43 protein-coding genes and 2 pseudogenes are annotated in these 54,255 nt (G+C 71.9%); 19 read left to right on the plus strand and 26 right to left on the minus strand.

All coding sequences use genetic code 11. From position 1 onward, the window contains the following. A pseudogene (locus tag ABGB17_RS33930) lies at positions 1 to 315 on the minus strand (hypothetical protein); the annotation flags it as partial. Positions 316 to 526: 211 nt separating this feature from the next. Between ABGB17_RS33930 and ABGB17_RS33935 the strand changes: the two are divergent. Together ABGB17_RS33935 and ABGB17_RS33940 are read left to right on the plus strand one after the other, a co-directional pair. Then, positions 527 to 1,228, plus strand: coding sequence for a hypothetical protein (locus tag ABGB17_RS33935; RefSeq protein ID WP_347637514.1), 702 nt, complete (start codon positions 527 to 529; stop codon positions 1,226 to 1,228). A gap of 45 nt (positions 1,229 to 1,273) precedes the next feature. Next, positions 1,274 to 2,677 carry a class II fumarate hydratase gene (locus ABGB17_RS33940; RefSeq protein ID WP_347637516.1) on the plus strand — a complete coding sequence of 468 codons (1,404 nt, stop codon included), beginning with the start codon at positions 1,274 to 1,276 and terminating at the stop codon, positions 2,675 to 2,677. 406 nt (positions 2,678 to 3,083) lie between these two features. Here ABGB17_RS33940 and ABGB17_RS33945 read toward each other — a convergent pair whose 3' ends face one another. The 6 genes from ABGB17_RS33945 to ABGB17_RS33970 all read right to left on the minus strand — a co-directional run bounded on the left by ABGB17_RS33945 (position 3,084) and on the right by ABGB17_RS33970 (position 9,456). Beyond that, entirely contained in the window at positions 3,084 to 3,971 is an 888-nt protein-coding gene (locus ABGB17_RS33945; RefSeq protein ID WP_347637518.1) for an ImmA/IrrE family metallo-endopeptidase, read from the minus strand. A 62-nt stretch (positions 3,972 to 4,033) separates the two neighbouring features. Beyond that, positions 4,034 to 4,357, minus strand: coding sequence for a hypothetical protein (locus ABGB17_RS33950; RefSeq protein ID WP_347637520.1), 324 nt, complete (start codon positions 4,355 to 4,357; stop codon positions 4,034 to 4,036). 332 nt (positions 4,358 to 4,689) lie between these two features. Beyond that, entirely contained in the window at positions 4,690 to 6,684 is a 1,995-nt protein-coding gene (locus ABGB17_RS33955; protein WP_347637522.1) for a glycosyltransferase family 2 protein, read from the minus strand. A 98-nt stretch (positions 6,685 to 6,782) separates the two neighbouring features. Continuing rightward, positions 6,783 to 7,352: a hypothetical protein gene (locus tag ABGB17_RS33960; protein ID WP_347637524.1), complete on the minus strand. Its 570-nt coding sequence runs from the start codon at positions 7,350 to 7,352 to the stop codon at positions 6,783 to 6,785. Then, a complete protein-coding gene (locus ABGB17_RS33965; protein ID WP_347637526.1) occupies positions 7,349 to 8,785 on the minus strand; it encodes an ATP-binding protein in 1,437 nt (478 codons plus the stop codon). The genes ABGB17_RS33960 and ABGB17_RS33965 overlap by 4 nt, the downstream gene beginning before the upstream one ends. Continuing rightward, on the minus strand, positions 8,782 to 9,456 hold the full coding sequence (locus ABGB17_RS33970; protein WP_347637528.1) for a response regulator transcription factor: 675 nt from the start codon (positions 9,454 to 9,456) through the stop codon (positions 8,782 to 8,784). Before ABGB17_RS33970 ends, ABGB17_RS33965 begins: the two co-directional genes overlap by 4 nt. A 439-nt stretch (positions 9,457 to 9,895) precedes the next feature. Here ABGB17_RS33970 and ABGB17_RS33975 point away from each other — a divergent pair, with 439 nt between their 5' ends. Then, on the plus strand, positions 9,896 to 10,531 hold the full coding sequence (locus tag ABGB17_RS33975; RefSeq protein WP_347637530.1) for a transglycosylase SLT domain-containing protein: 636 nt from the start codon (positions 9,896 to 9,898) through the stop codon (positions 10,529 to 10,531). Between the two features lie 354 nt (positions 10,532 to 10,885). Here ABGB17_RS33975 and ABGB17_RS33980 read toward each other — a convergent pair whose 3' ends face one another. The 9 genes from ABGB17_RS33980 to ABGB17_RS34020 form a co-directional block, all read right to left on the minus strand. Continuing rightward, on the minus strand, positions 10,886 to 12,394 hold the full coding sequence (locus ABGB17_RS33980) for a DUF6297 family protein (RefSeq protein ID WP_347637532.1): 1,509 nt from the start codon (positions 12,392 to 12,394) through the stop codon (positions 10,886 to 10,888). Next, positions 12,391 to 13,014, minus strand: coding sequence for a heme ABC exporter ATP-binding protein CcmA (gene ccmA, locus ABGB17_RS33985; protein WP_347637534.1), 624 nt, complete (start codon positions 13,012 to 13,014; stop codon positions 12,391 to 12,393). Before ccmA ends, ABGB17_RS33980 begins: the two co-directional genes overlap by 4 nt. A gap of 478 nt (positions 13,015 to 13,492) precedes the next feature. Continuing rightward, a complete protein-coding gene (locus ABGB17_RS33990) occupies positions 13,493 to 14,821 on the minus strand; it encodes a PhoH family protein (protein WP_347637594.1) in 1,329 nt (442 codons plus the stop codon). Between the two features lie 251 nt (positions 14,822 to 15,072). Continuing rightward, positions 15,073 to 15,837: an isoprenyl transferase gene (locus ABGB17_RS33995; protein ID WP_347637536.1), complete on the minus strand. Its 765-nt coding sequence runs from the start codon at positions 15,835 to 15,837 to the stop codon at positions 15,073 to 15,075. Between the two features lie 144 nt (positions 15,838 to 15,981). After that, positions 15,982 to 17,766, minus strand: a complete 1,785-nt coding sequence (locus ABGB17_RS34000; RefSeq protein WP_347637596.1) for a phosphoenolpyruvate carboxykinase (GTP) — start codon at positions 17,764 to 17,766, stop codon at positions 15,982 to 15,984. Between the two features lie 384 nt (positions 17,767 to 18,150). Continuing rightward, the gene (locus ABGB17_RS34005; protein ID WP_347637538.1) at positions 18,151 to 18,672 is read right to left on the minus strand and encodes a hypothetical protein; all 522 of its coding nucleotides are present in this window, start codon (positions 18,670 to 18,672) and stop codon (positions 18,151 to 18,153) included. A gap of 1,394 nt (positions 18,673 to 20,066) precedes the next feature. Next, positions 20,067 to 21,428, minus strand: coding sequence for a C40 family peptidase (locus ABGB17_RS34010; RefSeq protein ID WP_347637540.1), 1,362 nt, complete (start codon positions 21,426 to 21,428; stop codon positions 20,067 to 20,069). Positions 21,429 to 21,723: 295 nt separating this feature from the next. After that, positions 21,724 to 22,224, minus strand: a complete 501-nt coding sequence (greA, locus tag ABGB17_RS34015; RefSeq protein ID WP_347637542.1) for a transcription elongation factor GreA — start codon at positions 22,222 to 22,224, stop codon at positions 21,724 to 21,726. A gap of 89 nt (positions 22,225 to 22,313) precedes the next feature. Continuing rightward, positions 22,314 to 22,751 (minus strand): DUF4307 domain-containing protein, encoded by a 438-nt coding sequence (locus tag ABGB17_RS34020; RefSeq protein WP_347637544.1) that lies wholly within the window; start codon positions 22,749 to 22,751, stop codon positions 22,314 to 22,316. 130 nt (positions 22,752 to 22,881) lie between these two features. Here ABGB17_RS34020 and mca point away from each other — a divergent pair, with 130 nt between their 5' ends. The 3 genes from mca to ABGB17_RS34035 are packed head-to-tail and all read left to right on the plus strand — an operon-like array spanning position 22,882 to position 24,358. Further along, the gene (gene mca, locus ABGB17_RS34025; RefSeq protein ID WP_347637546.1) at positions 22,882 to 23,766 is read left to right on the plus strand and encodes a mycothiol conjugate amidase Mca; all 885 of its coding nucleotides are present in this window, start codon (positions 22,882 to 22,884) and stop codon (positions 23,764 to 23,766) included. Positions 23,767 to 23,801: 35 nt separating this feature from the next. Next, a complete protein-coding gene (locus ABGB17_RS34030; RefSeq protein WP_347637548.1) occupies positions 23,802 to 24,023 on the plus strand; it encodes a hypothetical protein in 222 nt (73 codons plus the stop codon). Between the two features lie 32 nt (positions 24,024 to 24,055). Next, entirely contained in the window at positions 24,056 to 24,358 is a 303-nt protein-coding gene (locus ABGB17_RS34035; RefSeq protein ID WP_347637550.1) for a GNAT family N-acetyltransferase, read from the plus strand. A gap of 1 nt (position 24,359) precedes the next feature. Here the strand turns inward: ABGB17_RS34035 and ABGB17_RS34040 are convergent, their stop codons facing one another. Together ABGB17_RS34040 and ABGB17_RS34045 are read right to left on the minus strand one after the other, a co-directional pair. Beyond that, positions 24,360 to 25,511 (minus strand): hypothetical protein, encoded by a 1,152-nt coding sequence (locus ABGB17_RS34040; protein ID WP_347637552.1) that lies wholly within the window; start codon positions 25,509 to 25,511, stop codon positions 24,360 to 24,362. A 431-nt stretch (positions 25,512 to 25,942) separates the two neighbouring features. Further along, complete coding sequence (locus ABGB17_RS34045; protein WP_347637554.1) at positions 25,943 to 26,323, minus strand: hypothetical protein; 381 nt, start codon at positions 26,321 to 26,323, stop codon at positions 25,943 to 25,945. A 135-nt stretch (positions 26,324 to 26,458) separates the two neighbouring features. Between ABGB17_RS34045 and ABGB17_RS34050 the strand changes: the two genes are divergently transcribed. From ABGB17_RS34050 to ABGB17_RS34065, 4 genes and pseudogenes are all read left to right on the plus strand, one after another. Next, the gene (locus ABGB17_RS34050; protein WP_347637556.1) at positions 26,459 to 31,000 is read left to right on the plus strand and encodes a cation-translocating P-type ATPase; all 4,542 of its coding nucleotides are present in this window, start codon (positions 26,459 to 26,461) and stop codon (positions 30,998 to 31,000) included. 848 nt (positions 31,001 to 31,848) lie between these two features. Next, positions 31,849 to 32,517: pseudogene (locus tag ABGB17_RS34055) on the plus strand (RibD family protein); the annotation flags it as partial. Positions 32,518 to 32,580: 63 nt separating this feature from the next. Beyond that, positions 32,581 to 33,015, plus strand: coding sequence for a deaminase (locus ABGB17_RS34060; RefSeq protein WP_347637598.1), 435 nt, complete (start codon positions 32,581 to 32,583; stop codon positions 33,013 to 33,015). 275 nt (positions 33,016 to 33,290) lie between these two features. Next, a complete protein-coding gene (locus ABGB17_RS34065; protein WP_347637558.1) occupies positions 33,291 to 35,261 on the plus strand; it encodes a thioredoxin domain-containing protein in 1,971 nt (656 codons plus the stop codon). 15 nt (positions 35,262 to 35,276) lie between these two features. On the opposite strand, the gene ABGB17_RS34070 is transcribed toward ABGB17_RS34065, so the two are convergent. Beyond that, a complete protein-coding gene (locus ABGB17_RS34070; protein ID WP_347637560.1) occupies positions 35,277 to 37,376 on the minus strand; it encodes a transglycosylase domain-containing protein in 2,100 nt (699 codons plus the stop codon). Positions 37,377 to 37,637: 261 nt separating this feature from the next. Then, on the minus strand, positions 37,638 to 38,117 hold the full coding sequence (locus ABGB17_RS34075; protein ID WP_347637562.1) for an Lrp/AsnC family transcriptional regulator: 480 nt from the start codon (positions 38,115 to 38,117) through the stop codon (positions 37,638 to 37,640). A 129-nt stretch (positions 38,118 to 38,246) separates the two neighbouring features. Here ABGB17_RS34075 and hppD point away from each other — a divergent pair, with 129 nt between their 5' ends. Together hppD and ABGB17_RS34085 are read left to right on the plus strand one after the other, a co-directional pair. Then, positions 38,247 to 39,320, plus strand: coding sequence for a 4-hydroxyphenylpyruvate dioxygenase (gene hppD, locus ABGB17_RS34080; protein WP_347637564.1), 1,074 nt, complete (start codon positions 38,247 to 38,249; stop codon positions 39,318 to 39,320). A 258-nt stretch (positions 39,321 to 39,578) separates the two neighbouring features. Continuing rightward, positions 39,579 to 41,021 carry a M1 family metallopeptidase gene (locus ABGB17_RS34085; protein ID WP_347637566.1) on the plus strand — a complete coding sequence of 481 codons (1,443 nt, stop codon included), beginning with the start codon at positions 39,579 to 39,581 and terminating at the stop codon, positions 41,019 to 41,021. A gap of 10 nt (positions 41,022 to 41,031) precedes the next feature. On the opposite strand, the gene ilvA is transcribed toward ABGB17_RS34085, so the two are convergent. From ilvA to ABGB17_RS34100, 3 genes are all read right to left on the minus strand, one after another. Beyond that, positions 41,032 to 42,246 carry a threonine ammonia-lyase gene (ilvA, locus tag ABGB17_RS34090; RefSeq protein WP_347637568.1) on the minus strand — a complete coding sequence of 405 codons (1,215 nt, stop codon included), beginning with the start codon at positions 42,244 to 42,246 and terminating at the stop codon, positions 41,032 to 41,034. Between the two features lie 61 nt (positions 42,247 to 42,307). Beyond that, a complete protein-coding gene (locus ABGB17_RS34095) occupies positions 42,308 to 43,285 on the minus strand; it encodes an ROK family protein (protein ID WP_347637570.1) in 978 nt (325 codons plus the stop codon). An 85-nt stretch (positions 43,286 to 43,370) separates the two neighbouring features. Then, complete coding sequence (locus tag ABGB17_RS34100) at positions 43,371 to 44,591, minus strand: FIST N-terminal domain-containing protein (RefSeq protein ID WP_347637572.1); 1,221 nt, start codon at positions 44,589 to 44,591, stop codon at positions 43,371 to 43,373. 122 nt (positions 44,592 to 44,713) lie between these two features. On the opposite strand from ABGB17_RS34100, the gene ABGB17_RS34105 reads away from it, so the two are divergent. Together ABGB17_RS34105 and ABGB17_RS34110 are read left to right on the plus strand one after the other, a co-directional pair. Then, positions 44,714 to 46,204: a sigma 54-interacting transcriptional regulator gene (locus ABGB17_RS34105; protein WP_347637574.1), complete on the plus strand. Its 1,491-nt coding sequence runs from the start codon at positions 44,714 to 44,716 to the stop codon at positions 46,202 to 46,204. Between the two features lie 50 nt (positions 46,205 to 46,254). Further along, on the plus strand, positions 46,255 to 48,213 hold the full coding sequence (locus ABGB17_RS34110; protein ID WP_347637576.1) for a hypothetical protein: 1,959 nt from the start codon (positions 46,255 to 46,257) through the stop codon (positions 48,211 to 48,213). Between the two features lie 9 nt (positions 48,214 to 48,222). Here ABGB17_RS34110 and ABGB17_RS34115 read toward each other — a convergent pair whose 3' ends face one another. Then, positions 48,223 to 48,876, minus strand: a complete 654-nt coding sequence (locus ABGB17_RS34115; protein WP_347637578.1) for a response regulator transcription factor — start codon at positions 48,874 to 48,876, stop codon at positions 48,223 to 48,225. Then, positions 48,873 to 49,835: a HAMP domain-containing sensor histidine kinase gene (locus ABGB17_RS34120; protein WP_347637580.1), complete on the minus strand. Its 963-nt coding sequence runs from the start codon at positions 49,833 to 49,835 to the stop codon at positions 48,873 to 48,875. Before ABGB17_RS34120 ends, ABGB17_RS34115 begins: the two co-directional genes overlap by 4 nt. A 190-nt stretch (positions 49,836 to 50,025) precedes the next feature. On the opposite strand from ABGB17_RS34120, the gene ABGB17_RS34125 reads away from it, so the two are divergent. From ABGB17_RS34125 to ABGB17_RS34140, 4 genes are all read left to right on the plus strand, one after another. Continuing rightward, the gene (locus ABGB17_RS34125) at positions 50,026 to 50,331 is read left to right on the plus strand and encodes a hypothetical protein (protein WP_347637582.1); all 306 of its coding nucleotides are present in this window, start codon (positions 50,026 to 50,028) and stop codon (positions 50,329 to 50,331) included. A gap of 227 nt (positions 50,332 to 50,558) precedes the next feature. Next, a complete protein-coding gene (locus ABGB17_RS34130; protein WP_347637584.1) occupies positions 50,559 to 51,791 on the plus strand; it encodes a cation:proton antiporter in 1,233 nt (410 codons plus the stop codon). 108 nt (positions 51,792 to 51,899) lie between these two features. Continuing rightward, entirely contained in the window at positions 51,900 to 52,049 is a 150-nt protein-coding gene (locus ABGB17_RS34135) for a hypothetical protein (protein ID WP_347637586.1), read from the plus strand. 180 nt (positions 52,050 to 52,229) lie between these two features. Next, entirely contained in the window at positions 52,230 to 52,667 is a 438-nt protein-coding gene (locus ABGB17_RS34140) for a hypothetical protein (RefSeq protein WP_347637588.1), read from the plus strand. Between the two features lie 12 nt (positions 52,668 to 52,679). Here ABGB17_RS34140 and ABGB17_RS34145 read toward each other — a convergent pair whose 3' ends face one another. Continuing rightward, a complete protein-coding gene (locus ABGB17_RS34145) occupies positions 52,680 to 53,822 on the minus strand; it encodes a cystathionine gamma-synthase (protein WP_347637590.1) in 1,143 nt (380 codons plus the stop codon). A gap of 204 nt (positions 53,823 to 54,026) precedes the next feature. Here ABGB17_RS34145 and ABGB17_RS34150 point away from each other — a divergent pair. After that, positions 54,027 to 54,255, plus strand: a 229-nt coding sequence (locus ABGB17_RS34150; RefSeq protein WP_347637592.1) for a hypothetical protein, incomplete at its 3' end; no start/stop codon positions are given.

A 54,255-nucleotide genomic window follows, 5' to 3' on the forward strand; every position in this document is an offset into this window, starting at 1 on the left:
TCCCTCCGCCGCGTCCCGGCCCCCGGCCTCTCCGGGCTCCACCACCGCGCCGCAGCCTCCGGCCTCCGCCGCCGCGCCCCCGGCCTCTCCCGCCCGGCCGTCAGCGCCCGCGAAGACATCCTCCGGCCGTCCCAGCACCCCGGTGTCGCCCCGGCGCTCCCCGTCCCCCGCGACGCCTCCCCCGCCCCCGCCGTCGGCACCCCCGGCGCGCTTCGGCCCCCGCCGGCCCTCGGTAGGGCCACTCCCGGTCCCCGCCGACGCCCCGCCCGGCCGCCCCACGTCGCGTCCCCCCGCGCCACCGGCGGACGGCCCCACCGGGCCCCGTCCCTTCCCCGTCCCGCCGCCGCCCGGACCGGCCGGACCGGCCGGAGCCACAACCGCACACCCGGCCGCGGCCCCCGGCAGGGCGCAGACGGGCGACCCCGGGCAGGACCTTCACACCGTCCACGAACCCGGCGGCGGGCTCGGCACGGACCTGTTCAGCTTCCAGGGCCCCGCCGCGCCACGGACCAGCAGCCCCGTCGGCATGATCGTGCTGGTGGTGATCGCCCTCCTCGGCCTGGGCACCATCATCATGCTGGCCGCCGCCGCGCTCTCCAGCTCCCGTACCGGCTCCACCGGCCCCGTGAACGACTCCCCCGCCGCGACCGCGTCCGGCCGGTCCTCCGGCGACGCGACCGCCTCCCGTCCCGCCACCGCGACCGCCACCGTCTCCGACTCCGCCTCCGCGGCCATCGGCCCCGGCGCCGCCGAACCCGTCGCCGGTCTGCGCCGCCACACCGACAGCACCGGCTTCGTGATCGACATCCCCGCCCCCTTGCAGGACATCCCGCGTGGCCGCACCGTCAACTTCACCGCCGACGGCGACGCCCGCACCATCCGCGTCAGCCAGTCACCGAACGGCAGCACCGACATCCTCGCCACCGTCCGCTCCGCCGAGTCCCGCGCCATCGCCGCCGGCACCTACCCCGGCTACCGCCGCATCGGGATCGCCCTCACCCGCCCCGCCCCGTACGCCGGCACCGACGTCGCCGACTGGGAGTTCACCTACGACGGCCAAAGCGGCCGTCTCCGCGTCTTGTCCCGCTGGGTGGCCGTCCCCGGCGGCGCCGGCTACGCCATCTACTGGACCACCCCCGAGCCGGCCTGGCGCACCCACCGCCCCCAGCTCGACGCCGTCCTCTCCTCATTCCGCCCCGTCCGTCCCGACGCTCCCGGCGGCTCGTAGCCCCGCGCCCACGCACCGGGAAGCGCTTGGGGCAAGACTGGGGGTATGGAGGATTTCCGGATCGAACACGACTCGATGGGCGAAGTACGGGTCCCGGCCGCCGCCAAGTGGCGCGCCCAGACGCAGCGGGCCGTCGAGAACTTCCCCATCTCCGGCCGCGGTCTCGAACCCGCGCACATATCGGCCCTCGGCCTGATCAAGGCCGTCGCCGCGGAAGTGAACGGCGAACTCGGCGTCCTGCCGGCGGACCTCGCCGAAGCCATCTCAGAAGCTGCCACCGACGTGGCCGAAGGCGAATGGAACGGCGAGTTCCCGGTGGACGTCTTCCAGACCGGCTCAGGCACCTCGTCCAACATGAACGTCAACGAGGTCGTCGCCACCCTCGCCGAGAAACGCCTGGGCCGCCCCGTCCACCCCAACGACCACGTCAACGCGTCCCAGTCGTCCAACGACGTCTTCCCCACCTCCATCCACGTGGCCGCGATGGTCGACGTCGTCTACGAACTGCTCCCCGCCCTGGAACACCTGGCCGTCGCCCTCCGCCAGAAGGCCGTGGAGTTCGACAGAACCGTCAAGGCCGGCCGCACCCACCTGATGGACGCCACCCCCGTCACCCTCGGCCAGGAGTTCGGCGGCTACGCCACCCAGATCGAGAACGCGGGCCTGCGCATCCGCTCGACCTTCCCCCGCCTCGCCGAACTCCCCCTGGGCGGCACCGCCGTAGGCACCGGCATCAACACCCCACCCGGCTTCGCCGCCAAGGTGATCGAGAAACTCAAGGAAGCCACCGGCCTCCCCTTCACCGAAGCCCGCGACCACTTCGAGGCCCAAGGCGCGAGAGACGCCCTGGTGGAACTCTCCGGCCAGCTCAAGGTCACGGCCGTCTCCATCAACAAGATCGCCAACGACCTCCGCTGGATGGGCTCCGGCCCCCGCACCGGCCTGGCCGAGATCAACCTCCCCGACCTCCAGCCCGGCAGCTCGATCATGCCCGGCAAGGTCAACCCGGTCGTCCCCGAAGCAGCCTGCATGGTGGCCGCCCAGGTGATCGGCAACGACACCGCCGTGACCTTCGCCGGCGCCTCCGGCACCTTCGAGCTGAACGTCATGATGCCGGTGATAGCCAGAAACGTCCTGGAGTCCATCCGCCTCCTGACCGCCGTCAGCCGCCTCCTGGCCGACCGCTGCGTCCACCACATCACCGCCAACCACGACCGCCTCCGCGAATACGCGGAAAGCTCCCCCTCGATCGTCACCCCCCTGAACCGCCACCTCGGCTACGAGGAAGCAGCCGCCATAGCCAAACAGGCCCTGAAGGAACGCAAGACCATCAAGCAGGTCACCATCGAACGCGGCCACGTGCAATCCGGCAAACTCACCGAACACCAACTGGACACCCTCCTGGACGTCCTCAGCATGACCACCCCACCCAAGACGCCCGAGAGGTGACTTTCCGCATTCCATCGATCGGCGTAACGTAACCGTCCCAGCTCGGTGTCGACTGGCTTGTCACGGTGCGACGGTGCAGACTCGTGGTGGGGAAGGGGAACCGATGAGCGCCCTCCCTGACGAAGGGTGGCGTGACCCGCGCAGCGAAGCACCCCAGGCCGTACACCGTCGAGGATTTAGGTCTTCACCGAGCAGGGCGCCAAGTACATCCCGCTGACCGCGGCCCGCGCCGGCCAGTCGATTTCCCTGACGTCGCCCTTCGACCCCGCACACCTGACCGGCCTCCGCCACTCTCATTGACGGCCCGGCCGGTCAGCCGAGGTGGTCCTCCTGATTCCGGCGACGAACGCCAGCCACTCGCCGTCAGAGAACCTGAGCACCGGCCCGCCGGCGTTCTCGTCGCCAGTTATGCCTTCGGCGGTCTTTCAGAACGCAGAACTCGCTTCTGGGCGACATCAGCGGCTTTCTGCCTCAGATAGTGGTGGAACTCCCCGATGTTCATGAGGTCCTCGTACAGGGGATCGTTCCGGAACCTCTGCTCCAGGGCAGCGAAGATCGCCTCACACGAGGATGCGGCCCGTGCTCGGGTCAGTGTCCCGCCAACCACACCATTGACCTGCTTCATCAAGGTCGGAACGTCCTGCCCGGGTCGCGCCTCTGTGAGCGCTCTGCGCAACATCTCCGTAGTCGTAACCGGTGCCCGAGGTGCCACGGGGAGCGGTTCGCTGACGCTGAGTTGATACCACTTGACCCAAACACCTTGATGCTGATGTCTGCCGGAGGATCTGGCCAGCCGACTGTACTCCTCGGTCCCCGGCGGCACGTACGTACCGGTGCTGACGACGGCACGGTCCAAGCCGGGCACAAGAAAGACATAGCCCGGCAACAGCACGCGCCGAAGCGCGAGAATCCCCGCAGACGCCGACACGTCGGCTTGGGCCACGGCATCCAATATCTCTGGAGCCGGCATGTAATGTTCTTGGAATTGAGCCAGGAACGTATCGGGAATCAAGATGTGCGAGGCGAAGCTGTTCGCCTCGGCTTCCTCGGTGCTGGGCACGCCTCCGCCTTGATGCGCCACCAGAGCACACCTCTGACCGGCATGCCAATAGCAGATGACATGCCCCAGTTCGTGGGCGAAAGTGAATCGCTTGCGACGGGCGGGCGCGTTGGCCTTGATGTAGACCCGGGGCCGAGGCTGGTCGCCGGTGAACACGGCGAGACCGTCACAGTCCTGAGTCCACTCGTGTAACTCCACGTCAGCGTACTCTCTGAGTAGCTGCTCGATGTCCACGGGTGGTTTGAGACCGTGGCGCTCGACAAGAAGGGCAGCCAGCCTTTCAGGTGTGGCCACGTTCAGGCGATGCGGCCTGTGGCACGAAGCCAGTCGAGTACCTCGGTCGCGGCGGTGTCGTCCTTGGATCGCGCCGCGAGCGCGAACTCACTTGCCAAGGCGTCCATCGGGATTGGTTCCGGACTCCCATGATGTGCGGCGAGGATGCCTCTGAGAGCCTGAGGCCGTTCCACCCACAGGCTGTACTCGTCCCAGGACATCCCTAGGAACTCATGAAGATCTACGTCCTCGTCCGAGTCGTGCCATGCGTCGACCCAGTCGTCGATGTCTGTCCAGACGGCCTCGCCACGGAGGCATGCCCCGACGAACGTCGTTGACCTAGACATTGATCCTCCTGCCTTTCACCGGCCCGCCAATCAGAACACCGTCGCTGTCGAGGACGCCGATATGCCTTCCCCGCTTGTTGTACACCTCTATATGAGCGTGTTGACTGTCCCACTCAAAGTATCTATCCCCCGAACGGCTCTGCCAACGCACTCTTCCCTCTGGCGCCCCGAGCCGTACCTGCTCCATCAGGAACCCCGTGCGGGGCCAGGGAATGTTCGTCATCTAGCTGGTGACCTCGCACTCAAGCTGGACCCGGCGGCAGCACCGTACCCGAACGACACGGCGTGCGCCTGTCGATTCGGTGCAGTGCGACATCTGGAGCTACAGGTCGTCAGGGCGGTGGGGGGAGGTAGCGGGTGCGGAGTTTTTCCAGGGCTCGGGTGGCGATGTGGCCGCCGGGGAGGTGGGTGAGGAGGCGGGTCAGGGCTGAGGGGCGGGGGGACAGGGCGGTGGGGTCGGGGGTGGGGCGGATCTTGGCGCGGCGGGATCTCGTCAGGTCCAGGGCGAAGCGGAGGGGGTGTTCCTTCGCGTCGACTTTCAGGTGGGGGGTCCACAGGCCGGGGGTCAGGTGGGTTTCTGAGGGGATTCTGGCGATGGGGAACTTGGCGACCAGCTGGCCGGGGAAGCGGCCGGGGACGCCTGGCTCCACCAGGGCGGGGACGGTTACGGTGCGGGCGCGGGTGGTCGCCTGGCGAAGGACGAGTTCGGTGGGGGGGCCGCCGCTGGGGGGGACGTAGGGGACGGGGAGGACGATGAAGATCTCGCCGTCGCGGTGGGTCACCGAGGCGCCGGGAGAGACCAGGACTATCGAGTCGGCGAAGGATTTGGGTTCTACGTAGACGCTCAGTTCCTTTTGCTCGGACCAGCAGGGGATGACCAGTTTGCGGGGGTGGCCGGCCAGGACGCCCACGCAGCTCAGTTGGGCGCCGCGGTGGCCGGCCACCCGGGTGCGGGCCTGCTGGGTGCCGCCATGCATGCGGACGTGGACCTCCCATTCGCCGGAGCGCAGGGGGCGGCCCAGGGCGGCTGAGCCCACGTCGAGACGGGCCCGGCCCACGGCCCAGACCCGGACGGTGCCGTCTTCCTCGGAGCGGCACACCTCGCCGGCCACGGGGATGAAGAAGATCAGGCCGTTGCCGGTGTGGCGGATGTAGACCTCCATGCGGGCCTTGGCGACGGCCTCGGTGACGTCGGCGACCTCGGGCGGGAGGGCCAGGTCCTCCAGCGGCGGGATCCACAGGAGGCGGTCGCCGGAGACGGCGAACGTCACGGGGTCGCCGTCGGCGGTGACGATCTCGACGGCCAGGTCGAGGGTCAGGATGCTCTCGTCCCAGCGGACGTCGCGCAGCTCGGCGCGCAGCGACGTGCCGGTGGCGGCCTGGTTGAGTGCCATCAGGCGGCCCAGCTGGCCCCTCCTGAGGAGGAGTGCGCGGGCACGCAGGTGGACGGGCAGGTGGCGGTCCAGTTCGGGGGGAAAACGCTCCAGGGTGAGGTTGCGCAGGGCGGCGAACATGCCGGCGCGGCGGCCGGGGGTGGCGGTCCCCAGGCGGCGGGCGCCGAGCTGGCGCAGGACACCGGTGCGGAACCAGTGGGCGTACAGACGCTCGCGCTGCTCCCCGGGGTCGCTGTAGGTGTCGATGACGTCCAGCACGGCCCGCAGGCCGGCGGCCCACTCCGCGGGGGTGGAATGCGGCGCGACGGCGGGCCCGAGGTGGCAGCACACCTGGTCGGCGAGGACGGCGACGACCTTCGCGGTGAGGTAGGCCTTGACGACGAACGCCTGCTCGGACATCTGCTGCTCGATGTCGGGGAAGCGGATCTCCCGGGAGTCCAGGAACGCGCGGCGGAACAGCTTGTGCGCGGTGGGCAGCCCGAGCAGCCGGTCGCGGAACAGGTCGGCACGCTCCCGGTTGCGGGAGAACGCGCGGGACGGCGGGTCGTCCCCCCGCACCAGCCGCCCGATCAGCACGTCGGCGTCGGTCTCCACGGCGGCGCGGTACATCACCTCAAGCGCCACCCGTTCCAGCCGGTCGCGTTGCCCGAGCAGGTAGACGTACTCCCCGCCCGCCACGGCCAGCCCCACGTTGCGCCCCCGCGCCGGCGACCCGGTCTGTTCCAGGTGCAGCACACGGACGTTGGGCCGCACCGCCGCGACGGCGTCCAGCCGTTCCCTGGTGCCGTCGCCTGAGCGGTCGTCGGCGAAGATCACCTCGTATTCGTCCGACGGCATCGTCTGCTCCAGCAGCGACCGCACACACGCGTCGAACGCGTCATCGTCCGGGCCTGGCTCGGACACCGGCACCACCACGCTGACCTTCACACCCATGCGCGCCAGCGTGCGCCGCGACCGGGCGAGACACCGTCAGGCTTGCCGAACCGTCAAACAACCCTGACTAAGAGTTCGCGCACGCCTGGCCCGGCTCCTCACGGCGGCAGGTTGACGTCCGGCGCGGCCAGGTCGTGGTACTCGCGGCAGGTGTGCTCCCCCAGGGCCAGCGGGCCCTTCGAGGTGGTCTGGGTGATCTTGACGGCCCAGATCTCCTCGCTCAGGCGCGCCGTGCAGGTGATCTGTGCCAGCGCGGTACGGGTCAACTGGCCGGTGCCGTACACGATCACGTGCAGCCGCAGGCCGACCGGGTTCTCGGGGTCGTTGCGCACGCCCCGTTCCACGCCGTACCGGCCGAGAACGGTCTGTTCGAGGCGGAAGCCGTCCAGCGCGGTGCCGCCCCCCGGGGGGCCCTTGCCCGCCTGGAAGAGCGCGTTCAGGACGTCCTGCGCGCTGTCGGAGGCGGTGGGGACGTTGCGCGGGGTGAGGCGGCCGTCGCGCAGGACGTAGACGTTGGCGTACGCCGCGCGGGCGCTGATCACCGGCGCGGGGCCGACGTCGGCGAGGTCGGACGGGTCCACGCCGCACGCCGCCGCTCCCGCGAGCACGGCCGCCAGCGCGGCGATCCGCCACCGAGCGGGGACGGCCGCCTGCCGTCGTTCCGTCATGGCCATGGGATCCGTATCGTGAACAGCGTGCCGGGGTCCACCAGCCGCACCTCGATGGTCCCTCCGTGCAGTTCCGCGTTGGCCTTGGCGATGGCCAGCCCGAGCCCGCTGCCCTCGCTCCGCGCCCGTCCGGCCTCCACCTTGTAGAACCGCTCGAACACGTGCGGCAGCGACTGCCGCGGGATGCCCTTGCCCCGGTCGCGCACCCGCACCTCCAGCCCGGCGGCGGTGGTGCGCGCGGACACCGTCACCGGCGGCGCGCCGTGGGTGAGGGCGTTGCCGGTGAGGTTGGCCACGATCACGTCGAACCTGCGCGGGTCCACCGAGAACGCCAGGTCGCGCGGGACGTCCAGCCGCACCCGGCCCGTCCAGCCGCGGATCTCCAGGCAGTCGGCGAGCGCCACCCCGACGTCGACGTTCTCCCTGCTCAGCACCACGGTGCCGGAGTCGAGCCTGCTGGCCTCGATCAGGTTCTCCACCAGCACCCGCAGCCGGTTGATCTCACGCACCACGAGGTCCACGGCCTTGCCCGCGTCGGGGGGCAACCGTCCGGCCTCCTCGGTGAGCATGTCGGTCACGGCGGTCATGGCGGTCAGCGGGGTGCGCAGCTCATGCGACACGTCGGCCACGAAACGCCGGGACATCGCCTCCAGGGCCCGCAGCTCGGAGACGGTCTGCTCCAGCGCGGACGCGGTGTCGTTGAACGTCGCGGTCAGGCGGGCCAGCTCGTCCCTGCCGTTGACGGGGAGGCGGGTGTCCAGGCGGCCCGCGCCGAGGGCCCGCGCGGCCTCGCCGAGCCTGCGCACCGGCAGCAGCACGCTGCGTGCCGACACCAGGGCGACGGTGAGCGCGATGGCCAGGGTGATGCCGCCCGCCTGGGCCAGCGCGATGCGCAGGCGGATCAGCACGCCCTCCTCCTCCCTGAGGGAGAGGAAGACGTAGACGGTCATGCCGGTGGGCCGTACGGCGCCTGAGCCGGTCAGGCGGTGCACCTGGGTGCCGATGAGCAGCCACGGCTGGTCGTGGATCAGCAGCCGCTGCCGTACCAGCCGGGCCGAGGCGAGCCTGCGGAAGTCCGCGGGCACGTCGGCGAGGCCGAGGCTGGAGCCCGCGCTGATCCGCTCCTGCTCGCCGTACTCCAGGATCACGTGGCGGTCCGGGCCGCCGAGCGACTCGACGAGGTTCTCGAGGTCGCGGTCGGTGATGACGGACGGCGGCCACAGCAGGTCGCTGGTGCCCACCGGCAGGGAGACGCGCTGCAGCACGTCGCGCACGTCCGCGGTGGCGCTGTTCTCCGCGCGGTCCAGCAGCGCCCGGCGGACGAGCTGGTAGCCGATGCCCGCCACCAGGGCCGAGGCCGTCACCGCGACCAGGACGAACGTGACGATCAGCCGGCCGCGCAGCCCGGTGGGACGCCGCAGGGCGCCGGTCATGGCGGGCTGAAGCGGTACCCGAAACCGCGCACGGTGTGGATGTACACCGGCTCGGCCGGCACAGGCTCGATCTTGGCGCGGATGCGCTGCACGCAGGCGTCCACGAGGCGCGAGTCGGCGACGTGGTTGTGGTCCCAGACGGCGCGCAGCAGGTAGCGGCGGTTGAGCACCTGCCCGGGGTGGCGGACCAGTTCGAGCAGCAGCCGCAGCTCGGTGGGGGTGAGGTGGATCTCCCGGCCGTCCAGGGTGACCTTCAGCGCGCCGCGGTCCACCACGAGGTCGCCGAAGCTGATGCGGTCGGCGGAGGCGGACTCCAGGCGGCGCAGGACGGCGCGGATGCGGGCGTCCAGCACGCGGGGCTCGACGGGCTTGACCACGTAGTCGTCGGCGCCGGCCTCCAGCCCCACCACGGTGTCCAGGTCGTCGCCGCGGGCGGTGAGCAGGATGATCGGCAGGGAGTCGAGCCTGCGGATGCGGCGGCACACCTCGACGCCGTCGATGCCGGGCAGCATGACGTCCAGGATGACGATTTCGGGACGGCGTGCGCGTACGTGGTCCAGGGCCTCCTCGCCGGTCGCGTAGGACGTGACCGAGTGGCCCTGGCGGGTCAGCGCCAGCTCTAGCCCCGTACGGACGGACGGGTCGTCTTCGACCAGGAGGATGCCAGCCACCCGAACAGTATTCCGCAGATCCCGGTATGCCCTTCTATGTCATGGAACTGTGACGGGCCACGCACGGTAACCCCACAGTAGGGCGGGCAGTCTGGGGTGGTCCGTGCCCGGCTTCGCCGGTGTCACAGCCGATACGAGGACGGGCTTCGCTGCACGGGCACCGTGCCGCCCTCCGGTCCGGGGGTCCGGAGGGCGGATCCCACTCTCTTGGTGTGATGAAAATCACACCAAGGTAGATATCTGCACGTAAGACCAGGGATTGGTCACTCCTGCACCAAGGGACGGTCAAGCAACTTTCACGTATCGGTTGCGAACCACCCCCCACGTCACGGCAAGCTCATAAGCCGTGAGCTCAGGTCAGCAGGTGCGGGACAGGCGGACAAGGCGCGACGAAAGCCAGCCTCCGCCACCGCCGCGTGGGCGCGCCCGGAGCGGATCCGTGCTGACGCCGAAGCGGATCGCGTACATCGGCCTGACCCTCGCCGTCCTGGCGGGCATGGGCGCGTACGCCATCAAGACCATGAACGACAACGCCGCCGCGCCCAAGGCCGACGCGCTGAGCCTGCCCGAGCTCGCCCGCATGCTCGACAACCCCATGGCGCCCGACCCGGAGACCGACGCCCTCAAGGCGGCGGCGGCCCAGGCCCAGCGCGCCGAGGCCATCAAGGCCGCCCGCGAGAAGCGCCCCGACTTCGACCCCGTCAAGATCGTCAAGCAGGCCCCCGGCGGCGGCGGCTTCAACCCCACGGCGTTCCCCCCCGGCACCCGCCCCAACCCCGGCAGCAACAAGGCCCTCGGCCAGAAGATGGCCGCCGCCCGCGGCTGGTCCGACGAATGGGGCTGCCTGGAGAAGCTGTGGGACAAGGAAAGCCACTGGAACGAACGCGCCATGAACCGCAGCAGCGGCGCGTACGGCATCCCCCAGTCCCTCCCCGGCAGCAAGATGGCCAGCGCCGGCGCCGACTGGCAGACCAACCCCGCCACCCAGATCAAATGGGGCCTCGGCTACATAGCCAACCGCTACAAGTCCCCCTGCGGCGCCTGGGCCCACTCCCAGTCCGTCGGCTGGTACTGACCCACACCGGACGCTCCGCCCGGACGCTCCCGCCCAGCGGACGCTCCCGCCTCACGGAGGGCTGCCGCTCCACAGAGGGCTCCCCCGCGGACGCTCCCCCCAGCGGACGCTCCCGCCTCACGGAGGGTTGCCGCTCCACGGAAGGCTCCCCAGCGGACGCTCCCGCCTCACGGAGGGCTGCCGCTCCACGGAAGGCTCCCCAGCGGACGCTCCCGCCTCACGGAGGGCTGCCGCTCCACAGAGGGCTCCCCCGCGGACGCTCCCGCCCCGCGCGTCACGTCCCCGCGCGCCCGGGCTGATCGGCGCCGACGCGGTGGGGCGTTGTACGGCGAATCCGGCGCCGCTGTACGGCGCTCAGGATGGGCTTCTCCGGTGACCTCCCTGGCGTAGCAGGAAGGCGGTGAGCACGCCGGCCCCGGTGAGGAGCTGCGCGAGCACGAACGGAGTCAGGGTCATAGGAGGCTCGAGGAGCGCCGCCAGGGTGGGGAGGCAGCCGAGGAACGCGAGATCCACACCGGTGAGGCCCCAGATCACCGGCCCGGCCGGCAGGGCGCCGAACGGCGTGACGATGACCGGAAGGGAATGATCGACCGGCGGCCGGCGCGCCATCCGGAGCGCCGCCGCGGCCAGGGCGGGCGCCGCGGCGACCCCCAGCAGCCACCACGGGCCGGGAGGCAGCACGCCGGTCAGCATCAGACCGGCCAGGGCCAGCGCCGACCACAGGGCCGCCAGGAGGGCGGGAAGCAACGCGCGCACGGCCGTCAAAGAGCGCCCGTCCACGGCAAGCAGGCGCGCCAGGAAGGGGTTGTCGGAGTCCCGGCGGACGCCACTGGTGCACATCACGGCAGCCGCCAACGCCCCGCACAGCAGAACGCCGATGGACAGCACCGACATGTCCCCGGCGGCCCGCGCGGCCACGGCGGGCAGTGCGGCGGCACCGGACAGGACCACGAGCCGTCCTGGGCGCCGCCCGGCACGCCGCCACTCCTGCCACGCCACCGCGGCCGCTCCACTACGTGCGGCGATCCGGGGCCAGGGCCGGGAGCCCGGCGCCCGCCCCCGCCAGTGGTCGTCCTCGATGGCCCAGGTCAGCGCGCCGGGGTCCATGGTCACGGCCGCGGACGTGACCCGCCCGGTCCTGGCCGCCGAGCTGAGAAGCCTCCTCGCGGGAATGCGGGCAAGCGCACCCCATGCCTGCCGGACGAGCACGGCAGCCACCGTGACGCCCAAACCGGCCACCGCCGAGACCACGGCGACCGGCGCCCCGGCGACGGCGGTGAGGACCTGCCGTCCGGGGCCGCTGCCCAGGACGGCCACCACCACGGCCGCCACCAAGGTGCCCGCGATCACCACCTGTAACCAGGAGTCCCATGAGGCGGACGCCTGGGCCAGCACCGCCATCGCCATGCCGCCCACCCCGGCGCCGGTGCCCAGCACCAGCGCCGCCGTCAGACGAAGCACGAGCCCGTCCGGCGCACCGAGGACCGACAGTGCCGCAAGGCCGAGCCCCGCCCCGATCACCACCGCGATCGCCAGCAGCACCATCACGGTTCTGCCGAGCACCGAGCGACGGGGCAACGGGGACATGACCAGCCACGCGGCGTCGGCGGCGGGCAGCGCGACGGGGCCCAGGAAGCGGGCCAGGGCGAGGTAACCCGCGTACGCCGCGACGACCAGCGCCAGGCCCGCACCCAGCCGCGAGGCGTCCAGGCCTGCCGTGAGCCCGTGGACGGCGGTCGCGACGGGGTGGCCGAAGACGGCCACGGCGAGCGCCAGGCCGAACACCAGGGCGTACCGATCGGACCAGGTCACCGGGCGGCCCCGGTGGGAGCGGAGGTAGGCACGCGCGGGGTTCGGCCTCACGACGCGGGCTCCAGGGTGATCAGGCGGGCTCCGGTGGCGTTCGCGAGCTCCAGGTCGTGGGTCGCCATGACGACGGTGCCGCCGCCGGCGGCGTAGTCCTTCAGGATGCCGGTCAACTTCGCTCTGCCTCCGGCGTCCAGCCCTCGTTCCGGCTCGTCCAGCAACAGCAGCCGGCTGGGTCTGAGCAGGGCCACCGCCAGCGAGAGTCGTTGCCGCTGGCCGGTGGAAAGGGACAACGGGGACAGGTCGGCGCGTCCGTCGAGCTCGAACTCCTCCAGCGCCTGGTCCACCGTCATACGGCTGCCTTCATGGACGATGCTCGCCAGCTCAAGGTGCTCCCTGACGCTCAGGCCCGGATACCAGGCAGGTTCGTCACCCGCCATGACGACCTGCTTCCAGAAGGACGGCGCGTCGGCCGGTGGGCGGCCGAAGACATCGATCTCTCCCCGGCGCGTCGGCTGCAACCCGGCCACGCACCGCAGCAGCGTCGATTTCCCCGCCCCGTTCTCGCCCACCACGGCGAGAACTTCTCCCGCCGTGACCACGAGCCCTACCTCGCGCAGCACGGGGGTGCCCCCCAACTCCACCTCGACCCCGTGGGCGACGATCACGTCTGACATGACCTTGAGACTACGTTTCCCCGCCCTCCGGGGCGCGGAAACGGATCCGAACGGACGCTGCCGCGCGGTCAGGCGCCGTACCGAGGCGCCGGATCCGCCGCACCACGTCCCACCGCGTCGGCGCCGGAGAGGAGGGCCGACGCGGCAGGACGAGCGGCCACGGGGCGACGGCGCTCAGGGCCGGCATCCGCCGCAGCCCGCACACAGCCGCGGCCCGCACACGCCGGAATCGGCCGACGCCGGATCCGCCGCACCACGTCCCACCGCGTCGGCGCCGGAGAGGGGGGCCGACGCGGTGGGACGAGCGGTCACGGGGCGACGGCGCTCAGGGCCGGCATTCGCCGTGGCTCACTCAACCTCGGCCCGCACACAGCCGTGGCCCGCACACGCCGGAATCGAGCCGACGCCGGACACGGCCGGTGGGCGGCCGGCGAGGACCGGGGGCGGCGGTCAGGGCCGCCCGGGCGCGGTCAAGGGGTCAGATGGTGAGGTCTTCCAGCATTTCGGTGACCAGGGCCGCGATCGGGGAGCGTTCCGATCTGGTCAGGGTGATGTGGGCGAAGAGCGGGTGGCCCTTGAGTTTCTCGACCACGGCCACCACGCCGTCGTGGCGGCCCACGCGGAGGTTGTCGCGTTGGGCGATGTCGTGGGTGAGGACCACCCGGGAGTTGGCGCCGATACGGGACAGGACCGTGAGCAGTACCCCACGTTCCAGGGACTGGGCCTCGTCGACGATGACGAAGGCGTCGTGGAGGGAGCGGCCGCGGATGTGGGTCAGCGGGAGGACCTCCAGCATGCCGCGGTCCAGGACTTCCTCGATGACCTCGGGCGTCGTGACGGCGCCCAGAGTGTCGAAGACGGCTTGGGCCCAGGGGCTCATCTTCTCGTTCTCGGAGCCGGGGAGGTAGCCGAGCTCCTGGCCGCCCACGGCGTACAGGGGGCGGAAGACGACGACCTTGCGGTGCTGGCGGCGTTCCAGGACGGCTTCCAGGCCCGCGCAGAGGGCCAGCGCGGACTTGCCGGTGCCGGCGCGGCCCCCGAGGGAGACGATGCCGACCTCGGGGTCCATGAGCAGGTCCAGGGCGATGCGCTGTTCGGCGGAGCGGCCGTGCAGGCCGAAGACCTCACGGTCGCCGCGCACCAGGCGTACCGACTTGTCGGGGAGCACCCGGCCGAGGGCCGAGCCGCGGGTGGACAGCAGCCGCAGCCCTGTGTGGGTGGGGAGTTCGCGGGCCTCCTCAAGCTCGACGGTGCCGCCGTCGAACAGGGACTCCACGTCCTCGGTGGTCACCTGGAGCTCGGCCATGCCGGTCCAGCCGGACTCCACCACGAGGTCGGCGCGGTACTCCTCGGCGGCCAGCCCGATGGACGCCGCCTTGACCCGCATCGGCAGGTCCTTGGACACCAGCACCACGTCGCTCCCCTCGGCCGCCAGCGAGCGGGCCACGGTGAGGATGCGGGTGTCGTTGTCGCCGAGCCGGAATCCGGCCGGCAGGATCGCGGGATCGCTGTGGTTGAGCTCTACCCTGATGGTCCCCTCGCCGATGGGCATGGGCTCGTCCAGCCTGCCGTGCCGTACCCGAAGGTCGTCGAGGAAGCGAAGCGCCTTCCTGGCGAAGTACCCCAGCTCAGGATGGTGCCGCTTCGCCTCCAGCTCTGTGATGACGACGATCGGTAGTACTACCTCGTGTTCGGCGAAGCGGCTCATCGCCGCCGGGTCGGCCAGGAGGACAGAGGTGTCCACAACGTAGGTGCGCCTGGCCGGATCGCCATCGCGCGAGGTCGTGGACGGGTTGCTAGAGGACACTGCCACGCGTTCTCCCCCGGGCGCCGAAGTGCAGCGCCCTGCCAGATGAGGTGATGAACGGACCGGGCCCGGTGCCCCACCCCCACCCGCGCGAGGCGGTGCCGGTGCCCGGCCCTCCTCGCACGCGCGCGACGCAAGGGCGGACCCTTTCCCGAAGTAGGCCGTCGAACTGCCTACTCCTTACGGTACGTCGTGGATTCCCCCTACCCAACAGGTCGGGCATGGCGAGGTAGGGGTGTTCACGTGGTGTTTCAGTTACCGTACCGACGGTGCCGCGCGGCGTAAGACCGCAGTGCCCGCAAGAAGTCGACCCTGCGGAAGTCAGGCCAGTAGGCCTCGCAGAAGTAGAACTCGGAGTGGGCGCTCTGCCAGAGCAGGAATCCGGAGAGTCGCTGCTCTCCCGAGGTCCGGATGAGGAGATCCGGGTCGGGGAGGCCGCGCGTGTAGAGATGCTCCGCGATGTGCTCGACGTCGAGGACCTCGACGAGTTCCTCGATGCTCGCGCCCTTGCTGGCGTGCTCCTGGAGGAGGGAGCGCACCGCATCAGCGATCTCACGCCTTCCTCCATACCCAACTGCAACGTTCACAATCAGCCCAGGCCGCCGTGATGTTACTTCTTTCGCCTCTTTAAGGATTCGAGCCGTACGATCGGGCAAAAGGTCCAGGGCACCCATCGGGTTCACATGCCAGCCGCCGGTCACCAGGCCGCGCACCGTGTCCTCGATGATCTCCATGAGCGGGTCGAGCTCCTCCTTCGGCCGGCTCAGGTTGTCGCTCGACAACAGCCACACCGTGACGATCTCGACGCCCGCCTCGCGGCACCACTCCACCAGCTCGGAGATCTTGTCGGCGCCCTTCTGGTGGCCGTGGCTGACGTCCCGCAGCCCCATGGCCCGCGCCCAGCGGCGGTTCCCGTCCACGATGACGCCGACGTGCCGGGGGATCTGGTCCCCGGACAGCTTGGCCTCAAGCCTGCGCTCGTACAGCCGGTACACGAGATCGCGCACGCCGCCCATGGAGGCCTCCCCTTCACGCCCTTCGGTCGCCGGGCGTCGACACCACGCAATTATCCCGTGCCCGGGGTGTGCCCGCCCCGTCCTTCCGCTCCCGGACCCGGAAGAAGGCGTACGGCCGGCGCCCCCGGCGCCGGCCCCGCGTGCTCAGATCAGCCGCTCCACCAGGGCGTGGTACTCCTCCCACAGCCCTTCGGGGAGGTGGTCGCCGAACGTCGCGAAATGCTCGGGAATCAGTTCGGCCTCCTGCCGCCAGGCGTCCCGGTCCACGGTGAGCAGGGTCGCCAGGTCCTCCTCGGCGATGTCCAGCCCCTTGGTGTCGAGGGCCCCCATGGGCGGCAGCAGCCCGATCGGCGTCTCCACGGCCTCGGCCCGGCCGTTCAGGCGCTCGACGATCCACTTGAGCACCCGGCTGTTCTCGCCGAAGCCCGGCCACAGGAAACGGCCGGAGGCGTCCTTGCGGAACCAGTTGACGTAGTACAGCCGCGGCAGCGTGCCCGGCCGCGCCGAGGCGCCGACGTCCAGCCAGTGGCCGAAGTAGTCACCCATGTTGTAGCCGCAGAACGGCAGCATGGCGAACGGGTCGCGGCGCAGCTCGCCGACCTTGCCCTCGGCCGCGGCGGTCTTCTCGGAGGCGACGTTCGCGCCGAGGAACACGCCGTGCCGCCAGGAGAACGACTCGGTGACCAGCGGTACGGCCGTCGCGCGGCGTCCGCCGAACAGGATCGCCGAGATCGGCACGCCCTTCGGGTCGTTCCACTCGGGCGCGATGGTCGGGCACTGCCCGGCCGGGGTGGTGAAGCGGGCGTTCGGGTGGGCGGCGGGCTCGGGCGAGTCCGGCGTCCAGTCACGGCCCCGCCAGTCGGTCAGGTGCGCGGGCGGCTCGCCGGTCAGCCCCTCCCACCACACGTCGCCGTCGTCGGTCAGCGCGACGTTGGTGAAGATGCTGTTGCCCCACAGGGTGCGGATCGCGTTGGCGTTGGTGGTCTCGCCGGTGCCGGGGGCCACGCCGAAGAACCCCGCCTCGGGGTTGATCGCGTACAGCCGGCCGTCCGCGCCGAACCGCATCCAGGCGATGTCGTCGCCGACGGTCTCCACCTTCCAGCCGGGGATGGTGGGCTTGAGCATGGCGAGGTTCGTCTTGCCGCACGCCGAAGGGAACGCCGCCGCGATGTAGCGGGTCTCGCCGCTCGGCGGGGTGAGCTTGAGGATGAGCATGTGCTCGGCCAGCCAGCCCTCGTCCCTGGCCATCACGCTGGCGATGCGCAGGGCGTAGCACTTCTTGCCGAGCAGCGCGTTGCCGCCGTACCCCGAGCCGTACGACCAGATCTCCCGGGTCTCGGGGAAGTGGCTGATGTACTTGGTGTCGCTGCACGGCCAGGGCACGTCCTCCTGGCCGGCCGCCAGCGGCATGCCCACCGAGTGCACGGCCTTGACGAAGTCGCCGCGCTCCTCGATGAGCCGCAGCGCCTTCTCCCCCATGCGCGTCATGATCCGCATGGACACCACGACGTACGGCGAGTCGGTGATCTCCACGCCGAGCTGGGAGATGTCGCCGCCGAGCGGACCCATGCAGAACGGCACGACGTACATGGTGCGGCCGCGCATGCAGCCCTCGAACAGCTCGCCGAACGTGGCGCGCATCTCGTCGGGCGCGATCCAGTTGTTGGTCGGCGCGGCGTCCTCACGTCGCTCGGAGCAGATGAACGTGCGGTCCTCCACGCGGGCGACGTCGGAGGGGTCGGAGGCGGCGTGGAAACTGTTGGGCCGCTTGGCCAGGCGGGTGAACGTCCCCTGCTTGACCAGCAGGTTCGTGAGGCGGGTCCACTCCGCCTCGGACCCGTCACACCACTCGACACGGTCGGGCCGGGTCAGCTCGGCGATCTCCCGGACCCACGCGACGAGCCCGGCATGCGTGGTCGGGGCGGTCATCTCGGTTGACACGGACACGGGGCCGACTCCTTACTCTCAGGCCAGTCATCATTGACGACATACGGTCCTGAATCCAATTGGCGTAGACCAGTCAATGAAACGCGGGTTCAAGAGCCCTTAAAAAGGGGAGATCTGCGCCCGATATTTCAGCCCTGTTTCCCGCCTGTGAATTCACGACACCGCCGTTGCCCCCGCTCCGCCACCCGCCCACAGGGCGTAGCCGCAGGCAGAGGCCTCGATGGTCCGTCGGAGTTTACCCATGTTTGACCGAGATAAAAGCCGACGACCCGGTCACCCGTGTGCCGGGTGATCGGGTCGCGAGCGGAGATTGGTATAGGCCAGTTCGAATGGTCTAAACCGGTTCAAGAATTGGTTTACACCAATTCACGAAGGGAGATCGGGCCCCGCGGAACGCACCCGATCGACCTGCTGAAGAGCATCACGCAGGTCAGCGAGCCACGTATCCGTGTGGCTCCCCACCAGCCGCACACACCAAGCAAGCGCGTCACTGCGACTCCGCGCCACCCCCGCCGCCACCAACGTGTCCAGCACCCGCCGCTCCGGCTGCCGCAACCGCGTCATCACCGGGATCGACAACGTGGTGAACATCACTGTCTCGCCCCCGCACCGCACCCCCCACGACACCTTCCGCCGGTACCGATGCTCAGCCTCCCGAGCGATCTCGATCCGCCGCTCCCGCGTCTCCTCCCTGAACCGCTGCACATGCCCGTCAACCAACGCGTCCCGCTCAGCACCACTCGCCTCTACCGCCGCCGCCGGCAGAGGAATGACCCCGATGACGGCGACCTCCTCCCGATCAAGAACGATCTCCGGCGCCTCGGTGAACCAGCCCGCGGGGAGCCTGCCTGTGAACCATGAGGTGATGATCGATTCATCCTTTTCCATGTAATGATGATTACACCGCTATGGGTACTGCACAAGACAGTGCGTACCACCGGCATCGGCCACCTGAGCCCCGACCCCGGCGGGCCCTGGGGGCCACGCGTAGCGCAGACAGCGGAGGGAGAGAAAACCATGGTCCGTGAGCCGGTGACAGGCGTTCCGTCCCCCCGGCATCGCGACGACGGGATACGAAACGGCGAACCGCACGCCCTCGCACGGCGAGCGGCCATCCTCGCGTACGCGGTGAGCCAGCTCCTCTTTGGCGCCGCAGCGAGACGTCCGGCGCGCTTCGACGGCCAGGCGAAGCCCCTGAGCCAGCTCCTCTTTCGCGCCGCAGTGAGACCCCAGGCCGTCACTGCCGCGACGCGCCAGAAGCGCCTCGGCGGTCATCCTCACGTACACGGCGTGGCCGGCTCTTCCCGCCGCAGAGACCCCGAGAGCGTCACCGTCGCAGCGCGCCAGGAGCGCCTGGGGCGGGTGGACCTCCCGCTCTTCCACGGGTAGCCGTCAACCGGCACCGCGACGGCGGGACCTGGTACGGCGTACTCGGCGCCCTGATACGGCGGGCGACCATCGCTGTCCGCATGACGGACTGTCCTGGCCCCGTAAATGCCGTACTACGGCGGTGCTATCGCGCTCCTCCGTCGCGCCTGGAGCGCCTGGAGCGCCTGGGGGCAGAATGCAGCGGGTGGACCTCCCGCTCTTCCACGGCTGGCCGTCAACCGGCGCCGCGACGGCGGGACGTGGTACGGCGTACTCGGCGCCCTGATACGGCGGGCGACCATCGCTGTCCGCATGACGGAGTGTCCTGGCCCCGTAAATGCCGTACTACGGCGGTGGTGTCGTGCTCCTCCGTATGGCGGTGCCCCGGTCGTTGTCCTGGGGCTCGCCGTGTCGGCACTCAGTCACCGCCGTTCGGGGACGGCGGGACTCTTCTTGCTTGGTACCCGCCACCGGTCAGTAGTCCGTGGGGGTCCGGGGGGTGAGGGCGGCTGGAGCCCCCTGGGAAACACAGTCCGAGCCGGAAGGCGCCCTGGCGCCTGGAGGGGAGGACCACGCTTTGAACGGTGCACCACCTCACCGCCCACCGACTGGGCGACGTACGAAGGCGCCGAGATCGCCGTACCACGTCCCACCGCGTCGGCGCCGATCGAGACGGCTGCGGGCGGGGCGGGCACGGACGGCGGGGACGCGGCGCGGACGGCGGGGACGCGGCGCGGACGGCGGAGCGCGGCGCGGACGGCGGAGCGCGGCGCGGACGGCGGAGCGCGGCGCGGACGGCGGAGCGCGGCGGGGTGCGGCGCCAACGGCGAGGTGCGGCGTCGGCGGCGGAGCGCGGCGCGGGGCGGGATGGGGGCGAGGCGCGGCGGAGGCGCGCGTGGGGTGGGGGGTGGGGGTTAGCGGGCTTGGGTGGCGGCCCAGGGGCTTACTCTTACTACGCCTGCGAGGTTTCTGGTGTTCAGGGGGGAGATTTTCACTACGTCGCCGGTGCGGGGGGCGTGGAGCATTTTGTCGTTGCCCCAGTAGATGGCTACGTGGGAGATGTAGCCGGGGTTGGTGGGGTCGCTGCGCCAGAAGAGAAGGTCGCCTGGCTGGGCTTGGGCCAGGGGGATCTGGGGGCCGGTGACCCATTGTTGGTGGGTGACTCGGGGCATGCGGACGCCGGCTTGGGCGAAGGCCCATTGGACCAGGCCGGAGCAGTCGAAGGTGTCGGGGCCTTCGGCGCCCCAGACGTAGGGGCGGCCCAGTTTGCTCGCGGCGGCGGTGAGGGCTGCCCGGGTCTGGTCGGGGGTCATGAAGGAGCCGGTGGGCCAGGTGCGGCGTTGCTGGACGGGAGTGGGGAGGGTGGGGGTGATCAGGGCGATCTGGGTGCCTTTGGGGAGAGCTTTCAGGAGGCGTTGGCGCAGGGCCGGGGCGTCGGCGGTGGGGGCGCTGATGACCAGGGCGTTGCGTTCCGGCATGCCCAGGGCGCGGGCGGTGTCGCGGGAGACCACGGCGTTGATCAGGCCCATGCCCATGGTGGCGTAGGCGCCCACGCGGAGTTTGCGGCTGCCGGCGTCCAGCGTGGAGCCCAGAGGGACGCCGCCGTCGTTGCCGAGGGTGAAGGACACCGCGACCTCACCGGCGGCCACACCGGTCCACAGGGCGTCGGAGCGGGCGGTGGACTTCGGGGTGTAGGCGCGGAAGGTCGAGGGGTCGACGCCCATGGTCTGGACGCGTTTGCCGCCCATCATGACGTCGGCGGCTCCGACGATCTCGACGGCGCGCACGCCGACGCGGGAACGCACCGCGCGGACGGCCGCGGCGGACAGCTCGCGGGGGGCCACCACGAACAGGTGCGGCTTGCGCGGCGTGGTCAGCGGCGCGACCGGTGCCGGCGCGGCGGACGGCGGCAGCGCGCCGGTGGCGGCGACGTACCCGGTGCCGGGCTTGACGATGGTGCGGCGCGGGGTGGTGGGGCGCTGGGACTCAAGGTCACCGAGCACCATGAGGTCGGCGGACACCACCGCGACCAGCGCCACCGCGACGGCCGGCACGACCCGGCGCAGCAGCAGAGGGGACGGCGGGCGGCGGTAGGGGGCACGGCGCGGCGCCGGGCGGAAGGCGAGGTCCCTGCGCGCCTCCGACAACACCCCTGCCAGCCGGGCGGGCACACCGGCGAGGCCCCTGGACAGGCCCTCTCGGACGACGGTAGAGCCACGCGGTCGCCGATCGAGCACGTCCACCCCTTCCACGGTGCCCTTGTCACCGTCGTTCACGGACCCCGGCCCGCTCCGGCCGGGCCGTCGTCCTGTCCACGGACCCTCGGAAAGCCGCGGCGCCCCGGGGAAGCCCCGTCTCTGCGTTCTCGTAGGCCTCTGCGGGCCACAGTCGAGGGTGCCGTACGCCGCGCGGTCCCGTCCACCCGTCAGCGCTCCCCTTTGGTGCCGATTGTCACCGAAGTTCACGGCGGATGTCCGGGATTCCCCCAGAACAGCCGCGATCCGCCGGAGCCGGGCTCCGGCGGATCGGGGTCACAGTCGTGTGGCGGTCGCGTCAGCCCCCGCACATGGCTCAGCCGCCGATGTACGGCACCGCTTCGAGGATCTCGACGGTGTTCTGCCGGCCGTTGGGGAGCGTGTACGTGGCGCGCTCGCCGATCTTCTTGCCGTTGATCGCGGCGCCGAGGGGGGACCGCGGCGAGTAGACGTCGATCGGCGCGCCGCTCTCCTCGCGGGAGGCCAGCAGGAAGGTGACCTCGTCGTCGTCGCCGTCGAAGCGGATGGTGACCGTCATGCCCGGCCCCACCACGCCCTCGGTGCGCGGGGCCTCGCCCACGCGCGCCTGCTCAAGGAGGTGGCGGAGCTGGAGGATGCGGCCCTCCATCTTGCCCTGCTCCTCCTTGGCGGCGTGGTAACCGCCGTTCTCCTTGAGGTCGCCCTCCTCGCGGGCGGCTTCGATCTTCTTGGCGATGTCGACGCGCCCGGGCCCCGAGAGATACTCGAATTCCGCCTTCAAGCGGTCGTACGCCTCCTGCGTCAGCCAGGTGACGTTCTCGTCGCGGGAGTCGACCACGGGTTCTCCTTGCGTACTCGTGAGAGTTGCGAGCGTCCGAATTCCGGGAGACTAACAAATTAACCCGTTCGAACGCTTTCCCAAAAGTCTTATTGTACGAGATAGCAGTACTGCACGTGGCCCGATGCGGCGGGCGCGCTCGTCCGCAGCCGTTCCGTGAGCTGGACGGCGGAGGATCCCGCGGGCACCGTGACGTCGCGGGCGCCCACTTCGGCCTGCCGGGTGTCCATCGCGCGCAGTCTGCACACCGCCGCACGGTCCTCCGGCTTGCTCACCTGGAAGGTTATCGTGACCGAGTCCGGGCCGCCCACCTGAAACGTGATCACCTGGCTGAGAGCCTCGGGGTTGCCCCGCGCGGACATCATGACGTAGCCCCAGCCGGCCATGGCGAGCGCCACGAGGACACCCACGACCGCGAGCACCGCGTACCGCGTCGATCGCCCGAGCCGCCCCTCGCGCTGCGTAGGATCGGGCACCGGGCCGAGAACCGGCTGGTCGACACGGGCGCCCGCGCCACTATCGGTCATGGTGGAATCTCCAAGCGGTCGCTCGTCGTTGCACGACACAATTGTCCCCCGCGGGGGCGGCGGCCCCCGCTTCACCCCTGAGCGAACCCGGCCCGGGTCCGCACCCGGGATACCTGAGGAGATACCAGCCGTGAGTGCACCGCTGAGGCTGATGGCAGTACACGCGCACCCCGATGACGAGTCGAGCAAGGGCGCCGCCACGATGGCCCGGTACGTGGCCGAAGGCGTCGACGTGCTGGTCTGCACCCTCACCGGCGGTGAACGTGGCTCGGTGCTGAACCCCAAGATGGACCGGCCCGACATCGTGGCCAACATCTCCGAGGTCCGCAAGCAGGAGATGGAGAAGGCCCGCCAGATCCTCGGGGTCCAGCAGACCTTCCTCGGCTTCGTGGACTCGGGCCTGCCCGAGGACGAGAACGAGCCGCTGCCCGATGGCTGCTTCGCGCTGCAGCCGCTGGAGGTGGCGTCGGCCCCGCTGGTGGCGGCGGTGCGCGAGTTCCGGCCGCACGTGATTCTCACCTACGACGACGACGGCGGCTACCCGCACCCCGACCACATCATGACCAACAAGGTGTCGGTGGAGGCGTTCGAGGCGGCGGGGGACCCCGACCGCTACCCCGGCCTCGGCGAGCCGTGGCAGCCGCTGAAGCTCTACTACCACATGGGCTTCACCAAGGAGCGTTTCGAGGCGCTCCACCAGGCCATGACGGACCGCGAGATAGGTTCGCCGTACGCCGACTGGATCGCCCGGTGGGAGGACCGCCCGCAGAAGTGGGACGTGACCACGCGGGTGCCGTGCGGCGAGTACTTCGAGGTGCGCGACCAGGCGTTGCTGGCGCACGCCACGCAGGTGGACCCGGACGGTTTCTGGTTCGTCTGCCCCCGTGAACTGCAGCAGGAGATCTGGCCCACCGAGGACTACCACCTGGCACGTTCCCTGGTGGACACCGAGACACCGGAGGACGACCTGTTCACCGGCATCCACGCCTGCGACCGCACGCGCGCCCACCCCTGAGCGGAGGCGCGGCCCCGCGGTGGCAGACTGGCCGTGTGACTGTTCACGCCGCACACGCGGCCGCCCTGGCGGCGGCGGCCGCGCCCGCCGCCCCCTACGGCCCGGGCCTGCTCGGCTTCATCGTGGTCGCCGCGATCGGTGTCGCCCTGTACTTCCTCATCAAGTCGATGAACAAGCAGATGTCGAAGATCGAGGTCCCCCGCGAGAACGAGCCGGAGCGGGCCGGACCCGAGACGCGACCGGACGGGCCCCGCTGAGCACGGCCGCGGGCCCACGAGAGGAAATTCCCATGGAGCACGCGGTCGAGGTCGCGGAGAACAAGGACGCCCACCGCTTCGAGATCACCGTCGAGGGGCGGCTCGCCGGTTTCGTCAAATATCGCCGCCGCCCGGGGCAGCTCGTGTTCACCCACACCGAGATCGCCGAGGAGTTCGGCGGCAAGGGTCTCGGCGGCAGGCTCATCGGCGCCGCGCTGGACGCCGCCCGCGACGCGGGGGTGAAGGTCGTGCCGGTCTGTCCCTTCGTGGGGAAGTACGTCGAGCGCCACCCCGAGTACCGCGACATGATGGCCGAGGAGTCCGGGGACGCGTGAGTCAGCGGGCCGACCAGGCCCGCTCCAGGGCCTTCGGCAGGCCCCACCAGCCGAGCTGGGTGAGCACGGCGCGCTCGTCCACGATGCCGAGCCGCTCCCACAGGGGCGTGACGGCCGCGAACAGCGACTCGGTCATCTCCAGGTCCTCGGGCTCGTCCATGTCGATGTCGATGTCCTCGGACTCGGCGACGAACCGGGCGATGCGCTCGGGCGAGGCGAGCACCCCGGGGCCGCGCCTGGCCAGCTCCACCACGGCGGCGAGCCAGTCGGCGTGGTGGATGGTGCACAGGGCCGCCAGCGCGGAGTCCTCGGGGCTGAGCTCGCTCTCCAGGTCCCAGAAGCGGTGGTCGTCCTCGTCTTCCTCCTCCAGGTCGGCGACGGGGGACGCGATGCCCGCCGCGACCATGAGCCACAGCTCGGCGTCGCTCTCGGGCAGAACGCCGTCGTCGAAGCCCGCGCACGCCCGCAGCACCGAGGCGGGGTAGCCGGGCTCGGCGAGCAGCGCCCGCAGCCGGCGCGCCGCGGCCTCCAGCTCGGCGGCGGGCAGCTCGGGCTCGGGCAGGTCGGCCAGCACGCGGTTCAGCTCGCTGAGCGCGAAGGCCTCCTCCTCGTCCCAGGCGGCGAACAGCCCTTCGTTGAGCTCCTCGTCCACGACGGCGCCCGGCACGCGGCCGTCCGGCAGCGTGGTGCGCAGCCAGCGGTCCTGCACCTCCTCGTACACCCGCCGCGCCTCGTGGTCGCCGAGTGCCAGCCGGTCGGGGTCGATGTCGCCGCGCGCGACGTGCTCCTCCAGGTGCGTGACGAGCATGTCGTACAGCTCGGACGCCGCCGGGCCGCGTTCCCCCTCGTCGGGCCAGACGAAGTGGCCGCGGGTGATGAGGATGGGCTCGGTGCCGGTGGCCTCCAGCCAGCGCTGGACGTCCCCGACGGTGGCCGCTCCGGACTCGATGCCGGTGAGCGCGGCCTTGGCCGAGTTCCAGAACGGCACCGAAAGGGGGTTGCCCGCGGCGCCCATCTCACGGCGCAGGTCGGGCAGGGACACCAGGGCCTGGCCGCTCGGCACGGCGAGGAGCGCGCGGGCGACGTCGCGCCGGGTCAGCGCGGCCGCGGGACGGCCCGCGTGCTCGCTGACGAACTCCAGATCAACGCTCACGCTGTGTGAGACTACGCCCCGCCGCCCGCTGGGGACAGCGCGACCGCCGCTCCCGCCGACATTTCCCGTCGAACATCCCGCATATCTGCGACACCGTCATGTCATGACTAGGCGGTGAGCGCTATAGATAGCCGCTGACCTGGGGAAAGGTGGGAAAGAAGAAGAATTCCGCACCGAGGAGGGACCATGACGGTGACAGAGACGTCGCGCACGAGCCGGCAGAGGAACCAGGAGCGATCCAGTCCCAATGGGGATCTGCTCGCCCTGGACACGCCAGTCGTCAGTCTCCATCTCCACCGTCCCCACATGCCGCGGATGCCGCGCATGCCGCAGATGAAGATGCGGCAGATGGCGGAGGGCAGCCGGCAGGAGACGGCCCGCGCGGTGGAGACCGCACGCACCTTCCTTCCGCCGCCCGAGCGCATGCTGTACTACGGGGCGCTCGGCGCGCTCGCGGTGTTCGGCCTGGTGGAGTGGCCGGTGGCCGCCGCCATCGGGGTGGGCACCATGGTCGCCCAGCGTGCCCGCCGCCGCGAGGGCGAGGGCATGGAGGAAGCCGCCCGCCCGTCGGCCCGGACGGAGACGGCCGCGTCCCGCACGACCGGCACGACCGGGCGCACGACCAGGACCCCGTCGCGCACCACCCGCACCGGCACCACGTCGGCGCGCACGTCGCGTACCACCGGGACGTCCGGCACGACCCGCTCCCGCGCCGCCGGCGGCACGTCGCGCACGACCGCGGGCAGGTCGAGCGGGACGAGCGGCGCCGCCGGGACATCCGGCACATCGAACACGACAACGGCGAGATCCACTTCCGCACCTAAATAGGAGAGGGACCCAGGAAGACCTTGAATCGCCTCTGACCTGGGCAGACCTATGATCGAACGATCAAGCCGCCACCCGCGGGCTTGACCGTGCCGAGATCGTGATCCGTCCCTGGAGGCGTGGTGTTCCTGTTCCGTGAACTCAGGGGCCCGGCGGCCGCGCTGATCTCCCTGCTTCCCGAAGCCGTGCGCGGGATCCTCCCCCGCACACGGCTGGTGCACCCGTGCGCGGGCGGGCTGCGGGTGGAGCTCCACCACATCGGCCGCCCGGGGAGCGCGTCCGCCGCGCGTGCCCTCGAGGAGCGGCTGTGCGCCCTTCCCGGCGTGACGCGGGCCGAGGTGAACGGCGCGCTGCGCTTCGTCTACATCGGCGGCGAGCCGGACACCGTCCCGATGGACGAGCTCCTCGCGGTCCTCGCCACGCTCGACACCTCCGAGAAGGCCGGCGAGGACGGGTTCGAGGAGGACGAGGAGCAGGAGGAGGCGGCCGAGGGGGCCACGACCGGGCGCCGGCGTCACACCGGGCGCACGGCGCGGCACGCCGTCGAGCACCAGGCCCGCGCGCTCGTCGAGCTCGGCGCGGGAATGTTCGGCGCCGGTGTGGCCGTGATCGGCCAGGTCACGCAGGTGACCCGGGCGCCCGCCGCGCTGCCCGCGCTGCTCCAGCTCGTGGAGGCCACGCCGCGCGTCCGCCACGAGCTGGAGAAGCGGATCGGGCGCCCGGCGTCCAACGTCGTCTTCGCCTCCACGCGGTTCACCGCGCAGACGCTCGCGCTGCGCCCCTTCGGTCTGCTCATCGACTCCCTCGCGGCGCTCGGCCACGTCGCCGAGGCCCAGGCCGCCCGCCACGCCTGGCGGGCGCAGGAGGTCGAGTTCGCCCGCAGGAAGGGCGCCTACCGCTACATCCGGCGCCACGTCCCGCCCCGGCCCGTGCCGCTGCCGTACGGGCCGGTGGAGCGCTACGCGGACACGATCAGCGCCGGCGCGCTGGCGTCGTACGGCGTCACCACCGCGCTGTCGGGGCCGCGGCGCGCCCTCGCGATGCTCGTCGCCGGCACCCCGAAGGCGGCGCGCCTCGGCCGCGACGCGTTCACCAGCGCCGCGGGCCGCGCCGCCGCCCACCGCGGCGCGCTGATCCTCGACCGCGAGTCGCTGCGCCTGATGGACCGCATCGACACCGTCGTCTTCGACGCCGAGGCCCTCACCACGGGCACCTGGACCGTCCACGAGGTGATCCCCCTCGTGGACGACCACGAGGAGCTGCACGCCCGCGTCTACACGCTGCTGGAGGGCACCGACGCGACCACGCCGCGCGCCCAGGACGGCTGGGCGAGCACGCCCCTCGCCGACCCCCCCGAGCCGGCGGCGCACTGGCGCGGCCTCGGCGTGCGCGCCCTCTCGGTCACCCGCGACGGCGAGGAGGTCGCCCTCGCCGGCATGGTGCCCGAGGTGCACCCCTACGCCGAGACCCTGGTGCGCACGGCGAACGAGACCTGCCGGGTGGTGATGGTCGGCGGCGGCCCCAGCCTGCCCTGGCGGCTCGGCGTGGAGGCGCCGCCGCCGGGGGCCGCCCGCCCCGCCACCCTGGTGCGGAGCCTCCAGGCGCAGGGACACATCGTCGCGATGGTGGCGCGGCGCACCCGGCGCGGCCTGGCCGAGGCCGACTTCGGCATCGGGCTGTTCTCCAGCGCCGCCCGCCCGGCCTGGGACGCCGACGTGCTGTGCGGGGCGGAGGCCGCGCACCTGCTGCTGAGATCGCTTCCCCTCGCGAGGACCACCAGCAGGCGCAGCGTGCGGGTGACCGCGGCCGGCGCCGCGGCCGGAAGCATGCTCGCCCTGGTCGGGACGGGGTTGCGGTCCCTGCGCCGGGTGCAGCTCGCCGCCGACTGCACCTCGCTGGTCGCACTGGGCACCGGCGTGTGGGGCGGGCGCGACCTCGGCAAGGTGGCGCTGCCGCCGCGTGCCGACCGTACGCCCTGGCACGCCCTGCCGGTGACGGACGTCCTCAACCGGGTCGCCTCCTCGGCGGCCGGGCTCACCGCGGCCGAGGCGGAGCAACGCAGGAAGCTTCCCGAGAGGGGCAAGGAGGTCAAGCCGCCGTCGCTGCTGCGCGCCACCGCCGAGGAGCTCGCCAACCCGCTCACGCCGGTGCTCGGCGTGGCGGCGGGCATCTCGGCGGCCGTGGGGTCGGCGCTGGACGCCATGCTGATCACCGCGGTGATCGGCGTGAACGGCCTCATCGGCGGGGCGCAGCGCACCGGGGCCGACCGGGCGCTCACCCGGCTGTCCGACGCCACCGCCGTGCCGGTGCGGCTGCGGCGCCCCGACGGGACGTCCGCGGGCGTGGCCGACCAGCTCGTGCGCGGCGACATCATCGAGCTGCGGTCCGGCGACGCCGTGCCCGCGGACTGCCGCGTGATCAAGGCACGCGGCCTGGAGGTGGACGAGTCCGCGCTCACCGGGGAGTCGCAGCTCGTCGCCAAGTCACCCGCGCCCACCGCCGCGGTGGCGGTGGCCGACCGCCACTCCATGGTCTACGAGGGCACCACCATCGCCGCCGGGTACGGCACCGCGGTGGTCATCGCCACCGGCACGGCCACCGAGGCGGGCCGCACGGAGGACCTCGAGGTGCGGGAGAAGCCGCCGACCGGGGTGGAGCTGCGCCTGCGGGCGCTCGGCCGGCAGATCATGCCGGTGGCGATCGGCTCGGGCGTACTACTCATGATCACCAACCTGATCCGGCGGGTGCCGCCCGGCGTCGCGCTCGCACCCGCGGTGAGCCTGGCGGTGGCGGCGGTGCCCGAGGGGCTGCCGTTCATCGCGACCCTCGCCGAGCTGGCGGCGGCCCGGCGGCTGTCCACCCGCGAGACGCTGGTGCGCAACCCGTCCACGATCGAGGCACTCGGCCGGGTGGACGTGCTGTGCTTCGACAAGACCGGCACCCTCACCGAGGGGCACATCAGCCTCGGGCGCATCTCCGACGGGCGGGTGGAGCGCTCGGTGGACGAGCTGACGCCCGAGTTCCGGCGCATCCTCGCCGCGGCCCTGCGCGCCGGGCCACGCACCGAGGGGGACCGGCCGCCCGCGCACCTCACCGACCGGGCCGTGCTCGACGGGGCGCGCCGCGCCGGGGTGAGCGGGACCGAGGGGCTCGGCGGCTGGGAACGCGTCGCCGAGCTGCCGTTCGAGCCGACCCGCGGCTACCACGCGGTGCTCGGCGTGGCCCCTGGGGGCGGCGCCGCCGTGGTCACCGCGCCCGGTGACGCGGGAGCGGGGCCGTTCGTGGGCGAGACGTCGGAACTGGCGGCGCTGCGGACCGCCGCGTCCATGGCCGGGCGGCCCTCACGCGTGCCGCGGCCCGGCGGCACGGTGCACGTGCTGAGCGTCAAAGGCGCGCCGGAGGTGGTCCTGCACCGGTGCGCCACCATGCTGAACGACGGCCAGGTGCTGCCGGTGAACCGGGAGACCGCCGAGTCGCTGGCCAAGGAGGTGGACCGGCTCGCCCAGCAGGGGTACCGGGTGCTGGCCGTGGCCGAGCGCATCGCGTCCGACCGCAGGGACCTGGACGAGTCGCGGATCAAGAACCTGTGCTTCCTCGGTTTCCTCGGCCTCGCCGACCCGGTGCGCTCCACCGCCGCGGACAGCGTGCGCAGGCTGCGCAGGGCCGGGGTGCGGGTCGTCATGATCACCGGCGACCACCCCAGCACGGCCGAGGCCATCGCCGCCGAGCTCGGCGCGCTGGAGGGCGGCCGCATCATGACCGGCCCCGAGCTCGACAAGATCGACGACGCGGAGCTCGCCGAGGCGCTGCCGGAGGTGTCGGTGTTCGCCCGGGTCACGCCCGTGCACAAGGCCAGGATCGTGGACGGCCTGCAGCGGGCCGGCCGCATCGTGGCCGTCACCGGGGACGGCGCCAACGACGCGCCCGCCATCCGGCTGGCCGACGTCGGCATCGCGCTCGGCTCGCGGGCCACCCCCGCCGCGCGGGCCGCCGCGGACGTCGTGGTGACCGACGACCGCATCGAGACGATCGTGGACGCCATCGTCGAGGGCCGCGCGATGTGGAGCTCGGTGCGCGACGCGCTCGGCGTCCTGCTCGGCGGCAACCTCGGCGAGATCGCCTTCACGGTCGGCTCCAACCTGATCGCCGGCCGCAACACCCTGAACGCCCGCCAGTTGCTGCTGGTCAACCTGCTGACCGACATGCTGCCCGCGCTGGCGATCGCCGTCCGTCCTCCGCGGGCCACCAGCCCGGAGAAGCTGCTGGCCGAGGGCCCGGAGGCGTCGCTCGGCGCCGCGCTCACCCAGGACATCTACGTGCGGGCCGGGGTGACGGCCGCCGCGGCATCGGTCGCCTGGATGCTGGCGCGGGCCACCGGCAGCGAGGGCCGCGCCGACACGGTCGGGCTGATCGGGCTGGTGTCGGCGCAGCTCATCCAGACGCTCATGCTCGGAGGGCGGGACCGCACCGTGCTGGTGGCCACCGGGGTGTCGATGGCGGCGCTGTTCTTCGCGGTGTCGATCCCCGGGCTCAGCCGGCTGTTCGGATGCCGCCCCGTCGGGCCGGTCGGCTGGACCATCGGGGTGGGCAGCGGCGCGGCGGCCGGGCTGGTGAGCCGGTGGGTGAGCTCGCTGGAGGCGGGCGGCGCCGATGCTGGTCACTGAAAGTTCACCATTTAGACACCCAGATCGTGACAAGTAGCCAGAAACCTGCTTAATCATGTAGAAAGCAGGCGAAAGTCCCCAACTGTGAGGTTTCTGGTGTCCGACTTCCTTGCCGGCGTACTCGCCAAGGCAGCAATCCTGATCGTTGAGGCGCTCGTCATCCGCCTCGTCCAGGTCTGGGCGAACCGGGCGGCTCCTCAGGCCGCCTGACGGGCCGGACCGTTCCCGGTCCGTCCCACCAGCCAGACGGCCATCACCCCGACCGGCCGGCCCGGGTCCCGCCACCCGGCCCGGCTCACCGGGTCCCGCACGGCTGACCGGGCTCGGCTCGCCGAGCCCGGCACCCCGCTCACCCGGCTCGGCTCGCCGACCCCGGCACGCCACCCACCCGGGCCGGCACGCCACCCACCCGGGCCGGCACGCCGTTCACCCGGCCGGCACGCCGACTCCGGCATGCCGTTCACCCGGGCCGGCACGCCGACCCCGGCACACCACCCACCCGGGCCGGCACACCGGGCCGGCACACCGTTCACCGGGGCCGGCACGCCGACCCCGGCACACCACCCACCCGGGCCGATTCACCGGGCCGGCACGCCGTTCACCCGGGCTGGCACGCCGTTCACCCGGGCCGGCACGCCGACCCCGGCACGCCACCCAGCCGGGCCGGCACGCCGAGTCCGGCACACCACCCACCCGGCTCGGCGCGCCGGGTCCGGCGCGCCGCTCGGCCGGGCTTGCCTTTCCGGCCGGTCGAGCCGGGCGCTTCGCGAGCCGGTCGGCCGGTCACGTCTTCCCTGCGACCGGCCGGTGGCGGCCCGCCGGGGTCCGGGGCCGGCCGGTGGGTCATGATGGTGTCTCCTGTCCTGGAGGTGCCGGTGGCCGAGCGGCCGTTCGTTCTGTTGTCGGTCGCGACGTCGATCGACGGTCATATCGACGACACGTCCGGCATGCCGCTCGCCCTGTCCAACGAGGCCGACTTCGACCGCGTGGACCATGAGCGGGCCGGGTGTGACGCGATCCTCGTGGGCGCGGGGACCATCAGGGCCGACGATCCGCGTCTCCTGGTCCGGTCCGCCGCGAGGCGGGCCGGCCGGGTGCGGCGGGGGCTGCCGGCCACGCCGCTCAAGGTCACGCTGACCGGGAGCGGGGAGCTGGACCCGTCCGCGCGGTTCTTCACCCTCGGCGACACCGAGAAGCTCGTGTACGCCACGAGCCCGGCCGCCGCCCGCGCCAAGGAGACGGCGGGGGCCGTCGCCACGGTCGTGGACGCGGGCGACCCGCTGGACCTCGCCGGTGTGCTCTCCGACCTCGCCGCGCGCGGGGTGCGGCGCCTCATGGTCGAGGGCGGCGGCGCCGTCCACACGATGTTCCTCGGCGCGGGGCTGTTCGACGAGCTCCACCTGGTCGTCGCGCCCTTCCTGATCGGCGACCCGGCGGCCCCGCGTTTCCTCGGGCCCGGCGCCTTCCCGTACGGCCCCGGCAACCCCCTGCGGCTGGCCGAGGCGCGGCCACTCGGCGACGTCGTGCTCCTGCGCTACCTGCCGCCCCACGCGTCCGGCGCCCCCGGGCCCGGGACCGATATGGCGTGGCTGCGTGAGGCGGTGGAGCTGTCGCGGCGGTGCCCGCGCTCGGACACCGCGTTCGCGGTCGGCGCCGTGGTGGTGGCCGCGGACGGCGAGGTGCTCGCCACCGGCCACTCGCGTGAGGCGGACCCGCTCGACCACGCCGAGGAGGCCGCACTGGCCAAGATCCCCGCGGGGGACCCGCGCCTCGCGACCGCGACCGTCTACACCTCCCTGGAGCCCTGCACCACCCGCGCCTCCCGGCCCCGGGGCTGCACCGATCTGATCCTCGCCGCGGGGATCCCCCGTGTGGTGTTCGCCTGGCGGGAACCGGGTGTCTTCACCGACTGCGTCGGGGCGGAGACCCTCAGGGACGCCGGCCGCACGGTCGTCGAGCTGCCCGGCCTGGCCCCGGAGGTCCGCGCGGTCAACGCCCACCTGTTCCCCGCGTGACCCGCGCCGCCGTCGCGGCGGGTGTGACGCGGGTGGGTGGGAGGTTAGGATGCAGCGGGGCCGGTAGTGGCGCCGATCAGATGAGCTGAGGAGTTCGCCGGAGATGTACAAGGAGTTCGCGCTCGAAGTCGTGGTGTGGCTGATTCCTGTGGTCATCCTGCTCGGGGTCGCTTACCTCGTCACCGCGGGCTGAGCCCGTCCGCCCCCCGGCGGTTCCGCTTCGCGCGAGCGGACATGATGGAGTCGTCTGAGGGACGACGGCGCCGGGAGGACCGATGAACAGGCTGCGGGACGCGACGAGTCCTTACCTGCTCCAGCACGCGGGCAACCCCGTCGACTGGCACGAATGGGGCGCGGAGGCGTTCGCGGAGGCGCGGCGGCGTGACGTGCCGCTGCTGATCTCGGTGGGCTATTCGGCGTGCCACTGGTGCCACGTGATGGCGCACGAGTCCTTCGAGGACCCCGCGACGGCACGCATGATGAACGACGGGTTCGTCAACGTCAAGGTCGACCGTGAGGAACGGCCGGACGTCGACGCCGTCTACATGAACGCCACCACGGCCATGACCGGGCACGGCGGATGGCCGATGACGGTGTTCGCCACCCCCGAGGGCCACCCCTTCTACGCGGGAACCTACTTCCCCCGCCAGCAGTTCCAGCGCCTGCTGTCCGCCGTCTCGCAGGCCTGGACGCAGGACCGCGAGGGCGTGCTGGCCCAGGGCGGCAAGGTCGTGGCGGCGCTGGACGAGGCCGCGCTGCCGTCCGGCGCGGCGCCGACCGCCGAGGTCACCGAGCAGGCCGTGCGCGACCTCGCGGCGTCGTTCGACCCCCGCAGGGGCGGTTTCGGCGGGGCGCCGAAGTTCCCGCCGTCCATGGTGCTGGAGTTCCTGCTGCGGCACGGCACCGAGGACGCCACCGAGATGGCGGCCGTCACGCTGGAGGCGATGGCGCGGGGCGGCATCTACGACCAGCTCGGCGGCGGGTTCGCCCGGTACAGCGTGGACGCCGACTGGGTGGTGCCCCACTTCGAGAAGATGCTGTACGACAACGCGCTGCTGATGCGGGTCTACGCCCACTGGTGGCGCGCCACCGGCTCGCCCCTGGCCCGCCGGGTCGTGCTGGAGACCGCCGGGTGGCTGCTGCGCGAGATGCGCACCCCCGAGGGCGGCTTCGCGTCCGCGCTCGACGCCGACAGCGAGGGCGAGGAGGGCCGGTTCTACGTCTGGACGCCCACCCAGTTGCGCGAGGTGCTCGGCCCTGAGCGGGGCGCGTGGGCGGCGTCGGTGTTCGGGGTGACCGACGCGGGCACGTTCGAGCACGGCACGTCGGTGCTGCAGCTGAGCGCCGACCCCGAGGACCAGGGGATGCTGGACGACACGCGGGCGGAGCTGTTCGCCGCCCGGTCGGCCCGGGTGCGTCCCGGCAGGGACGACAAGGTGGTGGCCGCGTGGAACGGCCTCGCCGTCGCGGCGCTCGCGGAGGCGGGGGCGCTGCTGCGCCGCCCCGACCTGATCGACGCGGCCCGCGGCGCCGCCGAGCTGATCGACACCCTGCACATCGACGGTGCCCGCCTGCGGCGCACCTCCAAGGACGGCCGCGTGGGACGCAACGCCGGGGTGCTGGAGGACTACGCCGACGTCGCCGAGGGGTTCCTCACGCTGTACGGGGTCACCGGCGAGGCGCGGTGGTTCGAGCGGGCCGAGGCGCTGCTCGGCACCGTGCTCGACCGGTTCGCCGACGGCGACGGCGGTTTCTACGACACGCCCGACGACGGCGAGCGACTCTTCCAGCGCCCGCGCGACGCCACCGACGGCGCCACGCCCTCCGGCCGGTTCGCCGCCGCCGGAGCCCTGCTGACGTACAGCGCCCTCACCGGCTCGTCACGGCACCGCGCCGCCGCCGAGGAGGCGCTCGGCATGGTGTCCGCCCTGGCGCCCCGGCACGCCCGGTTCGCCGGCTGGGGGCTCGCGGTGACCGAGGCCGCCCTGTCCGGCCCGGTGGAGGTGGCCATCACCGGCGCCCCTGACGACCCCCGCACCGCGGCCCTGCACCGTGCGGCGCTGATGTCCGGCGTGCCGGGGCTGGTGATCGCCCTCGGCGACGGCGACGTGCCGCTGATGCGCGGCCGCGGCCTGGTCGGCGGCGAGCCCGCGGCGTACGTCTGCCGGAACTTCGCCTGCCGCCTGCCGGTCACGACCCCGGCCGACCTCACCAAGGAGCTTCTGGGCAGCGCCACGATGCGCTGAGCCCTCACCCGCCGGTCAGCGGCGGGGGGCGATGAGGTCCTGCGGCGGATCGTCCGGCGGCGGGGGTTGCTCGGGGTTCGGGTCGCCGTCGGGGTTTCCGGTGGGACCGGGGTCGTCGGGCGGGCTCGGCGGGCCTTCGGAGGGGCCGGGGTCCGGGGTGCCGGACGGCGGTGGGTCGGCGGGCGGCGTCGCGTCCGGGCCGCCGGTGGGCGGCGGGGGGCTCTGCTGGTCGTCGCGCCAGCCGTCGTCGTTCCAGCCCCGGTCGTTCCAGCCCTGGCCGCCGTACCAGCCGCCGTCCGGGTCGTAGGACACCGGGCCGGGGAACTGCTTGACCGGCTTGCCGTCCATGGCGACGGTCATGAAGGCCTTCCAGACCTGCGCCGGGAGCGAACCGCCGAACAGCGCGCCGTAGCCGGGCACGCTGACCGTCTTGTTGTCGTCGCGGAACATGTTGACCGCGGTGGACAACTGGGGGGTGTAGCCGACGAACCACACCGAGCTGGACGCGTCGCTTGTGCCGGTCTTGCCCGCCACCGGCCGGTCGTACAGGCGGGCGGCGGTGCCGGTGCCGCTCTCCACGGTCTGCCGCATCGCGTAGGTGGCGTCGGCGGCGGTGTCCTCCTTGAACGCCCGCACGGCGGGGGCGGCGAACTTCCTCACCAGCCCCTGGGCGTCGGTGACGGCCCGGATGACGTGCGCCTCACGGTGCACCCCCTGCGCGGCGAACGTGGCGAAACCGGACGCCTGCTGCACGGCGCTCACCGAGGCCGTGCCGAGCGGGAAGGTGGGGAAGTCCTTCTGCAGCGCCAGTTGGCCGGCCGGGATGCCCGCGGCCTCGGCCGCCTCGGCGACCTTCTCCAGGCCGATCTTCTGCCCGAGGTCCACGAACGCGGTGTTGACCGAGTTGCGGGTCGCCTCCACCAGGTCGATCGACGCGCCGTACGACGCGCCGCCGGAGTTCGGGATGGGGTCGCGTGCCGTGGCCACCCGGATCGGCGAGTTGCCGTTCACCCGGGTGGTGAGCGCCATGCCGTCCTCCAGCGCCGCCGCCAGCGCGTACGGCTTGAAGGTGGACCCGGCCTGCACCTTGGCGGAGAACGCGTTGTCGTACTGGTTGTCGCGGTAGTCCTTGCCGCCGTAGAAGGCGATCACCTCGCCGGTGGCGGGGTCCACCGCGGCGAGGCCGGTGCGCACCTTGCCGGGGGTCTCGTCGGGCAGCGTGTCCCTGACCGCGCGGGCCGCGGCGGCCATCAGGCGCTTGTCGAAGGTCGTGGTGATCTTGAGCCCGCCCTGCTGGATCTCCTCGTCGGTGAACCCGCGGCGGTTCAGCTCGTCGCGCACCTGGGCCATGATGTAGCCCTTCTGGCCGCTCAGCGTCAGCGGGTTCTTCAGCTTGGCGAGCTCGGGGAACGTCATCGTGGCCGCCTCGGACGCCGTGAGCGCCCGGGTCTGCACCATCGCTCCCACCACCGACCGCCACCGCGCCTCGGCGGCGGTGAGGTCGGCGCCCCGCGGGGAGGCGAAGCGGGACGGCTGCTGGATCACCGCGGCCAGGTAGGCGCCCTCGGCGGGGGTGAGCTTGCCGACGTCCTTGCCGAAGTACGCCTGCGCGGCGGCCTGGATGCCGTACGCGCCCCGGCCGAAGTAGATGGTGTTGAGGTACTGCTCCAGCACCCAGGACTTCGACTTGGACCGGTCGACCTTCAGCGCGATCATGATCTCTTTGAGCTTGCGCGCCGCGGACCGCTCCTGGCTGAGCCCGCTGTAGTAGTTGCGCACGAGCTGCTGGGTGATGGTGGAGCCGCCCTGGAGCTGGCTGCCGGTGACCGTCGACCACATGGCGCGCATGGTGCCCTGCAGAGACACGCCCTGGTCCTGGTAAAAAGTGCGGTTCTCCACGGCGATGACCGCGTCCCTGACGTATTTCGGCACCGTGTCCAGCGGGACGTTCTTGCGGTTCACGCCCTGGCGGGCGAGAACGGTCTTGCCGTCGCGGTAATAGATCGTGGAGCCCTGCGCGGTGGCGAGCTTCTGCGTGGTGTCGGGGATCGGCGTGAGGACCCACGCGACGGCGAGCGCGCCGATGACGACGAGAAAGGCGAAGGCGCCCGCCACCAGGATTCGACGGAGTACTCGTCGCCTGGTCCGGCCGGTTTTCCCTTCGTCCCCCACGGCGTCACCCCCGATCTGCTGCTCAGCTAAACCCCCGTAAGCTGGGCGGACCGTCCAATCTAAACCATAGATAGCCGTGCTCTGCCCGTCGAGCCGCCTCGTGAACTTCGTATGGCGGGGGAAGCGAACGGGTCAGGACAGGGCATCGGACGCGCCGTCGTGGGTGAAGGGGCTCCCTGGAACCGGCCAGCTCCCGTGGGGCCTTCACCTGGTGCCATGCCGCGGCGCGGCGGCGACCAGCGGCAGCACACGATAGACGACCGGCGTGTCCAGCGCGATCACCGAGGACGTGCGCACCACGCCTTCGACGTCCACGATCAGGTCGATGACCCGCTGCAGGTCGGCGTTGCTGCGCGCGACCACCCGGCACAGCATGTCGTCCCCGCCGGTGATCGTGTGCACCTCCAGCACCTCGGGGATCCTCGCCAGCAGCCCCGCCACCGGGTCGTGCCCGCTGACCTGCCGGATGTGCAGGGTGACGAACGCGGTCACCGTGTAGCCGAGCGCGGCCGGGTCCACGTCCGGGCCGAAGCCGGTGATCACACCGCCGGCCGTCAGGCGGTCCAGCCGGGCCTGCACGGTGCCGCGCGCGACCCCGAGCCGGCGGGACGCCTCAAGGACGCCCACCCGCGGCTCGGCGTGCAGCAGCGTGATCAGGCGGACGTCCAGCTCGTCGATCGTCATGCTGTACATCATTACCGACGAAGTCCGGTTTCGACTAGGCAACCTGTCTCCTCAATTTCCTATCGCTTGCACATATAGGCCACCTCGCCCCAGGGTGGGGCCATGAGCGATGTATTTCCCGTGCATGGCATGGACTCAGTGGTCTTCGCCGTCGGCAACGCCAAGCAGGCGGCGCATTACTACTCCACCGCCTTCGGCATGCGCCTGGTCGCCTACAAGGGGCCGGAGACGGGGAGCCGCGACGAGGTGGCCTACGTGCTGACCTCGGGCGGTGCTCGGTTCGAGCTGCGCGGCTCGGTGCGGCCGGGCACCGCGGTCGCCGGGCACGTCGCCCGGCACGGCGACGGCGTGATCGACCTCGCGCTCGACGTGCCGGACGTGGACGCCGCCTACGCGCACGCCGTGGCCGCCGGCGCCCGCGGGCTCGCTGAGCCGTACGTGGTGGAGGACGAGCACGGCAAGGTGGTGCTGGCCGCCATCGCCACCTACGGCGAGACGCGGCACACGCTGGTCGACCGGTCCAACTACAGCGGCGTGTACCTGCCGGGGTACGTGCCCGTGGAACCGCTGGTGCAGCCGCCGGCCAAGCGGTACTTCCAGGCCATCGACCACTGCGTCGGGAACGTCGAGCTCGGCAAGATGGACGAGTGGGTGGAGTTCTACAAGAACGTCATGGGCTTCACCAACATGGCGGAGTTCATCGGCGACGACATCGCCACCGAGTACTCGGCGCTGATGTCCAAGGTCGTGGCCAACGGCACCCGCAAGGTGAAGTTCCCGCTGAACGAGCCGGCGATCAGCCGGAAGAAGTCGCAGATCGACGAGTACCTGGAGTTCTACGGCGGTCCGGGCGTGCAGCACATCGCGCTCGCGACCAACGACATCCTGCGCACCGTGCGCGAGATGCGGGCCGCCGGGGTCGAGTTCCTCGACACACCCGACTCGTACTACGACGACCCCGAGCTGCGTGCCCGGATCGGTGAGGTGCGGGTGCCGGTCGAGGAGCTGAAGCGGGAACGCGTGCTGGTGGACCGCGACGAGGACGGCTACCTGCTGCAGATCTTCACCAAGCCCGTGCAGGACCGCCCCACGGTGTTCTTCGAGTTCATCGAGCGCCACGGCTCGCTCGGCTTCGGCAAGGGCAACTTCAAGGCCCTGTTCGAGGCCATCGAGCGTGAGCAGGAGCGGCGCGGCAACCTCTGACCCTTCCCCCCGGAAAAGAGGTCCGGACCCCCTCCACCCGCCCCCCGGGGGAGGGGTCCGGCATGGCACGCCGCTCCACCGGGCCGGCCCCGTCCCCCCCGAAGGGGCCGGCCCGCACCCACCTGGGACGATTCACCACCCCGGGAGGGAGAAACGCCCTCGCGAGCAGGGCCCCGGGGTGGGAAAAGTTCAACGGCTCCGGCCGGGTGCTGCCGTGGATACCGGATGACCTGCCCTTTCTCGCGTAGGCTGCACGGCATGCACAGGCCCACGCGTGTGACAGCAGCGCTCTCCGCCGTCGTGCTCGCCGCCGGCGCCTGCTCGGCCTCCAACGGCGCCACGGCGCCGAGCGCGGTCCCCGCCGCCACCGAACGGTCCGGTGCCGCCGCCGCGGGCGCGCCCGGCGCGGCGGGCATCGGCGACCCGGACTTCCCGACCGACGGCAACGGCGGGTACGACGTCGCCCACTACGGCCTGAAGCTGCGCTACGACCCGCCGACGCGCGACCTCGCCGGCACCGCCAGCGTCAAGGCCGCCGCCACGCAGGCCCTGACGCGGTTCGACCTCGACCTGCACGGCTTCACCGTGCGCAAGGTCACCGTGGACGGCGCCGCCGCCACCTTCGCCCGGGACGGCGACGAGCTGGTCGTGACGCCCCCCACCGTGATCGCCAAGGGGGCGTCGTTCACCGTCGCGGTCGACTACGCCGGGAAGCCCGACCCGGTGCGCAACTCCTCCAACCTCGGCACGTACGGCTTCATCCCCACCAAGGACGGCGCGTTCGTCACCAGCGAGCCGAACGGCGCCAAGACCTGGTTCCCCTGCAACGACCACCCGGCGGACAAGGCCACCTTCGACTTCGACGTCACCGTGCCCGCCGGCCTCACCGTTGTCGCCAACGGCGAGATGACCAAGCCGCCGGCCACCGCGGGCGGCAGGTCCACGTTCATGTGGCGCGAGTCCCACCCGATGACCACCTACCTCGCCACGATCACCCTCGGGAAGTTCCAGGTCCGCACCGGCAAGACCGCGGGCGGCATCCCCGTGTACGTCGCGACCGACCCCGCGTACGCCCGTCAGCTCGCCTCGCTGTACACCACGTCCGCCAAGGTCACCGACCACTGGTCCACGGTCTTCGGGCCGTACCCCTTCTCGTCCACCGGCGGGGTGATCGACGACTTCTCCGCCGGGTACGCCCTGGAGAACCAGACCAAGCCGATGTACGGCGGTTTCGCCCCCGACCAGAGCATCATCGCCCACGAGCTGGCCCACCAGTGGTTCGGCGACAGCGTCAGCATCACCCGCTGGAAGGACCTCTGGCTCAACGAGGGCTTCGCCACCTACGCCGAGTGGATGTGGGCCGAGCACACCGGCGGCGCCACCGCCGACCAGACCTTCGAGGGCTACAACGGCGCCGACCGCTCGGAGATCTGGCAGTACCCTCCCGGCGAGGCCCGTCGCGACGACCTCTTCCACAACTCCGTCTACACCCGCGGCGCCATGACCCTCCACGTCCTGCGCCGCCGCATCGGCGACGACAAGTTCTTCGAGCTCCTGCGCACCTGGACCAGGACCCACGCCCATTCCAACGCCACCACGCCGCAGTTCATCGCCCTGGCCCAGCAGATCGGCGGCAAGCCGGTGAAGGACCTCTTCGACGCGTGGCTCTACAGCCCCACCCGCCCCACCATCGTCCGCTGACCCCCGCCGGTCAGCCGAAGGACAGCTTGTAGCCGTAGCGGCGCAGCCCCGCGAGGACCTCGTCGCAGTGGAGCGGGCCGCGGGTCTCCAGGTGCATGAGCACCTCGGCCTCGTCGATCTGGAGCCTCGGGGCCATGCGTTCGTGGACGACGTCGATGACGTTCGCCCCGAGGTCGGCCACGCGGCCGAGGAGCTCCGCGAGGGCGCCCGGCCGGTCGGGAAGGCGGATACGGAAGGCCAGGTAGCGCCCGGCGGCGGACAGGCCGTGCCGCAGGACCTTGGAGAGCAGCAAAGGGTCGATGTTGCCGCCGGAGAGGACGGCCACCACAGGGGGTTCGAAGGCATGGGGCTGGTCCAGCAACCCGGCGACCCCCGCCGCGCCCGCGGGCTCGACCACCTGCTTGCCGCGCTCCAGGCAGAGCAGAAGGGCCCGGGAGAGGGCTTCCTCCGAGACGGTCACCACACTGTCCACCAGGTAGTGGATCATCTCGAACGTGATGTCACCCGGCCGCCCCACCGCGATCCCGTCCGCGATGGTGGACTGCGGTTCCACCATGACCGGATGCCCCGCCGCCAGTGACGCCGGGTACGCGGCGGCCCGTTCGGCCTGGACACCCACGATCCGGACCCCCGGCCGCAAGGACTTCACCGCCAGCGCCACCCCCGCCGCCAGCCCGCCCCCGCCGACGGCCAGCGCGATGGTCCCGACCTCGGGGACCTGCTCGAGGATCTCCAGCCCCACGGTCCCCTGCCCCGCGACCACATCCCGATGGTCGAAGGGATGAATGAAGACCCCGCCGGTCTCCTCCGCGTGCTCCTTGGCCGCCGCCAGCGCCTCGTCCACAGTGCTCCCCGCGAAGATCACCTCAGCCCCGTACGCCCGCGTGGCCTCGACCTTCGGCAACGGCGCCCCCTGCGGCATGAACACCGTCGCCTTGCACCCCAGCACCCCCGACGCCAGCGCCACGCCCTGCGCGTGGTTGCCCGCGCTGGCCGCGATCACCCCCCGCGCCCGCTCCCCGTCCGACAGCCGCGCGATCCGCACATAAGCCCCCCGGACCTTGAACGACCCCGCCCGCTGCAAGTTCTCCAGCTTGAGGTGAACCGGCCCCCCCACGATCTCCGACAACACCCGCGAGTAGACCGTCGGCGTCCGCACGACGACGTCCGCCATCAACTCACGAGCAGCCACGACGTCGTCATAAGTGACCTCTGGAAGCGCCATGCCCGAAGTCTCCCACTCCCCCGGTCATCGCCGGGTCACCGCCCCGTCGTACGCGGGGTGATCACACGGGGGCGGTCCAGTAGCGGTCCGGGGCCAGGATGAGGGCGGCGGCACCGACGAGGCCGGCCTGCTGGCCGAGGGCGGCGGGGAGGACGCGGAGGCGGCGGGAGAACGGCATGCGGGCGTGGGTGCGGAGGGCTTCCTCCAGAGGGGTGAACAGCAGAGGGCCGGCTTGGGAGAGGCCGCCGCCGATGGTGACCAGATCAAGGTCGCAGAGGTGGGTGGCGGAGGCTACCGCTATGCCTAAGGCGTGGCCGGCGCGGGTCATGGCACGTTCGGCGATCTCGTCGCCGGAGGCGGCGTCGGCGGCCAACTGGCGGGCGGACGCCTCCTCGGCTTCCGGATGGCCGGGCTCAGAGCTCCCCGGGGTCCAGCCTTGGCCGAGAGCCCACGCGGCCAAGGCCGGGCCCCGGCTGACGGCCTCCAGGCATCCCCGGCCGCCGCAGCCGCACTCGGGGCCGTCAGGGTCGACGATGATGTGGCCGATGTGACCGGCGTTGCCGGTGGGGCCGTTGACCAGGCGGTTTCCCAGGATGAGGCCACCGCCGACGCCTGTGGAGACGACCATGCCGAGCATGTCGCGTACGCCCTGGCCGGCGCCGCGCCAGTGTTCGGCCGCCGCCAGGCAGATGGCGTCGTTGTGGACGCGGACGGGAACCCCGGGGAAACGCTCGGCCAGGGCGGCGCGCAGAGGGAAGTCACGCCAGCCGGGCATGTTGAGGGGGGACACGACGCCCTCGGGCCAGCGCATCGGGCCACCGCAGCCCACTCCCACCCCCAGGCCGGGGCCGTTCACCACGAGGGGCTCGATGAGGGTGAGCAAGGTTTTCCACAGGGTGTGGGCTTTCGCGCCGGGCGGGGTGGCGACACGCTCGGCGGTGAGGACCTGGCCTGAGGCGTCCACCAGGCCGGCGGCGAACTTGGTCCCCCCGATGTCGATGGCGAGGACGAAACCGGAGGCACCGGCGGGCGGGATCATGCGCGGCGGACCTCGGCGCGGGCACAGAGGCAGGCCATGTGCCGCGCATGGCCCGTCAGGACCCCGGCGCGGACGACGAGACGGATCATGTGCTGTGGGTGGTCCTCTGGGATCTGGACGTGGCGGGGGCCGGTGGGGCGGTGCTGAAGACCAGGAGGGCGGCGGAGAAGCCGTGGACGTGGTTGTGGCCGGCGACCGGGCCGACCTCGCCCGCCGCGAAGAATCCGGCCATGCCGATGGGGCCCAAGGTGTCCTGGACGGCGAGCGCGTCGTGGTCGGAGCTGCCGAACATCGCGGAGCCGCGGCCGTTGCAGGAGAACAGCAACGCGCCGTCGATGCGGCCCCGCTGCTCCACGTGGGCGTCCAGCAGGGCGTACAGGTCCTCGTCGGCGGCGGCGGCGTCGCGGACCTGGAAGCGGACGCTCTGGCCGACGTCCAGGACGTCCCCTACGGCCACCGCCTCACGCTCGGGGTCGATGCCGAGGATGCCCCTGATAAGAAAATCGCCGCGTTCGTGGCTCTCTGCGTACTCGTCCATGGCGACGCCGATCTGCAGCCCGGACGCGACCAGCTCGCGGTCGTCCTCGTCCAGGTCGCTGACGATGTCCTCCAGCCGGGCGAGCGCGGGCTGCCCGGCCAGTTCGAGCAGCAGGTTGTCCTCGGACCGGGTGACGACCATGGTGGGGCCGATGGGACGGCAGCCCTGGGAGACGACGGTGCCGACGTTGACCGGGCCGCTCAGCATGACCCCGATGGCGCCCTCGGTGTACATCTCCCCGTCGGCGAACAGCCGCACCGAGCCCTGCCCGCGCATGCCGTTGGCCAGCCCGCCGACCAGGGGGAGATCGCCGAGCACGTCGGAGGAATGCTCGACGAACGCGTCGGTGGGGAAGGTGTAGGGGTCGGCGAACAGGATGGCCGCCTGGTCGTCCGGTCCGCGATCGGGCAGGCCGATGATGACGAAACGGTCCTCCATGCGCAGCGTCTCCAGCACGAACGCGGTGGCGCGCCCGGCGCCGAGGCTGGCGGCCCAGGCGCTCACCGCGGGGGTGAGCTCCACGCCCTGGCCGTCCCCGATGACCCCGGTGGCGCTGCACCCGATCACCTGGGCCCCTGGCGCCATGCGCATGGCCCGCAGCCCGGCCCGGGCGACGTCGTCGGGATCGTCTCCGCAGATGAAGAAGCACAGCAGGTCGGGCGGGCCCGACAGGCCGGCGAGCGCTTGGCGCACCGCGGTCTCGGCGGCCACCACCAGGTCGGACCCCACGGCGAGACCATCCGAGAACCGGCTCGTCAAGACCGCCACACGCCTCGCCTCCTCTTATGACGGGAGTCATCGTGTGTCATACATTGCCCCTCTTGGCCGAATTCTCCCCACTACCGGAGTAACGACGCCCCCGCAGCGTCACACAATGGTCAAGCTCCGAGATGTGCATAAGCTGCCACAAGCTTCCCGGGCGACGTAGTCTCGTCTTCGTGCATGAATCGCCCACACCGCGAAGTGAAACCCCGCAACCGCGCACTCTCCACCAACTACGCGAGAGCGGACACACCTACCGTTCGGTCAAGGCGGAGATCCGCGAGAACCTGCTGGCCAGACTACGCTCAGGCGCACCGAGATTCCCGGGCATCGTGGGATTCGAGGACACCGTGCTGCCGCACCTGGAGCGTGCCCTGCTGGCCGGTCACGATCTCGTGCTGCTGGGCGAGCGAGGCCAGGGCAAGACCCGCCTCATCCGCACCGTCACCGGGCTGCTCGACGAGTGGACCCCGGTGGTCGAGGGCTGCGAGATCAACGACCACCCGTACGTCCCCACCTGCGTGCGCTGCGTGAAGCTGGCCGCCGAGGCGGGCGGGAACCTGCCCGTGGCGTGGAAGCACCGCGACGACCGGTACGGCGAGAAGCTCGCCACCCCCGACACCTCGGTGGGCGACCTGATCGGCGACGTCGACCCCATCAAGATCGCCGAGGGACGCACCCTGGGCGACCCGGAGACCGTGCACTACGGCCTGGTCCCCCGCACCAACCGCGGCGTGTTCTCGGTCAACGAGCTGCCCGACCTGGCCGAGCGCATCCAGGTGTCCCTGCTCAACGTCCTCGAGGAACGCGACATCCAGGTGCGCGGCTACAACCTGCGCCTGCCGCTGGACGTCCTGCTGATCGCCAGCGCCAACCCCGAGGACTACACCAACCGCGGCCGCATCATCACCCCGCTGAAGGACCGCTTCGGCGCCGAGATCCGCACCCACTACCCCCTCACGCTGGACGACGAGCTGGCGCTGATCCGCCAGGAGGCCACGCTCCTGTGGGGCGACGCCGACGCGCCCGGCGGGGCCGAGCTGCCGGACCACCTGATCGAGGTCATCGCCCGCTTCACCCGCCTGGTCCGCGAGTCCACCGCGGTGGACTCCCGCTCCGGCGTCTCGGCGCGCTTCGCCATCGCCGCCGCGGAGACCGCCGCCGCCTCCGCCGTACGGCGGGCCGCCCTCACCGGCGAGGAGCGGCCGGTCACCCGCGTGGCCGACCTGCCCGGCGTCGTCCCGTCGCTGCGCGGCAAGGTCGAGTTCGAGGTGAGCGAGGAGGGCCGCGAGGTCGAGGTGCTGGCCCACCTGCTGCGCCGCGCCGTCGCGGAGACCTTCCGCCGCACGCTCGGCGGCATGGACCTGTCGGCGCTGCTCGACAAGTTCACCGAGGGCGCGCAGATCGAGTCGGGCGAGCTGACCACGGCCACCGAGTTGCTGCGGCAGATCGGCCCGGTCAACGGCCTCGCGAAGATCATGTCCCAGGTGGGCATGGGCGAGGGCGACGAGTCCCCCGGGCACGCCGCCGCCGCGCTGGAGTTCGCGCTGGAGGGCCTGTACCTCATGCGCCGCCTCTCCAAGGACGAGGTCGACGGAGGCGCCGTCTACCGGACCTAGGCCGCGCCGACCCACGCATATCGGACACACGACGGTTAGGCTCCGAAGAGATGAGCGGCTACCGATACGGCGAGTATCACGACGGGCCCGATCCCCTGGCACCGCCCTACGACGTGCGGGCGGCGCTCGACGAGATGGGCGACGCGATCCTGTCCGGCTCCACGCCCCAGGACTCCCTGCGCGACCTGCTCCGGCGCGGGCTGCCCGGGGCGCCGGACCGGCGCGGGCTCGACGAGCTGCTGCGCGAGGTGCGCAAGCGCCGCCGCGAGGTGCGTGAGCGCGGCAACCTGACGGGCACGCTCGAGCGGGCCCGGGCGCTGCTGGACAAGGCGATCGGGCAGGAGCGCGCCGAGCTGTTCCCCGACCCCTCCGACGACGCCCGGCTGCGTGAGGCCGAGCTGGACTCCGTGCCGTCCGACACCGCGAGCGCCGTACGGCAGCTCAGCTCGTACGAATGGCGCTCGGCCGCCGCGCGGCAGACGTTCGAGGAACTGCGCGATCTGCTGCGCCGTGAGGTGCTGGACAGCCGGTTCCGCGGCATGCGGGACGCGCTGGCCAACCCCGACCCGCAGGCCATGGAGCGGGTCAGGCAGATGATGTCCGACCTGAACGACATGCTCGACCGGGACGCGCGCGGGGAGCACACCCAGGAGGACTTTGACCGGTTCATGGACAAGTACGGGGACTTCTTCCCGGAGAAGCCCCGCAACCTCGGCGAACTCGTCGACATCCTGGCCCGCCGGGCCGCCGCCGCGCAGCGCATGCTCGCCTCGATGACCCCGCAGCAGCGCGAGGAACTGCAGGCCCTGATCGACCAGACCCTTGAGCAGGCCGGCCTGCGCGACCAGATGAACCGCCTCGGCCAAGCCCTGTACGCCCGCCGCCCCGACCTCGCCTGGGACGGCTCCGAGCGCATGGAGGGCGAGCAGTCCCTCGGCATGGGCGACGCCGTCACCGCGCTGGAGGAACTGGCCGACCTCAGCCAGCTCGAGGAGGCGCTGCGGCAGGACTACCCCGGCGCCCGGCTGGACGACGTGGACGAGGCCGCGATCCGCCGCGCCCTCGGCCGGTCCGCCGTGGACGACCTGGAAGCGCTCAGGCAGATCGAGCGCGAGCTGGAGCAGCAGGGTTACCTCCTGCGCCGGCGCGGCAAGCTGGAGCTCACCCCGAAGGCCGTGCGCCGCCTCGGCGAGACCGCGCTGCGGCGGGTGTTCGACTCCCTGGACGGCGGGCGCCGCGGCGACCACGACCAGCGGGACGCCGGGGCCGCCGGGGAGCTCACCGGCACCTCACGCCCCTGGCGGTTCGGCGACGAGCAGCCCATCGACGTGGTGCGCACCCTGGTGAACGGCGTGCGGCGCGGCTCGTCCGGCGACCGGCGCGCCCGGGTGGCGTTGTCGGTGGACGACTTCGAGGTGGCCGAGACCGAACGCCGTACCGCGGCGGCGGTGTGCCTGCTGGTGGACCTGTCGTACTCGATGGCCCTGCGCGGCACCTGGGCACCCGCCAAGCAGACCGCACTCGCCCTGCAGGCCCTGGTGGCGTCCAAGTTCCCCGGCGACGCCGTGCAGATCATCGGCTTCTCCAACTACGCCCGGGTGTTGCAGCCCGAGGAACTGGCGGGCCTGGAGTGGGACATGGTGCAGGGCACCAACCTGCACCACGCCCTGCTGATCGCCGGCCGCCACCTGGACCGCCACCCCGACTTCGAACCGGTCGTCCTGGTGGTGACGGACGGCGAACCGACCGCCCACCTGATGCGCAACGGCCGCTACTGGTTCGAGTGGCCCCCGTCCCGCGAGACGCTGGAACTCACCCTGGCCGAGGTGGACAAGATGACCCGCCGCCGCGCCACGATCAACGTCTTCATGCTCGCCACCGACGAACGCCTGAAGGACTTCGTGGACGAGGTGGCCCGCCGCAACGGCGGCCGGGTCTTCTCCCCGAGCGCCGACCGCCTGGGCGAATACGTGGTGAACGACTTCCTCCGCGTCCGCCGCACCCGCTGACCTGTCCGGCTACGGCTCGATCAGGCCCACGCGGATGGCGTAGCGGGTGAGTTCCAGGCGGTCCTTCATGCCGAGCTTCTGCAGCAGGTTCGCCCGGTGCCGTTCGACGGTCTTGACGCTGATGACGAGCATGTTCGCGATCTCCTGCGAGGTGTGGCCCTCGGCGACGAGCTTGAGGATCTCCTCCTCACGCTCGGTGATCGCCCTCGGGGGGACGGTGCCGCCCTCCCGCACGCGGTCGAGGTAGTCGCGGATCAGGGCGGTGACCGCGCCCGGGTACAGGAAGGGCTCGCCGCGCATGGCGGCGTGGCAGGCCTCCACGAGGTCGCGGTCGGCGACGGACTTCAGGACGTAGCCGGAGGCGCCGGACTTCAGCGCCTCGAAGAAGTACTGCTCGTTGTCGTACATGGTCAGGATGAGGATGCGCATCTCCGGCCACTGGCGGGACAACTCGCGCGCCGCCCGCAGGCCCGTCATGCGCGGCATCGCGATGTCCAGGATCGCGAGGTCCGGCCGGTGCTCACGGGCCAGCGCCACGGCCTCGGCGCCGTCCCCGGCCTCGGCGACGACGGTCAGGCCCGGCTCGCCGTCCAGGATGAGCCGCACGCCCCGCCGCACCAGCGCGTGGTCGTCGGCCAGCAGGATGCGTGTGGCGGCCGTCATCTGCCTTCCTCCACGGTGTGCTCCCGGTGCGCCGGCACGGTCAGGCGGACCTCGGTGCCGCCCTCGGGGACGGGGCCCACGCTGAGCGCGGCCCCGATGAGCAGAGCCCGCTCGCGCATGCCCTGGATGCCGGAGCCCTCCGGGGCGCCGCCGGGGCCGCGGCCGTCGTCGCGGACGCGCAGCTCCACGCCGCCGGACGTTCGGCGCAGCGTCAGATCGACGTGCCGGGCACCCGCGTGGCGCGCGATGTTGGTGAGGCCCTCCTGGGCGACGCGGTACAGCACGAGCTCGGTGTCCTTGTCCAGCGGCGGCAGGCCGGGCTCCACGTGGTGGTGCACGGCCAGGCCGGGGGTGGAGAACTCGCCCGCGAGGGCCTTGAGCGCGCTGGACAGCCCGAGCTCCTCGAGCACCCCGGGGCGCAGGCGCCGCGCGATGCGGCGGATCTCGTCCAGCCCGGTGCGCGTGGTCTCCTGCACCTGGTGGATCTCCTCGCGCACCGGCTCGGGGGCGTGACCGGCGACACGCTTGAGCTCCAGCAGCACGGCGGTGAGGGTCTGCCCCACCTCGTCGTGCAGTTCCTGGGCGACGCGGTGGCGCTCGGCCTCCTGCGCGGACAGGGCGCGGGCGGCGCTGCCGGCCCGCTCGGACTCCAGCCGGTCGAGCATGGTGTTGAAGGTGCGGATCAGCTCGGCCACCTCGCCGCGCCCGCCCGGCGCGGGCCGCCGCCCCGGGCGCAGCAGGTCCGTGGTGGACATGGCCCGGGTCAGCCGCCGCACCGGCGAGAGGCCGACACGCAGCAGCGCGGCGTTGGCGACCAGCATGGCGGCCAGCCCCACCACCAGGATCGCCGCCTCGGTGAACAGCACGGGCGTGGAGACGGTGACCGGCCCGAGCAGCAGCCCCACGGCCACGACCAGCACGACGGCGTTCAGCAGGAAGATCCTCCAGAACAACGACACCCGCGTCCCCCTCTCCTCTCCACTATGACCATGCCCACCGGGGACGCGCCATCGGTGCCACCACCCATATGGGGCCACCGTCTGCACGTCGCCCACCAGGCGAAATGGGGGGTGGCACGGATGGCGTCCACCCCCGCCCGCGGGAGAGGCTGGAAGAGCCTCACCGGCGGAGCCTTCGGGGGGAGGAGCCATGGCGCACACCGACGACCGCACCCGTTCCGTTCTCGCGGCGCGGACGAAGGACCGCGCCACACCCCCCACGGCGCGGACGAAGGACCGCGCCGCGCCCCTCGCGCAGGCCCCGCCGGTGAGGCGCCAACGCACGGGGCTGCTGCTGTTCCTCGCCGCGGGTCTCACACTCCTGACCGTGGGCCTGCTGCGCGGCCAGGGCGTGCTGATCGCCGCCGGCCTCATCATGGCCGGCTTGGTCGAGTGCCTGCTCGGCCGCCACCGCGACCACCACCACGACCGGCCGGCACCACACCGGCGGCACTGAGACCGGCCGGGGCTCGTACGGATTCCGTGAGGTGGGCGGAAGTCCATTGCGGCCCCGGCCGCACGTTGTCCCTTTTAACAATAAAAAAACGCTTATATCACCCGATATAGCCAGGACATTGGCAGCCGGTCCGGCCCGGAACGCTCCGGGCGTCCGGCCTCGGAGGAGGACTCATCCAGCTCGTACACGCACGACGCCGGCCCGACGCGCACGGAAGGTGGTGACCCGTGGGACATGCCGGCACTCTGCTCGCCATGGGGGGCGCCTTCCTGGCGGCCGCGCTGCTCGCCCGGCTCGGGCGCAGGATCGGGTTGCCGACGATCCCGTTGTTCATGCTCGCGGGCATCCTGCTCGGCCCGCACACGCCCGGCGTCGTGCTGGTCGGGGACGCGGACGAACTGGAGATGTTGTCCGCGCTCGGGCTGGTGCTCCTGCTCTTCTCCCTGGGGCTGGAGTTCCACCTCGACGACCTCCGGAGCGGCGGCAGACGGCTGCTCGCCGCCGGAGGCGTCTATCTGCTGCTGAACGTCGGGGCGGGGCTCGGGTTCGGGTTCGCGCTCGGCTGGGGCGCGCGGGAGGCGCTGGTGCTGGCCGGGGTGCTCGGCATCTCGTCGTCCGCGATCGTCACCAAGATCCTCATCGACCTGGGGCGCATCGGCAGGCCCGAGACGCGCCTCATCCTCGGCGTCATCGTCGTCGAGGACATCTTCCTCGCCCTGTACCTCGCGGCCCTCCAGCCGGTCCTCAGCGGCGCCCAGGGAGCCGCTGAGACGGTCCTGCAGGCCGCCAAGGCGTTCGGCTTCCTGCTGCTGCTCGCGGTGGCCGCCCGGTACGGCACCCGGCTGGTCGGCCGCCTGATCGCGGTGCGGGACGACGAGCTGCTGGTGGTGAGCTTCCTCGGCGCCGCCGTCCTGATCGCGGGGATCTCCGAGTCCCTCGGCGTCGCCGACGCGATCGGCGCCTTCATGGTCGGCCTGATCCTCGCGGGCACCCCGTCCGCGCCGCGCATCCGCGAGCTGGTCCACCCGCTGCGTGACGCCTTCGCCGCGATCTTCTTCTTCGCCTTCGGCCTGTCCATCGACCCCGGGGACGTCGCGTCCGTCGCGGCCCTGGTGGCGGCGGCCGCCGCGCTGACCGTCGTCATGAACGTCGCCGCGGGGCTGTTCGCGGCCCGCCTGCACGGCCACGGCCCGGGGCCCGCCGCGGACATCGCGGCCACCCTGCTGGCGCGGGGCGAGTTCGCGCTCATCCTCGGCGCCATGGCCGCGGGGGCGGGCCTGGACCGCCGCCTCGCGCCGTTCATCGCGGGCTACGTGCTGGTGCTCGCCGTGCTCGGGCCGGTGGCGGCCGGGCGTTCGCACCTCCTGGCCCGGGTGCTGCGGTCGCGGCGTTGCTCCACGTACGGGGAGAACCGGCATCGTCCCATGTCAGAGGCGGAACCGTATGCGGCGGGCCGTTAATTCGTTGCCGATCGGCCTGCAATGCCACACGATGTTAATTGAGGCTATTCATTACGCCCGCTTCGGAAAAGCCGCCCACTCTTTTCCTGTCACGAAGGGAGAAAAGCCATGTTCGCGGCGGCGTTCATCCTGTTCACCATGATCATCACGGTGCCCCTGTACGAGATGACCGTGAACAACCGGCCGCGGCGGCGGCGCACGCCGTCCGGCCGGGGCCACGCGCACACCGGACTGCGCGCCCCCGCCGAGGTCCGCTGAGGCCCGAGGCCCCCCGGGTCCCCGAGGTCCATCCCGTCCTCCCGAGGCCCACCGAGTCCTCCTATGGCCCCTGAAGGCCAACGGAGACGTCCGCTCTCGGGGCGTTCGCCCTGATTCCTTTCGCACCTCCACGGCCCGGGGCGTTCCCCTGCTGATCACCGAGGCGATAGCCTCAACCGCATGTCGTTCTTCGACTACCTACTGCTCTGGCTGCACATCGCCTTCGCGATCTTCGCTATCGGTCCGGTGACCGTGGCCGCCAGCTACACGCCCCGATTCATCAGGGCCAAGGACGTCGGCGTGCTGCGGTTCCTGAACCGCACCACGCGTGTCTTCGGCCTGCTCACCATCGGCGTCTTCCTGTTCGGCCTGGCGCTCGGCCGTGCCGCGCTCGCCAAGCCGTACCTGTCGGTGTCGATGACGCTGTTCATCGTGGGGGCGGTGCTGCTGGTCATGATCGAGCGTGACCAGCGCACCGCCATCCGCGTGTTGTCCAGCGAGACGCCGGAGGACGACGCCAAGGTGCAGACCGGACGCATCGCCATGCTGGGCGGCATCATGGCGCTCATCTGGCTGATCATCCTGGTGCTGATGGTGTGGTTCAACCCCACCAGTTGAGCCGCGGGCCCCTCAGCCGCCGAGCGCCTGGCTGAGGTCGGCGAGCAGGTCGCTCACCGACTCGATGCCCACCGACAGGCGCACCAGGTCGCCGGGCACCTCAAGGGCCGACCCGGCGACCGAGGCGTGCGTCATGCGCCCCGGGTGCTCGATCAGCGACTCCACCCCGCCCAGGGACTCGCCGAGGATGAAGATCTCCGTGCGGTCGCAGATCGCCACGGCCTCCTCCTCGCCACCCGCGACGCGGAACGAGACCATGCCGCCGGACCGGCGCATCTGCTTGGCGGCCACCTCGTGCCCCGGGTGGTGCGCCAGCCCCGGGTAGTACACCTCGGTGACGCGGGGGTGCGACAGCAGAAGGTCCACGACACGCTCGGCGTTGTCGCAGTGCCGGTCCATGCGTACCGCGAGCGTCTTCAGCCCGCGCAGGGTCAGCCAGGCGTCGAACGGCCCCGCCACCGCCCCCATCGCGTTCTGGTTGTACGCCAGCCGCTCGCCGACCTCCTGGTCACGGGCCACCAGGGCGCCGCCCACGACGTCGGAGTGGCCGCCCGCGTACTTGGTGGTGCTGTGCACGACCACGTCCGCGCCGAGCGCCAGCGGCTGCTGCAGGTACGGCGTGGCGAAGGTGTTGTCCACCACGAGCAGCGCCCCGGCGGCGTGCGCGATGCCCGCGAGGGCCTCGATGTCGGCGATGCCGAGCAGCGGGTTGGTCGGCGTCTCCACCCAGATGACCTTGGTGTCCGGCCGCACCGCCGCCCGCACCGCGTCCAGGTCCCCGAGCGGCACCGGGTCGTGGTGCAGCCCCCATGCCTCGTAGACCTTGGCGAACAGCCGCCAGGTCCCGCCGTAAGCGTCCCCCGGCATGATGACGTGGTCCCCCGGCCGGCACAACGTGCGCAACACCGCGTCCTCCGCCGCCAGCCCCGACGCGAACGCCAGCCCCCGCGCCCCGCCCTCCAGCGCCGCCAGGCACTCCTCCAGCGCCGTCCTGGTGGGGTTCGCCGACCGGCTGTATTCGTAACCCTCCCGCAGGCCTCCGACCCCGTCCTGCTTGTAAGTGGACACCGCGTAGATGGGCGGCACCACGGCCCCCGTACGCGGATCGGGCGCCTGGCCTGCGTGAATGGCCAGAGTCTCAAAGCCTTCAATCATCCCCCAACGCTATCGCCTCCCCCTGAGGCCGCACCGCCCCTCACCCGGCTACGGCGAAAGGACGAGACGAGGACCATCCCCCGGTCCGATGGCAGCCGCGCCCGGAGCCCCTAGCGTCGACGCCATGAGGGTGAACCGGCCCGCCGCTCCACCCCGGCGGCGCCTTCCCTCCCCCGCGACCGGCTCATACAGGGGTGACGGCTCATGCTCGACGTCCTGGCACGGCTCACGACGCACCGCGCGTGGTGGGTGCTTGCGGCCTGGACGCTCCTGCTGGCCGTCACCTTCCCCGCCTGGCGGGACGCCCTTCTCGTCCCCCTCGCCCCTGAGGCGGTGCCGGCGGAGGTGTACGGGGCACCGCCGGGAGCGGACGGGGGGCCGCTCGGGGCGGACGGGGCGGGGCGGGTGCCTGCCGTGGGGGACGGGGTGGGGG

Origin of the sequence: Sphaerisporangium sp. B11E5 (genome assembly GCF_039871875.1) — a bacterium.
Lineage (GTDB): Bacteria > Actinomycetota > Actinomycetes > Streptosporangiales > Streptosporangiaceae > Sphaerisporangium.

Bases quoted from the DNA above. Each gene is read 5' to 3' on its own strand.
- ABGB17_RS34035 (WP_347637550.1), top strand. From the start codon at position 24,056: ATGGAGCACGCGGTCGAGGTCGCGGAGAACAAGGACGCCCACCGCTTC.
- ABGB17_RS33935 (WP_347637514.1), top strand. From the start codon at position 527: ATGATCGTGCTGGTGGTGATCGCCCTCCTCGGCCTGGGCACCATCATC.
- ccmA (WP_347637534.1), bottom strand. From the start codon at position 13,014: ATGTCAGACGTGATCGTCGCCCACGGGGTCGAGGTGGAGTTGGGGGGC.
- ABGB17_RS34085 (WP_347637566.1), top strand. From the start codon at position 39,579: ATGCACAGGCCCACGCGTGTGACAGCAGCGCTCTCCGCCGTCGTGCTC.
- ABGB17_RS34000 (WP_347637596.1), bottom strand. From the start codon at position 17,766: ATGACCGCCCCGACCACGCATGCCGGGCTCGTCGCGTGGGTCCGGGAG.
- ABGB17_RS34105 (WP_347637574.1), top strand. From the start codon at position 44,714: ATGTGCATAAGCTGCCACAAGCTTCCCGGGCGACGTAGTCTCGTCTTC.
- ABGB17_RS34115 (WP_347637578.1), bottom strand. From the start codon at position 48,876: ATGACGGCCGCCACACGCATCCTGCTGGCCGACGACCACGCGCTGGTG.
- ABGB17_RS34125 (WP_347637582.1), top strand. From the start codon at position 50,026: ATGGCGCACACCGACGACCGCACCCGTTCCGTTCTCGCGGCGCGGACG.
- ABGB17_RS34145 (WP_347637590.1), bottom strand. From the start codon at position 53,822: ATGATTGAAGGCTTTGAGACTCTGGCCATTCACGCAGGCCAGGCGCCC.
- ABGB17_RS34060 (WP_347637598.1), top strand. From the start codon at position 32,581: ATGGCGTGGCTGCGTGAGGCGGTGGAGCTGTCGCGGCGGTGCCCGCGC.
- ABGB17_RS33960 (WP_347637524.1), bottom strand. From the start codon at position 7,352: ATGACGGAACGACGGCAGGCGGCCGTCCCCGCTCGGTGGCGGATCGCC.
- ABGB17_RS34140 (WP_347637588.1), top strand. From the start codon at position 52,230: ATGTCGTTCTTCGACTACCTACTGCTCTGGCTGCACATCGCCTTCGCG.
- ABGB17_RS34095 (WP_347637570.1), bottom strand. From the start codon at position 43,285: ATGATCCCGCCCGCCGGTGCCTCCGGTTTCGTCCTCGCCATCGACATC.
- hppD (WP_347637564.1), top strand. From the start codon at position 38,247: ATGGACTCAGTGGTCTTCGCCGTCGGCAACGCCAAGCAGGCGGCGCAT.
- ABGB17_RS34020 (WP_347637544.1), bottom strand. From the start codon at position 22,751: ATGACCGATAGTGGCGCGGGCGCCCGTGTCGACCAGCCGGTTCTCGGC.
- ABGB17_RS34065 (WP_347637558.1), top strand. From the start codon at position 33,291: ATGAACAGGCTGCGGGACGCGACGAGTCCTTACCTGCTCCAGCACGCG.
- ABGB17_RS33950 (WP_347637520.1), bottom strand. From the start codon at position 4,357: ATGTCTAGGTCAACGACGTTCGTCGGGGCATGCCTCCGTGGCGAGGCC.
- ABGB17_RS34005 (WP_347637538.1), bottom strand. From the start codon at position 18,672: ATGGAAAAGGATGAATCGATCATCACCTCATGGTTCACAGGCAGGCTC.
- ABGB17_RS34135 (WP_347637586.1), top strand. From the start codon at position 51,900: ATGTTCGCGGCGGCGTTCATCCTGTTCACCATGATCATCACGGTGCCC.
- ABGB17_RS33940 (WP_347637516.1), top strand. From the start codon at position 1,274: ATGGAGGATTTCCGGATCGAACACGACTCGATGGGCGAAGTACGGGTC.
- ABGB17_RS34075 (WP_347637562.1), bottom strand. From the start codon at position 38,117: ATGACGATCGACGAGCTGGACGTCCGCCTGATCACGCTGCTGCACGCC.
- ilvA (WP_347637568.1), bottom strand. From the start codon at position 42,246: ATGGCGCTTCCAGAGGTCACTTATGACGACGTCGTGGCTGCTCGTGAG.
- ABGB17_RS33995 (WP_347637536.1), bottom strand. From the start codon at position 15,837: ATGGGCGGCGTGCGCGATCTCGTGTACCGGCTGTACGAGCGCAGGCTT.
- ABGB17_RS34110 (WP_347637576.1), top strand. From the start codon at position 46,255: ATGAGCGGCTACCGATACGGCGAGTATCACGACGGGCCCGATCCCCTG.
- ABGB17_RS33965 (WP_347637526.1), bottom strand. From the start codon at position 8,785: ATGACCGGCGCCCTGCGGCGTCCCACCGGGCTGCGCGGCCGGCTGATC.
- ABGB17_RS33955 (WP_347637522.1), bottom strand. From the start codon at position 6,684: ATGGGTGTGAAGGTCAGCGTGGTGGTGCCGGTGTCCGAGCCAGGCCCG.